This window comes from Sphingomonas sp. CFBP 13733 (assembly GCF_014841795.1).
Lineage (GTDB): Bacteria > Pseudomonadota > Alphaproteobacteria > Sphingomonadales > Sphingomonadaceae > Sphingomonas > Sphingomonas aerolata.
On the sequence record NZ_JACYUP010000004.1, the window covers coordinates 228191 to 285096 of the forward strand.

Consider the following 56906-nt stretch of genomic DNA (forward strand, 5'->3'; position numbering starts at 1 on the left):
TCTCGACCTCGCCGAACAAGCGCGACGATGCCAAGCGTCTCGGTGCCAAGGACCTGATCGTGTCGAAGGACGCCGATGCGATGGCGGAGCATGCGAACAGCTTCGACTTCATCCTCAACACCGTTGCTGCGCCGCACAATCTCGACCCGTTCCTCGAGCTGCTCAAGCGCGACGGCACGATGACCCTGGTCGGCGTGCCTGCCGAGCCGCACCCGTCGCCGTCGGTCGGCAACCTGATCTTCCGCCGTCGCCAGCTGGCAGGCTCGCTGATCGGCGGGATCGCGGAGACCCAGGAAATGCTCGATTTCTGCAACGAGCACGGGCTGGTCTCGGACATCGAGATGATCAAGATGGACGAGATCGAGCCGGCCTATGACCGCATGGTCAAGAGCGACGTGAAGTACCGCTTCGTCATCGACATGGCGTCGATGAAGACGGCGTAACCACTTCTACTCCCTCCCCTTCAAGGGAGGGGCGGGGTGGGGCATTGCCGTAAGGGTCATCATTTGTGGCTAAGCTTCACCCCAACCCTCCCCTGAAGGGGAGGGGAAAGATACGGCAACACCACCACCCCGGCGAAGGCCGGGGCCCAAATGGGAAGGCCAATCTGATGAAGGGCAATCCTTCGTTAGCGACGTTCCTTAATTGGGCCCCGGCCTTCGCCGGGGTGGTGCTTTGCCTGCCGAACTGTCTCAGCCGCCCCGATCACCACCGATAATTGAAACTGATGCTGATCCGCTCGCCCTTGGCGACATTGGGCACGACCTCGTGACGCAGCCAGCTCTCCCACAGGAACACGCTGCCCGGCTTCGGCACCGCATAGACGAACGTCCGCAGATCCTCCGGCGCGTCGTCGAGCCGGGTCGGCGCGGCCATCATCATCGGCAGCCGCGGATCCTCCAGCTTCAGCGCGCCGGCCCCTTCCGGAATCGTCACGTACATCGTCCCCGACACGACGCTGTGCGGGTGGATATGCCCAGAATGCGCGCCGCCCGGCTTCAGGACGTTCACCCACAGGCTGTCGAGCTTCAGCTTCCGCCCGCCCAGATCGAACGCGCAGTCCCTGGCGAACGCGGCGACATGCTTGTTGAGCAGCCGCACCAGATCGCCGAAGCGCGGGTCGCGCAGCGGCAGGTCGTTCAGCGAGGCGTAGGACGTGTACCCGCGATAGCCATGCGCCTTGGACCAGCCGATCCCGGCGCGGTCCTCCTTGGCCAGTTCGCGCGAGGCGTCCTCCAGCTCCTCGACCAGATCATCGTCGCCGAGATCGGCCTCGTAGAAGCGCGTGGCGAACAGCGAGCGGGTGGTCATGGTTGCATCCTCACAGCGACGTCGTTCATGAAGCGGACGTCGTCGCCCGCCGCCAGCCATGCCGCCTCCGCGGCGATCGCGCCGAGCATGTCGGACAGCGGCTCGATCTCGGTCTTGGCGTAATTGCCGAGCACATAGCCGGTGACGCGGTCCTTGTGCCCCGGATGCCCGATCCCGAGCCGCACGCGACGGAAATCGGGGCCCAGATGCTGGTCGGTCGATCGCAGCCCGTTATGCCCCGCGGTCCCGCCGCCGGTCTTCACCTTGACGCGGAAGGGGGCGATGTCGAGCTCGTCGTGGAACACCGTCAGTGCGTCGACGTCCAGCTTGTAGAAGCGCAGCGCCTCGCCGATCGCGCGGCCGCTCTCGTTCATGAAGGTCGCGGGCTTCAGCAGCAGGATCTTCTGCGTGCCGATCCGGCCCTCCTGGGTCCAGCCTTGGAACTGCTTCTTGACCGCGCCGAAGCCGTACACCGCGGCGATCGCGTCGGCGACCATGAACCCGACATTGTGCCGGTGCATCGCATATTGCGCCCCCGGATTGCCGAGTCCCGCCCAGATCTGCACGTGCTATTCTCCAAAAACGATCGTTGCCCGCGCCCCAAATCGTCATTCCCGCGGAGGCGGGAACCCATAGTGGCAAACCTCTCGATTCCATAGGAAGGTCCGAGGGTCTGGATCCCCGCCTGCGCGGGGATGACGGTTTTCTGGGTGGGCGGAATGGCTTGCAAAACGAAACGGGCGGGAAAGCCCTAGCTTTCCCGCCCGCCAGATCGTCCGAAGACGAAGGAGATTAGTCCTTCTTCTGCGGCGTGATCTTGTCGTCGTCGTTGTTGTCGTCGTTCGGCTCGACCACGGGCTCTTCGTCCGAAGCAGCCTCAGCAGCCTGCGCCTCGGCGACTTCAGCCTCGAGCTCTTCGTCCTCGACGGTCGGGACGGTCGGCGGCACGATCGTGGCGATCGCGAAGTCGCGGTCGTCGATCGCGGGCGTCGCGCCCTTGGGCAGCGTCACGTCGCTGATGTGAATCGAATCACCGATTTCCATGCCGGCTAGCGAAATCGAGATCTCGCTCGGGATGTCCGATGCGTCGACGACCAGCTCGACCTCATGGCGCGTGATGTTGAGGACGCCCTTGCCCTTCTTGATGCCCGGTGCGTCGTCCTCGTCGGTGAACACGATCGGCACCGCGACGGTGACGGTCGAATGCTCGCCGATGCGCAGGAAGTCGACATGGATTGGGCGATCCGTGACCGGGTGGAACGCAACGTCCTTCGGCAGCGTGCGCACGCCGTTGACCATCACGACCGAATTCATGAAGTGGCCGGTCATCAGCGCCTTCATCAGCGCCTTTTCCTCGAGGTGAACCGAGGTGGGTTCCTTGTTCAGGCCGTAGATCACGGCAGGCACGCGGCCATCACGACGCAGCGCCCGGGAGGCTCCCTTGCCAACCCGGTCACGCGTCTCGGCTGCGAGCGTCAACTGGTCGCTCATCGATATTCTCCGAAACTCGTTTGTTGTTCTTCCCGCCCACGCCTCCAGGGATGACCATGGACCGGAAGCGCGGGCGCATAGCGGAAGAAGAGCGCAAACGCAATATTCTCCCTCTCCCCCGCGGGGGAGAGGGAGGGGCCCGCACGCACTTGCGTGTGGGAGGGTGAGGGCACGGTCTGCCACAGACGCGTGCCCTCACCCTTCCGTCGCCTACGGCTCCTCCCTCCCTCTCCCCCGAGGGGAGAGGGTAAGTCGCTCAATACGTAACTCGCTCTGCCTTCATGCCTAGCTTCGCCAGTTGCGCCTGAACGCTGTCCTGCCCCGCCAGATGGCCGGCGCCGACCGCGACGAACACCGTCCCCGGCGACTTCATGCGATTCGCGACCCACTCCGCCCAGCGCGCATTGCGATCCACCAGCAGCACCTTCGCCACCTCGGGCGAATCCTTGAGGCTTTCATTCATTTCGCGTGCGAGCGCCTCGGGATCGCCCTTCGCCCATTCGTCGACCATCGTCGCCATCGTCGTCTCGAGCTTGGGCAGTTCGTCGATCGTGCTGCCGAGGAACTGCAGCTGCGCCTGTTGCGACAGCCCGCCGAAATAGCCCAGCTGCTGCTCCGCGGTCTCCAGGCCCGTCACCGGCTTGCCCGCCGCCTTGGCCGCGGCAGTGATCACCTGCTCGGGCCCGTTCGCCGCATCATAGCCAAGCTTCGACAGTGGCGCGATCGACAGGTTGGTCGCCGCGAGCCACGGGCGGAACCGGTCGAACGCGTTCGCCGGCAGCCCGAGATCGGTCACCGCCTTGGCATAGGCGGCGCGCTTGTCCGCCGGGATCTGCTCGGTCAACGTCGGCCCGTCCTTCGTCACGCCGGTCGCCATGACCAGGGTCTGCATCTTGGCGGGATCGGGCATCACCAGCTCGAGCACGACCTGCTGCGAGCGGTCGAACGCGGTCTTCACCGCCTCGTCGAACCACGTCATGCCGGGTTTGAGCACGTGGATCGTCCCGAACAGGTAGATCGTCGTGTCCTTGTCCTTCACCACCCACAAGGCGGGATCGGCATCGTTCGCCGTCTGCGCGGGCTTGGGTGCGACCTGCGCGCAGGCGGGGAGGGCGAACGCCATCGCGATCGCGGACAGTGCCGAACGGAACGAGACGATCTTCGAAAACAGCTTCAAGGCCAGGGCATCCTCATCGTTGGTCGGCCCCATGTAGGATGCGCGATCGCAACGCACCACTTGCCTCGCGCACCCCCATCCGCCAAAGCCCGCGCGTGACCCAGCCCCCGAAAAAGCCTCTTAGCTTCCAGCGCATGATCCTCACGCTCCATGACTATTGGAGCGATCACGGGTGCCTGATCCTGCAGCCCTATGACATGGAAATGGGCGCGGGCACGTTCCACACCGCCACGACGCTGCGCGCGCTCGGGCCGAAACCGTGGAATGCCGCGTTCGTCCAGCCCTGTCGCCGTCCCACGGATGGCCGCTATGGCGAAAATCCGAACCGGCTCCAGCATTATTACCAGTATCAGGTGATCCTGAAGCCGAGCCCTGCGAACCTCCAGGAGCTGTATCTGGGCTCGCTCGCTGCGATCGGCATCGACATGCTGAAGCACGACATCCGCTTCGTCGAGGACGACTGGGAAAGCCCGACGCTCGGCGCGTGGGGGCTCGGCTGGGAGGTCTGGTGCGACGGCATGGAGGTGACCCAGTTCACCTATTTCCAGCAGATGGGCGGCTTCGACATGAAGCCCGTCGCGGGCGAGCTGACCTACGGGCTCGAGCGGCTCGCGATGTATATCCAGGACAAGGACAGCGTCTACGACCTCGCGTTCAACGACGCCGGGGTGACCTATGGCGAGGTGTTCCTGGAAAACGAGCAGGAGATGTCGAAGTGGAACTTCGAGGTCGCCGACACGGACTCGCTGTTCGACCAGTTCCGCAAGCACGTCGCCGAATGCGAGAACAGCTTGAGCCACAAGCTGCCGATCCCGGCCTATGAGCAGGCGATCAAGGCCAGCCACATCTTCAACCTGCTGCAGGCGCGCGGGGTGATCTCGGTCGCCGAACGCCAGGCCTATATGGGCCGCGTCCGCGACTTGGCGAAAGGCGCCTGCGCCGCCTGGATGGACAAACACGGATGGGCGGCGTGATACGCGTGGTAGAAGATGGGTTCACGCGGAGACGCGGAGCCGCGGAGAAGAGGGTCGGCGACGTGTCGCGCTTCTGCGGTCTAGCGCCCACGATCCAGCATGGTGAGAGACGCCTACGGCGTCGAACAGCCGCGCGCAGCGCCCCAAACCTTTCTTCTCCCCTTCTGCTCCGCGTCTCCGCGTCTCCGCGTGAACAAAATTCTCCCTTCTTCGCGTGCGAATCCAAATGACCGATTTTCTCCTAGAACTCCGCTCCGAAGAAGTTCCCGCACGGATGCAGGCGAAGGCGCGGGATGATCTCGCCAGGCTGTTCAGCGCCGAGCTCGCCAAGGCCGGCATCGCCACCAGCGCCATCGTCACCTACGCGACGCCACGCCGCCTGGCGCTGATCGCGCGCGATCTGCCGATCGAGACTGCTGCGGTGTCTGAAGAGGTGAAGGGCCCCAAGACGTCGGCCCCCCCGCAGGCGTTCGAAGGGTTCCTGCGCAAGACCGGTCTCACGCGCGAGCAACTGGTCGATCGCGGCGGCACGTTCTTCGCGGTCACCGAAAAGCCCGGCCGCGCCACCGCGGACGTGCTTGCCGAGACGATCCCCGCGATCGTCCGCGCGTTTCCCTGGCCCAAGTCGATGCGCTGGGGCGATGCGTCCGCCAGCACCGAATCGCTGCGATGGGTCCGCCCGCTGCAGGGCATCGTCGCGCTGCTCGGCGAAGAGATCGTGCCGTTCGAGATCGCCGGCATCGCAAGCGGCGCCGCCACGCTCGGCCATCGCTTCCACCATCCGTACCAGATCACGATCGGCGGCGCACACGACTATGTCGAGAAGCTGCGCGCCTGCCACGTCATCGTCGACCAGGACGAGCGCGCGACGCTGATCCGCGATCACGCGCGCGAGGCTGCGATGCAGGCCGGGCTCGAACTGATCGAGGACGAGGGCCTCGTCGCCGAGAATGCCGGGCTCACCGAATGGCCGATCCCGCTGCTCGGCCGGTTCGATCCGGCGTTTCTCGACGTGCCGCCCGAGGTGATCCAGCTTACCGCGCGCGTGAACCAGAAATATTTCGTGTGCCGCAGCGCCGACGGGACGCTGGCGAACGCGTTCGTCTGTACCGCTAACATCGCCGCGCACGACGGCGGCGCGAAGATAGTCGAGGGCAACCGCAAGGTCCTCGCCGCTCGTCTGTCGGATGCGAAATTCTTCTACGACACCGACCTGAAGGTGCCGCTCGAAGAGCAGGCGGGGAAGCTCGAGAAGATCGTCTTCCACGAAAAGCTCGGTACGGTGGCGGACAAGGTCGACCGCGTCGCCAAGCTCGCACGCTGGTTGGTCGAAGAGGGTATCGTCGGGGGTACGAGTTCGTCCTCCGCTACCTCTTTGTTCCCCGGCGAAGGCCGGGGCCCAGTTGGGAACGGCGCCTTGGCTGAGGCCGGCGCGCCGTCACAACAGGCTTCCCACCTGGACCCCGGCCTCCGCCGGGGAACAGAAGAAACGCCCGAGGCCCGGGCGGAACTCGCCACCCTCGCCGAACGCGCCGCGCGTCTCGCCAAGGCGGATCTCGTAACCGGCATGGTCGGCGAGTTCCCCGAATTGCAGGGCCTGATGGGCGGCTACTACGCCGCAGCCCAAGGCGAGCACCCCGCCGTCGCCGCCGCGATCCGCGATCATTACAAGCCGGTCGGGCAGGGCGATGACGTCCCGACTGACCCGGTGACGGTCGCGGTCAGCCTGGCGGACAAGCTGGATACGCTATTCTCGTTCTTTGCCGTCGAGCTGTTTCCAACTGGCTCGAAGGACCCGTTCGCTTTGCGAAGGGCAGCTCTGGGTGTCTTGCGGACGATTCAAACGGCCAATCTCAAGTTCAAGATCGACGCGGCAGCTCGCGCTTGGTCTGGGGAAGAGAATGCTGCGCTCGGTATAGTACTCTCCGACTTTCTGCATGATCGTCTCGGCGTTCAGCTGCGTGAAGCCGGCATCCGCTATGACTATGTCCAAGCTTCCACCGGTTGGGGCACTGGAAGCGACGACCGCATTGATCGGGTCGAAGCGCGGGCCAAAGCGCTCGCGAATTTTATATCGACCGAGGATGGGAAGAACCTGCTCGCCGGCTACAAGCGCGCGGCCAATATTCTGAAGAAGGAAGCCCCCTCTACTCCCCCTCTCCGCGCAGGGGAGAGGGAGCAGTATGCGCCCGAACCCGCAGAGACCGCGCTCCAGTCTGCGCTAGACGCCGCCGAACCCCGCGCAACTGCAGCAATCGCGGCCGAAGATTTCGCCGCGGCGATGGCCGCGCTCGCGTCGCTGCGGGCGCCGATCGATGCATTCTTTGATAGCGTTATCGTCAACGATGCCGATCCCGCCAAGCGCTCCGCCCGTCTCGCGCTACTTGAGCGTATTCGCGCCGCAGTGCACAACGTCGCGGACTTTTCGAAGATCGAGGGCTGACCCGCCCCGCTTGCAAAGACAATCTCTGCCGCCTTGCGCGCAACAACACCTAGAGGACCTGCGATGACCCAATATGTGTACCGTTTCGGCGGCGGTGTTTCGGACGGCGGCAAGGGCGACAAGAACCTGCTCGGTGGCAAAGGCGCGAACCTCGCCGAGATGGCGTCGATCGGCCTGCCGGTGCCGCCGGGCTTCACGATCTCGACCGATTTCTGCGCGGTCTATTATGACGAGGGCGGCCAGTTCCCGCAGGGCCTGCGCGACGAGGTCGCCACCGGCCTCGCGCATATCGAGGGCGTGACCGGCAAGATGTTCGGCGACGCCGCCGACCCGCTGCTCGTTTCGGTCCGCTCGGGTGCCCGCGCCTCGATGCCGGGAATGATGGACACCGTCCTCAACCTCGGGCTCAACGACGAGACGGTCGAGGGCCTTGCCGCCAAGTCCGAGGACGCGCGCTTCGCCTGGGACAGCTATCGCCGCTTCATCCAGATGTACGCCGACGTCGTCCTCGAGCTCGATCACGGCGCGTTCGAGGAAGCGCTCGAGATCGCCAAGGAAGATCAGGGCTTCACGCTCGACACCGAGCTGAGCGCGGACGACCTGCGCGCGCTGGTGACCGAATATAAGGGCCTCGTCGAAAAGCTCTGGGGCAAGCCCTTCCCGCAGGACGTCCACGACCAGCTCTGGGGCGCGGTCGGCGCGGTGTTCGGTTCGTGGCAGTCGGAGCGGGCGAAGGTCTATCGCCGGCTCAACGACATTCCCGCCAGCTGGGGCACCGCGGTCAACATCCAGGCGATGGTGTTCGGCAACATGGGCGACACGTCGGCGACCGGCGTCGCGTTCACGCGCGATCCGTCGAAGGGCGACCGCGCCTATTACGGCGAGTTCCTGATCAATGCGCAGGGCGAGGACGTCGTCGCGGGCATCCGCACCCCGCAATATCTGACCAAGGTCGCGCGCGAGGACGCCGGCGCCAAGGCCGCCTCGATGGAAGAGGCGATGCCCGAGGTGTACGGCCAGCTCGCGGGCGTGTTCGACACGCTCGAAAACCATTACCGCGACATGCAGGACATCGAGTTCACGGTCGAGAAGACCAAGCTCTGGATGCTCCAGACGCGCGCGGGCAAGCGCACCGCCAAGGCCGCGCTCAAGATCGCGGTCGACATGGCGAATGAGGGCCTGATCACGCGCGAGGAAGCGATCCTGCGCGTCGAGCCGATGGCGCTCGACCAGCTCCTTCACCCGACGCTCGATCCCAATGCCAAGCGCGACGTGCTGACCAAAGGGCTTCCCGCCTCGCCGGGCGCGGCCTCGGGCGCGGTGGTGTTCGATGCGGATGCGGCGGAGAAGAAGGCCGCCGACGGCGTCGCGGTGATCCTCGTCCGGACCGAAACCTCGCCCGACGACATTCATGGGATGCACGCCGCGCGCGGCATCCTGACCGCACGCGGCGGGATGACCAGCCATGCGGCGGTCGTCGCACGCGGCATGGGGCGCCCGTGCGTCTCGGGCGCGGGGACGCTGTCGATCGACACCAAGGCGAAGATCATGCGCTGCGGCGGCCGCGAGGTGAAGGAGGGCGACCTGCTCACGATCGACGGCAGCACCGGCGAGGTGATGATCGGCGCGGTCGCGACCGTGCAGCCCGAGCTGTCGGGTGATTTCGGCACGCTGATGACCTGGGCGGACGAGGTTCGTCGCCTCAAGGTCCGCGCCAATGCCGAGACGCCCGAGGATTGCCGGGTCGCGCGCGAGTTCGGCGCGGAAGGCGTCGGGCTGTGCCGCACCGAGCACATGTTCTTCGAGAGCAGCCGCATCACCAACGTCCGCCAGATGATCTTGGCGAGCGACGAGAAGGGCCGCCGCGCCGCGCTCGAGAAGCTGCTGCCCGAACAGCGCAAGGACTTCACCGAGATCCTCGAGGTGATGGCCGGGCTGCCGGTGACGATCCGCCTGCTCGATCCGCCGCTCCACGAATTCCTGCCGCACGAGGAGTCCGAGTTCGCCGAGGTCGCGACCGCGGCGGGGATCGACGTCGACACGCTGAAGCGTCGCGCGGCCGAGCTGCACGAGTTCAACCCGATGCTCGGCCATCGCGGCTGTCGTCTCGGCGTGACCTATCCCGAAATCTACGAGATGCAGGCGCGTGCGATCTTTGAGGCGGCGGTCGACGTCGCGGAGAAGTCTGGCGCGGCCCCGATCCCCGAGGTCATGATCCCGCTGGTGGCGACCCGCCGCGAGCTGGAGCTGATGAAGGCGGTCGTCGACAAGGCGGCGCAGGCGGTGTTCGCCGACAAGGGCCGGACGATCGAATATCTGGTCGGCACGATGATCGAGCTGCCCCGCGCCGCACTGCGGGCAGGGGAGATCGCGGAAGTCGGCGAGTTCTTCTCGTTCGGCACCAACGACCTGACGCAGACGACTCTGGGCGTCAGCCGGGACGACGCGGCGCGGTTCCTCGGCGCCTATGTCGAACAGGGCATCTATGCGAAGGACCCGTTCGTCAGCATCGACGTCGAGGGTGTCGGCGAACTGATCGAGATCGCCGCAGAGCGTGGCCGCAAGACGCGCTCGGGCATCAAGCTCGGCATCTGCGGCGAGCATGGCGGTGATCCGGCGAGCATCGCGTTCTGCGAGAAGGTCGGGCTCGATTACGTGTCGGCGAGCCCGTACCGCGTGCCGATTGCGCGGCTCGCGGCGGCGCAGGCTGCGCTCAACAAGCAGTAACGTCCAACTCACCCGATAAACGCCACCCCGGCGAAGGCCGGGGCCCAGGTGGAATGTCGAGAGTAACTAGGGACCGTCCACAGTTACCAAACATCCCCAACTGGGCCCCGGCTTCCGCCGGGGTAGTGCAAAAGAGTGTTTCCCCGCGAAGGCGGGGATCCAGACTGGGCTCCCGCCTTCGCGGGAAAACGAGGAGTGGGGGAACAACGCCCCCCCGAACGCTCACCGACGCTGGTTGAAGTCGAACCAGCCGCGCTTTGACCCGTCGCTCGCATAGGCCGGTCGGCCCGTCGCATAGCCGTCCGAATAGGCCACATCCCGATCACGCGAGACAGGCGCCGCCGTCGTCCGTGCAACGGGCGCTGCCACGGGGGCCGCCACCGGCGCTGCCGCTGCCGCCTTCACCAGCCGCGCATTCTCATGCTCGGCCTCGACCGCACGCTGTTCGGCGGCACTCGCGCGCAGGTCGGTCTCCTTACGGGTCGCGCCATGCGCATCGCGCTCGGCAAGATAGCGCGCCTTCCACTTCTTGCCGCCGGGATGGCTGGCGAGGCCCAGCAGCCAGCCCGCGATCAGGACCAGCCCCAGTGCGGCGAACTGCGTCGGTGTGGAAAACAACGGCATCGTGAAAACCCTCCTGTTACGGGGGCTCAACGAACCGCTGCGGCTGGGGTTGCCTCAGCTCTTGAGCAACGCATCCGAGATCGAACAGGCCGCCGGCCCGAGGATGACGACGAACAGCACGGGCAGGATGAACAGGATCAGCGGCACGGTCATGATCGCCGGCAGCCGCGCGGCCTTTTCCTCGGCGCGCATCATCCGTTCGTTGCGAAACTCGTTCGACAGCACGCGGAGTGCCGAGGCGAGAGGGGTGCCGTATTTCTCGGTCTGGACCATCGTCGTGACGACGCCCTTCACCGCGTCGAGCTTCACACGGCCGGCGAGATTCTCGAACGCGCTGCGCCGGTCGGTCAGGAAGCCCAGTTCGATCGCGGTCAGCGTGAATTCCTCGCCCAGTTCGGGATAGGCGCGGCCGAGTTCGCGCGCCACGCGGTGGAACGCCGCATCGATCGTCAGCCCCGCCTCCGCGCAGATCACCAGCAGGTCGAGCGCGTCGGGCAAGCCCTTGCGGATCGCATCGGTGCGCTTGGTGATCTTGTTGTCGAGATACAGGTCGGGGGCCTTGTAGCTGAGGATGAAGCTGACCGCGACGAGACCGTATTTCTTGAGCGGGCTCCACGTCGCGAAGCCGTCCGTGCCATAGACCCAGATGACCATCGCGCCGCCGATCACGATCGGCAGGACGAGCCGGCCGAAGATCACCGCGGGCGCCCATTCCTTCGAGCGGATCCCCGCCTGCGCCAGCTTGACCTGGACCGCCTTGACCTGGCTGTCCTGCAGGACCTTCATCGACGACAGCCAGCCGCGCATACGGTCGGCGGCATCGTGGCGCTGCACGAGCTTGGCACGGCGCTTGGTCGAGGCGGTGATGCCCGCTTTCAACTGTTCACGACGATCGTTGAGCGCCTTGACCCGCTTGGCCATCGGATCGCTGACCGTGGTGGCGGCATAGATCGCCACCATCACCGCGAAGGCGGCGATTCCCGACAGGATCGTCGCGACCCAAAGGACGTCGAATCCGAGCAGCATAGGTCCGGCGGTCTCACCCATCATCCTGCTCCTAAATCTCGAAGCTGATCATCTTGGACATGATGAACGACCCGATCGCCATCCAGCACAGCCCGCCCATGCCGATCACCATCAGCCGTTCGTCGATGAAGAACTTCTGCATGTACGTACCGTTGATGAACCAGATCAGCCCGAACACGATGAACGGCAGCGCGCCGATAATATAGGCCGACGCCTTGGATTCGGACGACATCGCCTTGATCTTCAGCTTCATCTGCGCGCGCATCCGCAATACGTGGGCGAGATTGGCGAGCGTCTCGGCCAGATTGCCGCCGGTCTCGCGCTGGATCGCGATGGTGATGACGAAGAACTGGAATTCGGGCGTGCCGAGCCGGTCCGCGGTTTCCTGGAGCGCGACGTCCATCGTCCGGCCAATCTTCATCTTGTCGCTGACCGATCGGAATTCCTCGCCGACCGGACCATCGACCTCGGCGCCGACGACGCCGATCGTCTCGCTGATCGGCAGACCGGAGCGCAAGCCGCGTACCAGCAACTCGATCGCGTCGGGAAACTTCTGCGTAAACTTGGCCACCCGGCGCTTGAGGACCTTGCCGACCACCAGATGCGGGATGCCGATGCCGACGAACAGGCCGACGAACAGCGCGAGGAAGATCGGCATGCCACGCACCAGCATCAGGAACGCGACGACCAGCGTCAGCCCCGCGGTCGCCATGCCATATTGTCCGACGGTCCAGTCCTTGCCGGTCATCGCCAGCCGCTTGGCAAGCTCGGCACGGTTGGGCAGGAACCGCCCGACCGCCAGATCCATCCGCGTGTCGCCCGCCATCGCGATCCGCCGCATCTGCGCCTCGGGCATGGCAACGCCATCGCCGTGGCGCAGACGCAGCGACGCGACCCGGCGTGTCTGGGCGCGCCCGGTGGAGGGACCGGCAAAGGCGAACACCAGCAGGCCGAGCACGGTGCAGCCGCCCAGCGCGACCATGATGACGGGAAGCATGTCCATCGCCGCCTAGGCCCTCTGCGCCCGATCGGCGCGCATCCGCGACCCGCGCGGCGTCACGACTTGGTCGCCCGCTTGGCCATCAGCCCCTTCAGGTCGCTGAACTTGCCGAGCAGCGAGACGCCGCCCGACCGGCGAGGCGTCTTGGCGCTCGCCGCCTCCGTACCGGTGGCATCGACCGCGACCATCAGTTCGGTGACGAGCGCGACGATCGGCGCGATCGTCTTCGACGTCTTGCCGGCCTCGACGATCGGCTTGCCGAGCTTGGCGGCCTGTGCCGCGAGCTTCTGGTCGAACACCACGACATGATCGATCCGCCGCTCGATCGAGCCCTCGAAATCCTTGCGACTGATCTCGAGCTGGCCGCCGGCATGCATCCGGTTGGCGAGCACGAGCACCCGGGTCTTCGGCGCGTTGGACTTCATCCACGACAGCAGGCGGATCGTGTCGCGCGCCGCCGCCAGCGTCAGGTCGGTGACGAGCACCGCGAGGTGGACCTCGCTGATCAGATGCGGATGCTGGACCAGCATACCGCGCGGCAGGTCGACGATGGTGCAGTCGAACGCCGCGCACATCTCCTCCTGCAGCTGGTAGAAGGCGGCGCCGTCAGTCATTAGCGGCGCGTTGATCGGCGCCTCCGCGCTCAGCACCGACAGCTTCTCCGACGCCTTGACCATCGCGCGCTCGATGAACAGCCCGTCGATCCGGCTCGGATTCTCGATCGCATCGGTCAGCCCGCGGCCCGGCTCGAGATCGAGCGACAGCGCGCCGGTGCCGAAATGCACGTCGAGATCGAGCAGCGCGGTCGCGCGCTGTTCCTTCTCCGCGATCAGCCAGGCGACCGACGTCGCGATCGTCGATGCGCCGACGCCGCCGCGCGTGCCGATGATCGCGATCGAGCATTGCGGACGCGCCGGGGCGTGTTCGACATGCTTGGGCGCGCTGAGCATCGCCTGCGCATGGCCGAACGCCTCGCGCAGCATGTCGGGATGCAGCGGCTTGAGCAGATAATCCTGGATCCCGCTGGCGACGAGATCGCGGTAGAGCCGGACATCGTTCACCTGGCCTGCCGCGATCACCACCGTGCCGGGCTCGCACACTTCGGCGAGCGCGTTGATGTCGTTGAGCGGATCGCCCGATTCAGCGAGGTCGACGAACAGGATCTGCGGGCTGGCGGACACCGACAGCGACTGGATCGCGTTGCGCAGGCCACCCTTGCTGACCTTGTCGACCGACCAGCCGAGTTCGGCCGCGATCGGGCGCAGTGCCTCGGCGGTCGCCTCGTCGCAGACATAGGCGGCGAAGGGTTCGCGGTGCGCGATGCCTGCGGGCTTCCAGGGTGCGTTCATCACTTGCCCCCTGCGGTTTCGGACCGCAGCGCGTTGTTTGCGCCGGTCGGCACCGCGCGGCGATACACATCGATCGCCTTGAACGAGGAGGCCGGGTCATAGGTCTCGGCGTCGCCGGAGCCGCGGACCAGATCCTCGGGCCGCGCGACCATCGCCGCGAGGTTGCGGTTCATCGCGCACCCATAGTTGGACGAGGTATGGCTGGCGATGTCGATGCTCGCGTCGCGCGACCAGTCGGGGCAGCCGGGGACATCGGCGCGCATCCGCGTGACGACGATCCGGATCGCGCCGGGGCTGACCGGCGCCTGCGTGACCGGGGTGTCGGGGGACAGCAACAGGCCATAGCCCGCGACGACGTCGGCGATCTCGGCGCGCGCCATCGGTGCTTCGCCTGCAGGATCGTCGATCGCGACGCGGTCGCCATAGCCGACCCGCATCGTTGTCATCCATCCCGCCAGCCGCCGCGCCTCGCCCTGCGCCAGCGTGCCGCCGGCGGTGCCGAGGTCGAGCGCATAGTTGGCGCGGCTCACGACCGGCTGGTGGACCGATTCGAGACCACGATTCTCGGTTCCCATGCAGCCGTCGAGCAGCAGCGCGGATCCGAGCGATAGCAGCAGGATCGGGTGTTTCGTCATCGTGCGGAGTCCTTGAAACATGGCGCGGCGCGGAATCAGTTGGAGAAGCCGGGCATCGGTGCGGCGCCCTTGCTCGTCTTCGGCTTGGTGCCCGTCTGGATGGCCGGCTGCTGCGGGTCGCGGATTGGGATGGGGCCGACCGGGGCGGCAGCGCCGATCGCGGGGTTCGCATAGCCCATCGGCGCGACGCTCGGCACCGGCCGGCGCCCGCCGGTCGTTCCGCCGCCGAGATCGCCGAGCAGGACCCGACCGGCATCGGTCGGTGCCTTGTAGCCATCGGTGGGCAGCGCGATGTCGGCCGGATTGTTGACCGGCTTGACCAGATAGGGGGTGATGATCACCACCAGCTCGGTCTCGTTGCGCTGGAAGCTGTTCGACCGGAACAGCGCACCGATGATCGGCAGGCTCGCGAGCCCCGGCGTCTTGTCGTAGGTGTTGTTGTGGTTGTTCGACAGCAGCCCGCTGATCATCATGCTCTGGCCCGAGCCGAGCTCGACCGTCGTCTCGGTCCGCCGCGTCGTCAGCCCCGGCACCCGCGTGCCGTTCAGCGTGACCGCGTTGGAATAATCGAGCTGCGACACTTCGGGGCGGACGCGCAACGAGATGCGACCGTCCGAGAGCACGGTCGGGGTGTAGGCGAGGCTGACGCCATATTGCTTATACTCGACCGACACCGTGCCCAGCGCCTGCGCGATCGGGATCGGCACTTCGCCGCCCGCGAGGAACGTCCCGGTCTCGCCCGACAGCGCGGTGAGGTTCGGGTTGGCGAGCGTGGAGACCTGTCCTGTCGTCTCACCGACATCGAGCGCACCGAGAAGATCCAGACCAAGAAGTTTGCCGGCAAACCCCAAGGTGCTGCCGCTGGTGGCTTTCTCCAGCAGGCTGCCATTGGAAGGAGCTATGTTGAAGCCCACCCCCAGCGGGCCTCCTGGGTTGAACGTCCCGGCTCGGCCCTGCGCCACGCCGAACTGAAATCCGCCCGTCCGATCAACTGACGCAATATTGACGCCGATCGTCTTGACGAAGTTGCGCGAAACCTCGGCGACGCGGACCTGCAGGTTGACCTGGAGTGGCGTCGCGGTCTTGAGCCGCGACAGGACCTTGGTCGCATCGCCGACGAACGCCTGGACCAACCGTTCGGCCTCCGCTGCATCCTCGGGCGCGGCGACCGTGCCGGTGAGCAGGACCAGCCCGTTCATCGGCGTCGCGACGACCTGCGCATCGGGCATCGCCAGCCCGAGCATCTGCTGGACCGAATCGAGATTGTTGCCGACCCTCACCGTCGAGCTGTAGACGATCGCGCCGCCCTTGGCCGTCGCCGATATCGTCGTCTCGCCGGTCTTCTTGCCGAAGATGTAGAGCTGGGTCGGCGAGCGGACCTGGACGTCGGCGATCGTGTCGTCGGCGACGAAGAGGTCGCTCATCGGCCGCGACAGCGTCACCAGCCGGCCACGCCCGGTATTGACCTGAACCAGCCCGGCGGGAGCGGCCGAGACCTGCGCCTGCGCGATGGCCGGCGCGGAGGGCGCGGTGCCTGCCGCGGCGAGCACCGCGGCGAACGACCAGCCGAGCGACGCCCGCATCCCTGTCATGCTCGTACGCATCTTACTTCCCCCCCACCGGAACGATGGTCATGCTGTTGCCGCGGGCGACCCGGACGACCGGGCCCGACGCGATCGCGCCCGAAGGGGCTCCCGCCGGCGCGCCGCCGGGTACGCCAGCCGGCATCATCATCTGTGCCGAGCCGCCCGGACCGCCGGATGCGACCGCCTTGCCCGGCACGGTGCTGCGCTGGTAGCGCGACACGTCCGCGCCGGTGACGTAGCTGCTCGCGCCCGACGAGGGCTGGCTCGCGAGACGCAGCAGCATCGCGCGCTCCGCCTTGGGATCCGACCCCGCGGGCACGCTCACGCTGCCCGACGCGATCGCGTCCTCGAGTTCGCCCGCATTGTCCGCGATCGACCGCAGCGACAGCGACAGCGTGCCCACCGTCTGCGCGACCGCGATCTCCTCGGCCATCTTGGGCGTCGTCTCGACCGTGACCGTCGAGAAGGTGCTGACGACGGTCTTGCCGTCGTCGCCGACCTTGTTGTCGGTACGCTGGTCGGTCGCGAGCACGCGCACGTTGCGCATGATCGTCTCCGACACCTTCAGCGGATCGCCGTCGCCGCCGCCCGCCACCGCCTGGGTCAGCACCAGATCGATCCGATCGCCCGGAAACACGAAGCCCGCGACCGATGCCTGTTCCGAGACGGGGACCGTCACCGCGCGCATGCCGGGCCCGAGCGCCGCCGCGAGGAAGCCGCGGTCGCCGGGCTTGACCAGCGCGCCCTGCGTCACCGGCTGACCCGCGGTGATCATGTTGCGCACCACGGTGCCCTGCAGCGCCTTCAGGTCGGTCTTGTCCTTCAGGTAATAGGCGTTGTCGACCAGCTCCTTGGGCCAAGGCTGGAACTTCAATGCGGTCGCATCGAGGATCGTGCCGACCGGTAGCGCCCGAGTCGCGACCAGCACTTCCGGGCCGTCGATCACGACGGGCTGCATCGCCACCGCGGTCGCCTGCGGGGCTGCGCTGCCCGCGATCAGCGTGCGGGCGAAGAAGGCCGTGACCGCCGCCACGATCAACGCACCGACCAGCAATATGAGCTTGCGACTATCCATGACTCATCGTGCCTTTCGGGCGCCGTGTGATTGATCGAACATTAAGTATCTACCGCAGGGAGTTAAGGAGTGGTTCGTGGACCGCGACCAGCCCTGCAAAAGCGATCGCGATGCCGTAGGGCACCTCGATCGCGGCGTTTTTGACGCCCGAATCGGCGCGCCGCATGGCTAGCTTCCTTGCGATCAGCATCCCCGCGGTCAGCACGCCGCCCGCGATCGACATCACCATCAGCATCGCCATGAACGCGCCGAACGGCAGCCACAGCGACAGCGCGACGATCAGCTTGACGTCGCCGCCGCCCATCAGCCCGAAATGAAACGCGATGCAGAACAGCGCGAAGACCGCAGCCGCGATGCCGATCTGGATCGCCATGTCGGGCCAGGGCGACAGGCCGTTGGCCCACCACCATAATGGCGCGAGCAGCACGATCGCGGCGGTCTTCGCATTGGCGATCTCCCGCGTCCGCGCGTCCTCGATCGCAGCGAGGACAAGCAGCCCGGCGAGCAGAAAAAGTAGAATTGGAAGAGTAAACGTCGACCCCATGCACTACATTTAGCGGGTATGGCTTTCGAAAAAGTAACTGTGTCGCCGATGTTCGATTCTGATCCGACCTCCGGGCCCGCCTCCGGTCCGGCCCGTCCGCATGCCCGCACCACCGTCGCACCGATCGTGCCAGCCGCGAGTCGGCGCGCGATTCCCGACGATGCCCGCGTCAGTCGCTGGATCGCTGCCGATGGCTGGAGCCTGAGGCGGTTCGACTGGCCGGCACCGAACCCGCGCGGACGTTTTCTCTTCCAGGCCGGTCGCGGCGACAGTTTCGAGAAATATCTCGAGACGATCGCGCATCTGCGCAGCGTCGGCTGGTCGGTGACCTCGCTCGACTGGCGCGGGCAGGGCGGGTCGGGGCGGCTGTCCCCCGACCCCTATGTCGGCCATGTCGACGACTTCGCGACCTACGATGCCGATCTCGCCGGCTTCTGGCAGCAGTGGCGCGGCGAAGGGGATAGCGGCATTCCGACAGCGATCCTTGGCCATTCGATGGGTGGGCTGATGGTGATGCGCGCGCTGACGGCGGGGACGATCGACCCGGCGGCGGCGATCCTCGTCGCACCGATGCTGGGACTGCGCTCTCCCCTCGGCGCGCGGCTGAGCGGCCGGATCGCGCGCTACATGGCGCGGCGTGCGCCGATCCGTGCGGCCTGGCGCCAGAACGAGCGGCCCGGCCCCGTCGCCTCGCGTCAGCGTCTGCTCACCCATGACGCCGACCGCTATCACGACGAACGCTGGTGGCACGAGGCGCAGCCCGACCTGCAGCTCGGTCCGCCGAGTTGGACTTGGCTGTCCGAAGCATTCGCCGGGTCCGCCGCGCTCGCCTGCGATCCGCGCGTCGAGACGATCGCGACGCCGGTGCTGATGCTGCTCGCGGATGCCGACAAGCTGGTCGATCCACATGCCGCGGTCCGGATCGTCGAGCGGCTGCGCGACGCGCGGCTGGTGCGGTTCGGGCCTGAATCGGCGCATGAGATCCTGCGCGAATCGGATGCCGTACGCGACCGCGCGCTGGCCGCGCTCGACGCGTTTCTCGACGACACGGTGCCGCGCCGATGAGCGTCTACGACGTCGCGATCGTCGGCGCGGGAATGGCCGGGGTCAGCCTCGCCGCGCTACTAGCGCCGCATGCGCGCGTGCTGCTGCTCGAGGCGGAGGATATGCCGGGCTACCACGCGACGGGGCGGTCCGCGGCCTTCTGGTCGGAAACCTATGGTGGCCCCGACATCCAGCCGCTGACGACCGCCTCGGGGCCGGTGCTCAGGGCCGGGGGGCATCTCCAGCCGCTGGGTTCGCTCCATATCGGCCGTGCGCAGGACGCGCCCGCGATCGACCGGTTCCTCGCCGAATTCGCCGACAGCGATGTGCAGCTCGACCGGGTCGATCCTGCGGCGTTCCTCCCCGGCCTTCGCCCCGACTGGACGCTCGGCGTGCATGAGCCGAGCTGCGCCTATATCGACGTCGCCGGGCTGCATGCGCACGACCTGGCGACCGCGCGGCGGGGCGGGGCGGATCTCGTGACCGGCGCCGCACTGCAGGCCGCCCAGCGCGACACGGGCCAGTGGAGCATCGAGACGCCCGCGGGGACGTTTCGCGCCGCGGTACTGGTCAATGCGGCGGGGGCCTGGGCCGATACCGTCGCGCAGCGCGCGGGCGTGGTACCAATCGGACTTCAGCCCTACCGGCGGACGATGGTCCAGTTGCGGACCGATCCTCCAGCCGCGGGGGGCATGCCGCATGTCGCCGACATTTCGGGCGGCTTCTATTTCAAGCCCGAGCCTGGCGGCCGGCTCTGGCTGAGCCCGCATGACGAGACGCCGACCGACCCTTGCGATGCCGCGCCCGAGGAGATCGACGTCGCGATCGCGATCGACCGGCTCGAACAGGCGGTCGACTGGCAAGTTACGCAGGTCGAACGCCGCTGGGCGGGTCTGCGAACCTTCGCGCCCGACCGGCTGCCGGTCTATGGTTTCGACCCGAGCGGACCCGGCTTCTTCTGGTGCGCGGGGCAGGGCGGCTTCGGCATCCAGACCGCACCGGCGGCGGCGCGTCTTGCGGCCGCGTTGCTGCGCGGGACGTCGCCTGATCCTGCGGTGGCGGGGATCGATCCGCACCGCTATTCGCCCCGTCGTTTCTAACGCCGCTTCGTGTCAACCTAGCGGCGGCCGGGCGTCCTCGCCGCAATCGCGGCGTTGCTGGCCAGCGTATCGGCGCGTTCGTTCTCGGGGTGGCCGGCATGGCCCTTGACCCATTGCCACTCGATCTTGTGCCGCGCGACCGCGGCGAGCAGCGCGTGCCACAGCTCGGCATTCTTCACCGGCTTCTTGTCCGCGGTCCTCCAGCCGTTGCGCTGCCAGCCCTTCACCCATTTGGTCAGGCCATCCATCACATATTTGCTGTCGGTATACAGCGTCACCGCGCAGGGCCGGGTGAGGATGTTGAGCGCCTCGATCGCCGCGGTCATCTCCATCCGGTTGTTGGTCGTCTGCGGCTCGCCGCCCGACAATTCCTTTTCATGCGTGCCCATCCGGATCACCGCGCCCCAGCCGCCCGGTCCCGGATTCCCCTTGCACGCGCCGTCGGTGTAGATCTCGACCTTGGTCATCGTTGTCGCGGTAGCGTCGTCGGTCATGCGAACCGGTCGTCCTTGAGATAGGCTTCGAGCCGCCGCCAATAGGCGAGCGGATCCTTGCGCGTCACCAGCGCGTCGGCCGGCGTGTTGACCCAGTCCCAGGCGCGCGTCAGCAGGAAGCGCAGGCAGGCGCCCTGCGCGAGGATCGGCAGCGCGGCGCGCTCCGCCTCGGACAGCGCGAACCGGCTTTCATAGCCCGCGATCAGCGCCGCGCCGATTGCGGGATCGTAACGCTCGCCGGTCGCGTCGAACGCCCAGGCGCTGTGCATCACTGCCAGGTCATAGGCGCGGATGTCAGTACAGGCGAAATAGAAGTCGATCACCCCGGTCACGCGGTCGCCGAGCATCAGGACATTGTCGGGGAACAGGTCCGTATGGATCGCCGCCACCGGCAGGTCGCGCGGCCACTGGGCCAGCACCCGCGCCAGCGCTGCCTCGATCCGCGCGAACAGCCCCGGTGCGATCGTATCGATCCCCGCGCCGCACCGCTCGAGCAGCGGGCGCCAGGTGTCGGCACCCAGCGGGTTGGCGCGGGTCGGTGCAAAGTCCGCCAGCCCGGCATGGAGCTGGCCCATCGCTGCGCCGGCCGCCCGTGCCTGTGCGGGGGTGGGGTGCGACACCGACACGCCGGTCAGGAACTCGATCAGACAGGCCGAGCGCCCGGCGAGCTGCTGGATCGCGAGACCGTCGCGATCGGGCAGCGCGCGCGGCACGGGATTGCCCGCCGCGGCCAGATGATCGAGCATCGCGAGGAAGAAGGGCAGATCGTCGGTCGACGTCCATTCCTCGTACAGCGTCAGGATGAACCGGTCCGCGGTGGTCTCGACAAGGTAGTTGCTGTTCTGCACCCCCTCGGCGATCCCCTTGGCAGAGACCAGCGCGCCCTGGTCGTACCGCGCGAGGAACGTTCCGAGCGCCTCGGCCGAGACCTGCGTATAGACCGCCATGCTAGGCGGCGGCTTCGAGCCCGCGGGGCAGCTTGAAGGCGATCGTCTCGCGCGTCGTCTCGACCTCGCGCTCGGACACCTCGAACCGCTCGGCGAGGCGCGTGACGAGTTCGCGGACGAGCAGCTCGGGCGCGGACGCACCTGCGGTGATGCCGAGCGTGCCGACCCCGGCGAGGAAATCCCAGTCGAGTTCGCTGGCGCGCTGGATCAGCATCGCGGGCGTGCCTTCGCGCTGCGCGACCTCGACCAGCCGCACCGAATTAGACGAATTCGGCGCGCCGATCACCAGCATCGCGTCGCACCCATGCGCGATCGCCTTGACCGCAGCCTGGCGGTTCGAGGTCGCGTAGCAGATGTCCTCGCCACGCGGCGGCAGCATCTCGGGGAAGCGTCGCTGCAGCGTCGCGACGACCGCCGCGGTGTCGTCGACCGACAACGTAGTCTGCGTCAGGAAGGCGAGATTGGCGGGGTCGATCGGCGCGAAGACTTCCGCATCCTCGACGGTTTCGATCAGCGACATCGCGCCCTCGGGCACCTGGCCGAAGGTGCCGATCACTTCGGGATGGCCGGCATGGCCGATGAACACGATGTGCCGCCCCTGCGCGACCAGCCGCTCGGCCTGGCGATGGACCTTCGAGACCAGCGGGCAGGTCGCATCGAGATATTCGAGCCCGCGCGCCTGCGCGTCGAGCGGCACCGATTTGGGAACGCCGTGCGCGGAGAACACCACCGGCGCATCGTCGGGCACCTCGCTCAGATCCTCGACGAACACCGCGCCCTGCGCCTTCAGCGTGTCGACGACGAACTTGTTGTGGACGATCTCGTGACGGACATAGACCGGCGCGCCGTGCTTCTCGATCGCCAGCTCGACGATGCGGATCGCGCGGTCGACGCCGGCGCAGAAGCCGCGCGGCGCCGCGATCAGTAGTTCGAGCGCGGGTTTGTCGCCGCGCACGGCCGGCTCAGCGGCCGAGGTTGCGGGGGTTGCGATGGGCTCTGGGGGGATGCTCATAGTCGTCGGGCTCTACGCGATTGCTTGCCTGGACGAAAGCCGGTTCCTATGGTGCGCGGTGACAGGGGCCGGTGCGGTTGCGCAGGCCCTTTCGCTCGTTCGAGAAGGTACGCGTCCCCGTGAAAGCCCCCATCCTTGCCGTTTCGATCCTCGCGCTCGCCCTAAGCGGTTGCGCTTCCAAGGGAGAGATCGACGCGACCGGCGGCATCTCCGCGATCCGCACCGCGTGCCCGACCGTGGCGGTGCCGGCCGCGACCGGCGACATCACCGTGTTCGACCCCGTCACCAGCCGCGACCAGTCGGCGATCGACGTCACCGCGCTGATGACCAATGTCCGTTCGACCTGCGTCGACGCGAACGACCCGATCCTGACGAACGTGACGTTCACCGTTCAGGCGCGGCGTGCGCGGGCCGATGCGGCGCGCGACGTCGTGCTGCCCTATTTCGTGACCGTGGTGCGCGGCGGCAGCGCGGTCGTCGCCAAGCGCGTCGGCCGTGTGACGCTGCACTTCGATGCCGGCCAGTTGCGGGCGGAGGCGAATGCCCAGGGCACCGCGACGATCACGCGCGCGGCGGCTACGCTGTCGGCAGACGTGCGCGAGAAGCTGACGCGCAAGCGCAAGGCAGGCGACGAGGATGCGGCGGTCGATCCGCTGAGCACGCCCGAGGTGCGGCAGGCGGTGCTGCGCGCCAGTTTCGAGACGCTGGTCGGGTTCCAGCTGACCGCCGACCAGCTGAAGTACAACGCGACCCGCTGAGTCGCCTTCTGAAACCGGGGCGGGCGTCCGGTGATAACGTGACAACCTTCCATGTCATCCCCGCGCAGGCGGGGATCCATATTGGCGACCGCCGATGACGGAGCGTTGACGGTGTAGTATATGGGTCCCCGCCTTCGCGGGGATGGCGACGGGTACGGGCGTCGTTCGGCTTGCAACTTGACGTCAGGCATGAATCTCACTCTCGCAGGGGCCCGATCGACCAAGCCCGATTGACTAAGATTGTGCGGCGCGGCACAGCTTGACGCGTCGATGCCGGGCAACCGGCATGGCACCGCGCGGGAGAGCGTTTCCTGGTCCTTTTAGGATCGGCCCTGAAAGGGGCAGGGGGCCGCCGAAGGAGCAACCACCCCGGAATCTCTCAGGCACCAGAGACCGCGCGGGGCTGATCGACACTCTGGAAAGCGTCCTGGCTCCGTGCCGAGGGCCACCGAAGGGGTAAGCCGCCAATCAGGCGGTGAAAGCTCTCAGGTTCCGTGACAGAGGGGGTCGGATCGCAGCACCACAAGGTGCCGCGCGCCCCTTCGACGGAGACCGACATGAGCGACGCCGACATTCGAGACTATGCGAGCATCATCGACGAGGCCGACGATTACGTCGAGCCCGAGGTGCTGCCATTGCTGCTCGACGCGTGGCACCGCGCGAACGGCGCACGGATGGTCGAATTCGCCGGCTATCAGATGCCGATCCAGTATGACGGCATCATGGCCGAACACGCCTGGACGCGCGAGTCGGCCGGCCTGTTCGACGTCAGCCACATGGGCCAACTCGTCTTCTCGGGCGAAGGCGTCGCGAGCGCGCTCGAAACCGTGCTGCCGGGCGACATCGCAGGGCTCGGCGAGGGCAAGATGCGCTATTCGCTGCTGCTCGCGCAGGATGGCGGCATCCTCGACGACCTGATGGCAACGCGGCTGCCCGACGATCAGCCCTCGCCCTTCTCGGCGCAGGACGTCGAGCCCGAGGCGTACGACCCGCTCCACCCGTCGCCGACCGCGAGCGGCAGCTTCTACGTCGTCGTCAACGGCGCGACCAAATATGACGATGTCAGCTATCTGATCGAGCATCTGCCCGACGACGTCACGATCAACATCCTCGAGGATCAGGCGCTGCTCGCGGTGCAGGGCCCCAAGGCGGTTGACGCGGTCGCGCGGATCGTCCCCGGGATCGACGGCCTCGTGTTCATGACCGCGGGCGCGTTCCACTGGAACGACGTGCCGCTCTGGATCAGCCGATCGGGCTATACCGGCGAGGACGGCGTCGAGATCTCGCTCCCCGCCGAGCATGCCGTCGCGTTCGCCGACGCGCTGCTCGCACTGCCCGAGATCAAGCCGATCGGCCTTGGCGCGCGCGATTCGCTGCGTCTCGAAGCCGGTTTGCCGCTCTACGGCCACGATCTCGATCCCGAGACCACGCCGGTCATGGCAGACCTCGGTTTCGCGCTGTCCAAGCGCCGCCGTGAGGCCGCCGACTTCCCCGGCGCCCAGCGTATCATTTCCCAGCGCGAGAACGGCCCCGCCACCAAGCGCGTCGGCCTGATCGTCGAGGGCCGCCAGCCCGCACGCGAGGGGTCCGAGGTGATCGACGACACCGGCGCGACGATCGGCCGACTCACCAGCGGCGGGTTCGCGCCGACGCTCGGGAAGCCGATCGCGATGGCCTATGTGCCGCTCGCGCTGGCGACGCCGGGCACCCGCATCGAGATCGCACAGCGCGGCAAGGTCCATAGCGCGACCGTCACCGCAATGCCCTTCATTCCCCACCGCTACGTCCGCGCAGGAGCCAAGTGATATGAGCCGTTATTTTACGCAGGATCATGAGTGGGTCGATGTCGACGGTGACGTCGGCACCGTCGGCATCAGCGAGTACGCGCAGAGCCAGCTCGGCGACGTCGTGTTCGTCGAGGTTCCCGAGGCCGGCAAGCAGCTGACCAAGGGCGCCGATGCCGCAGTCGTCGAATCGGTCAAGGCCGCCTCGGACGTCTATTCGCCGGTGTCGGGCATTGTCATCGAGGGCAACGCCGCGCTCGCCGACGATTCGAGCCTGGTGAATTCGGACGCCGAAGCCGCCGGCTGGTTCTTCAAGCTGACGCTCAGCGATCCGAGCGAGCTCGACAGCCTGATGGACGAAGCTGCCTACGCGGCGTTCGTCGAAGGGCTTTAATTCGTCAAAGCCCCTCCCCTTCAGGGGAGGGGTTGGGGTGGGGCAGTGCGACAGACGCGTCGCCTGTGGAAACGCCCCACCCCCAACCCCTCCCCTGAAGGGGAGGGGCAAGGAGAGTTCCATGCGCTACCTTCCCCTGACCCAGCCCGACCGCGAGGCGATGCTCGCCGTCATCGGTGCAGCGACGATCGACGACCTCTTCGTTGACGTACCCGAAGCCGCCCGCCTCGACGGCCCCGTCCGCGACCTGCCGATGCACGCCTCCGAAATGGCGGTCGAACGCCATATGTCGGCGCTCGCCAAGAAGAATCTCACCGCGGGGGAGGCCCCGTTCTTCCTCGGCTGCGGCGCGTACAAGCATCACGTTCCCGCCAGCGTCGATCACCTGATCCAGCGCGGCGAGTTCCTGACCGCCTACACGCCTTACCAACCCGAGATCGCGCAGGGCACGCTGCAGATGCTGTTCGAGTTCCAGACGCAGGTCGCGCGTCTGCTCGGCACCGACGTTGCCAACGCGTCGATGTACGACGGCTCGACCGCATGCTGGGAAGCGATCGTGATGGCGCGGCGTATCACCAAGCGCGGCAAGGCGATCCTGTCGGCGGGGCTGCACCCGCATTACGTGTCGGTGTCAAACACGATGGCCAGGTTCACCGGCGACGTGCTCGATACGACCGACCCGCGGCTGGTACCCGAGATGGACATCGACCGGCTGATCGCGAAGATCGACGACGATACGTCGTGCGTGGTCGTCCAGTATCCCGACATCCTCGGCCGCATCGCCGATCTGCGTCCGCTCGCGGATGCTTGCCATGCCAAGAAGGCGTTGTTGATCGCGGTCGTCACGGAGCCCGTCGCGCTCGGCGCGATCACCTCGCCCGGCGAGATGGACGCGGACATCGTCGTCGGCGAAGGCCAGTCGCTCGGCGTCGGCCTCCAGTTCGGCGGGCCCTATGTCGGGCTGTTCGGGTGCAAGGACAAATATGTCCGCCAGATGCCCGGCCGGTTGTGCGGCGAAACCGTCGACGCCGATGGCCGTCGCGGGTTCGTGCTGACTCTGTCGACGCGCGAGCAGCATATTCGCCGTGAAAAGGCGACGTCGAACATCTGCACCAACTCGGGGCTGTGCGCGCTGGCTTTCTCGATCCACATGACGTTGCTGGGTGAAGCGGGACTGCGAGAGCTGGCCGAGATCAACCATGCGGGTGCCGTGGCCGCCGCCGAGCGCCTGTCGCAGATCCCCGGCGTCGAGTTGATCAACGATAGCTTCTTCAACGAATTCACGCTGAAGCTGCCCGTCGAGGCGCGCCCCGTTGTCCGCACGCTTGCCGATCGCGGCATCCTTGCGGGCGTCTCGCTCGGGCGGCTCTATCCGAGCAAGCACGATCTTGCGAACGGCCTCGTCGTCGCCGTGACCGAAACGACCACCGCGGAGGACGTCGAAACGCTTGCGTCCGCACTATCCACCGTACTTGGGGAGATACTGGCATGAGCATCAACCAGAGCGGCTGGCGCCCGACCGCGCCCGAGCAGGGCAAGGGCAACGTCCCCGCCAGCGTCACCGGCAACAAGGCGCTGATGCTCGAGGAAGCGCTGATCTTCGAGATCGGCGACAGCCACACTACCGGCGTCGACTTCGCGACCGCGCCCGCACGTGCGACGACCAGCAAGCTCGGCCCGCTGGCACGCAAGGCCCCGATCGGCCTCCCCGGTCTTTCGGAACCCGAGACCGTCCGCCATTACACGCGCCTGTCGCGCCAGAATTACGGCATCGATCTCGGCTTTTTTCCGCTCGGCAGTTGCACGATGAAGCACAATCCGCGCCTCAACGAGAAGATGGCGCGGTTGCCCGGGTTTTCCGACGTCCACCCGCTCCAGCCGGTCGACACGGTGCAGGGCGCGCTCGAGGTCATCCATCAGCTCGCGCACTGGCTCGTTACGCTCACCGGCATGACCAGCGTCGCGATGAGTCCGAAGGCCGGCGCGCACGGCGAACTCTGCGGGATCCTCGCGATCCGCGCTGCGCTAGAAGCCAAGGGTGAAGGGCACCGCAAGGTCATCCTCGTCCCCGAGAGCGCGCACGGCACCAACCCCGCGACCGCCGCGTTCGCCGGCTATGGCGTCGAGGATATCCCAGCCACCGCCGAAGGCCGCGTCGACACCGAAGCGCTGAAGGCCCGCCTCGGCCCCGACGTCGCGGGCGTGATGATCACCAACCCCAACACCTGCGGCCTGTTCGAGCGCGACATGCGCGAGATTTCGGACGCGGTGCATGCGGCCGGCGGCTTCGTCTATTGCGACGGCGCGAACTTCAACGCGATCGTCGGTCGCGTTCGCCCGGGCGATCTCGGCATCGATGCGATGCACATCAACCTTCACAAGACCTTCTCGACCCCGCATGGCGGCGGCGGTCCGGGCTCGGGTCCGGTGGTGTTCTCGGCGGCGCTCACGCCCTATGCCCCGCTGCCCTTCGTCGAAAAGCAGGGCGAGACCTTCGTCCTCGTCGAGGAGGAAACCGCAGGCGAACACCATGCCGGCAGCTTTGGCCGCATGGTCGCGTTCCACGGCCAGATGGGCATGTTCACGCGCGCGCTGACCTACATCCTCAGCCACGGCGCCGACGGTCTGCGCCAGGTGTCGGAGGATGCGGTGCTCAACGCGAACTACATCCTGCGCAGCCTCGACGACACGCTCGACGCGCCGTTCGGCCCATCGGGTCCGTGCATGCACGAGGCGCTGTTCTCCGACTCGGGGCTCGCCGAGGGCTTCTCGACGATCGACGTCGCCAAGGGGCTGATCGACGAGGGCTTCCACCCGATGACGATGTACTTCCCGCTCGTCGTCCACGGCGCGATGCTGGTCGAGCCGACCGAGACCGAGTCGAAGGCGGCGCTCGACCAGTTCATCGCCGCGCTGCGCTCGGTCGCCGAACGCGCCAAGGCGGGCGACCCCAGCCTCAAGACCGCGCCGCACTTCGCCCCCCGCGCGCGCCTCGACGAGACGCTCGCGGCGCGCAAGCCCGTGCTGGTCTGGAAGGATCCCGTGCCGCTTGCGCAGGCGGCGGAGTAGGCCCCGAGCCAGCGACACCCCGGCTTTCCGAAACATGGCGGAGACGGAGCGCGCCCTACGCGCTCCGTCATCCCATCCGCTCCCGTCATCCTGACGAAAGTCAGGACCCAGGGTAACCGAGCGATACCGGTCGTGGCTCTGGATCCTGACTTTCGTCAGGATGACGGAGATCACGTCAGTTCAGGCGATCGCGCGATCGGTTTCGTCCTGCCGGCGGACATGTTCGCGCCAGACGATGTAGAGGCCGCTCGCGACGATGACGGGGGCGCCGAACCAGGTCGCCTCGGCGGGCAGCGTGTCGAACACCAGCCAGCCGAGCAATGTCGCCCATAACAGGCTCGAATAATCCATCGGCACCACCACCGACACCGGCCCGAGCCGCAACGAGGTCGTCATCGCGATCTGCGCGAGGCCGCCGAAGACCCCGACGCTCGCAAGGCAGGCCCAGGTCACGAGATCATGCGACTCCGCTGCGCGCGCGTAGATCACCGACAGCGGCACCAGCGACAGCGCGGAGAACCAGAACACCGTCGTCAGCGCGCTCTCGGTCTTGCCGATCTGCCGGAGCAGGATCGACACGCTTGCCGTCCCGAACGCGCCCGCCAGCGCACAGCCCGCACCCCATAACGGAAAATGATCGCCGCTACCGGGCTGCGCGACGATCAGCACGCCCGCAAACCCCGCCGCCACCGCCGCCCAGCGATGCCAGCCGGTCGGCTCGCGCAGCACCAGCGCGCCAAGGATCGTGGCGAAGATCGGCACGGTGAAGCCGATCGTCGTCGCCTCCGCCAGCGGCAGCGCGACGATCCCGTTGAACGTGAACGCCATCGCCGACAGCCCGACGACCGCGCGGATGATGTGCGCGGGCAGCCGCTTCGTCGCGATCGAGGGGAGGCCGGGTCCGGCGGTGATGACGGCCGACACCAGCAGGCACGCGCCGAACTGGCGGAAGAACAGGATCTCCGACACGCTCGCGCCGTGGCGTTCGGCCAGCTTGATCGCGGTGTTCATCAGCGCGAAGATCACGACCGACAGCAACCGCATACCGATGGCGGGAAGGATGCGGTCTGAAGGCATTGCCTGCACCTACGCAAACCGCGCCCGCGATCCCACCCTCAAACCGCCGTCATCCTGACGAAAGTCAGGACTCAGAGCCAAGGAGGGCGCGAGTGGTACCCTGGGTCCTGACTTTCGTCAGGATGACGGCGGAGCGTGGGATCCACGCCGCAACGCATAGTGACGAACCCAGTCGCAGCCGCTATCCGCGACGCCATGATAAAGCGCGCACTCCCCGTCACCCGCGAGGCGGATTTCTCCGCCTGGTACCAGGCCGTCATCACCGAGGCCGATCTCGCCGAGGAATCCGGCGTCCGCGGCTGCATGGTCATCCGCCCCTGGGGCTATGGCATCTGGGAGCGGATCCAGCGTCTGCTCGACGACCGGATTAAGGCGACGGGGCATGAGAATTGCTATTTCCCGCTCTTCATCCCGCTCTCCTATTTCGAGAAGGAGGCCGAGCATGTCGACGGATTCGCCAAGGAAATGGCGGTCGTCACGCATCACCGGTTGAAGGCGGATGGCTATGGCCGGCTCGTGCCCGATCCCGACGCCAAGCTCGAAGAGCCGCTGGTCGTGCGCCCCACGTCAGAGATGGTCATCGGCGCCGCGTTCGCGCGCTGGGTCCAGTCGTGGCGCGACCTGCCCGTGCTGATCAACCAATGGGCCAATGTCGTCCGCTGGGAAATGCGCACGCGCATGTTCCTGCGCACCAGCGAGTTCCTCTGGCAGGAGGGGCACACCGCGCACGCGACCGTCGACGAGGCGCGCGACGAGACGCTCAAGATGCTCGAAGTCTACCGCGACTTCGCCGAAGAGTGCCTCGGCCTCCACGTGATCGCGGGCGAGAAGCCCGAGAATGAGCGCTTCCCGGGCGCGGTCGCGACCTATTCGATCGAGGCGATGATGCAGGACGGGAAGGCGCTCCAGGCGGGCACGTCGCATTTCCTCGGCACCAATTTCGCCTCGGCGCAGAACATCCGCTTCCAGAACGCAGCCGGCGAGTTCGAGCTGGCCAACACCACCAGTTGGGGCGTGTCGACGCGGATGATCGGTGGCGTCATCATGGTTCACGGCGACGACGACGGCCTGCGCGTGCCGCCGATGATCGCGCCGTGGCAGGTGGTGATCGTGCCGATGCTCCGCGACAATCCCGACGACGCGGCGATCGTCGATTATTGCAAGTCGCTTCAGGCCGAACTCGCCAAGCAGTCCGCGCTCGGCGAGCCGGTCCGCGCGCTGCTCGATCTGAAACCCGCCAAGGCGGCGACCAAGCGCTGGGGCTGGGTGAAGAAGGGTGCACCGATCGTGATCGAGGTCGGCGGCCGCGACATGGCGGGCGGCAACGTCTCGGTCATCCGCCGCGACCGTCTCTACCGCGAGGACGGCAAGCTCGACAGCGTCGCGACCCCGCGCGATGCCTTTGTCGAAGCGGTGTCGGGCATGCTGGCGGACGTGCAGGGGGCGTTGCACGTCGAGTCGATGGAGCGGCTGCGCGCCAACATCGTGCCGATCGACGACTTTGCGGCGCTCGAGACTCACTTTGCCGACGGCGTGAAGAACCCGGGCTGGGTCGATGTGCGCTGGGCGAAGCCGACGGGCGCGGCGCTCGACTCGGTGGTCGAGCGGTTGAAGGCGCTCAAGCTGACGATCCGCAACGCGCCGATCGGCCAGACCGGATGCGACGATGGCGCCTGCATCTTCACCGGTCAGCCTGCGGTCGAGCGGATCCTGATCGCCCGCGCCTATTGATCCTCCGGGACGCCCTCGTGAACCACGACGGCGTTCTCGCGCTTTTCGGGACGGATATAGATCGAGGCGAGCATGGGCACCGCAGCGCGGAGCTCGCCTTCCATCGCCTCGATCATCGTCTCTCCTTCGCCCATCGTCAGCGTGTCGACGAAGTCCGCGCTGATCGCGGCGAAGATGCTGTCGGGTGCGGTGTGGATCGTCCGGACATGGTTCACCGCGGCGATTCCAGGGTGCGCTGCGACGATGCCGCGAATCGTCGCGATCACGGCGGAGTCCGCACGCTCGCCGATCAGCAGCCCCTTCGATTCGCGTGCCAGGATCACCGCGACGAGCGCGAGGATCAGGCCGATCAGGATCGACGCGACGCCGTCGATCCGGGGGTCGGCAAAGGCGTGGCTGGCCCAGATGCCGAGCCCGGCGATCAGCAGCCCGGCCAGCGCCGCCGAATCCTCGAACAGGACGATGAAGCCTGCCGGGTCCTTCGAGCGGTGGATCGCGGTCCACCAGCCCGAATCCCCCTTGGACTTGGCGAATTCGCGAACTGCGATCGTCCAGCTGGTACCCTCGAGCAGAACCGCGACGCCCAGAACGATATAGGCGATGAGAGGGTCGGACAGCGGCTCGGGCCGCAGCATGTGCCGATACCCTTCATAGATCGACACGCCCGCGCCCACCGCGAAGATCAGGATCGCGACGACGAACGCCCAGAAATAGAGCTCGCGGCCATAGCCGAACGGGTGGGCGGCATCCGCCGGCTGCTTCGCCTGCGATTGCCCGTACAGCAGCAGGATCTGATTGCCGCTGTCGACCAGCGAATGGACACCCTCGGTCAGCATCGACGACGAGCCGGTCAGCCCCGCGGCGACGAACTTTGCGACGGCGATGCCGAGATTGGCGGCAAGTGCGCCGTAAAGGACGATATCGTCCTTGATCTTGTTGAGAATTCCATCGGCCATACCGCCTCCTAGGCGAGGACGGCGGCGTCGGCCAGACGCGGAAAAGCCCATCGATGCCTGTGCACCAATGGGCCCTTTTCCTCCCCAGGAAATCGCTCGGTCCGACGTGCGCGCCTGTTGGCGAAATGCCCGTCGAACGGTGTCGGTCAGCCGAGCCGGCCGAGTCGGTGATACAGCGCGCTGAGGCGGCTCAATTTGACGTCGTCGACCGAGACCTTGGTGATCAATTCGCCAATCGCTTCCTTGAGCAATTCGAAATCTGCGGTCGAGAAAACGGCGCGGGCGCGCATTGGTTCGGTCGTCATGCCCATCTCCTTCATGGCGAATGTGTCTCCCCGTTTACAAACTCGAGCAACCGGGGCGGCGATGACATCATAAAGCCTGAGGTTTGCGGGGTTTGGAAGCGTGAGCGACAGCCTGGCCGGGTTGTGCTGTCGTTGCGCGTTGCGCGGACCCTGTCTCTCTGTAACTATCGTGACAAGGACGGGGAGGTGGAATGGCCGAGCGCAAACTACTGGCAGGGCACGCGGTCAGGCGGCTGCGACGCGGGGCCGGACTGACCCAGGCCGCGATGGCGGAGATGCTTTCGATCAGCCCGAGCTACCTCAATCTGGTCGAGCGCAACCAGCGGCCGATTTCCGCAACGCTATTGATCAAACTGGCGGAAAGCTTCGATTTCGATCCGCGGACCCTGGCAGCGGCCGAACCGGGCGGCGGTTCGGAGGCGATCCGCCGTCGTCTGGCGCACCCCATGTTCGCCGACCTGGCGATCGACCGCAACGAGGTCGAGGAATGGCTGGCCAGCGCGCCCGGTGGTGCCGAGGCCTTTGCGCGTGTGTTCGACCGAATGGGGGAGGGGGATGGTGCGATCGCGCCATCCGACGACCCGGTCGCACTGGTGCGCCGCGAGATCGAGCGGTGGCGGAATCACTTTGCCGATCTCGACGCCGCCGCCGAAGCGCTGGCGGACGAGCTGCGGCTGGGTGCCGGCGACCTTTACGGGGCGATCACCGAGCGTCTGCGCGCCAAACACGGCATCACGATCCGCGTCCTGCCCGCCGACGTGCTGCCCGACACGCTGCGGCGGCTCGATCTCCATGCCCGCCAGCTGCAACTGAGCGAAGTGCTCGACCCCGCATCACGGACGTTCGCGGTAGCGTTCCAGCTTGGCCAGATAGAGGCGCAGGCGGAGGTCGATGCGCTGGCCAAGGCCGCGGGCTTCACCGACCGCGCTGCCGAACGGCTCTATCGGCGCCATCTGCTGAGCTATTTCGCGGCGGCGGTGATGATGCCCTATGCGCGGTTCCTGCGCGGGTGCGAGGCGACCGGCTACGATATCGAGCTGCTGCAGCGTCGGTTCGGCGCAGGGTTCGAGCAGGTCGCGCACCGGCTGACGACGTTGCAGCGGGTGGGCGCGCGGGGGCTTCCCTTCTTCATGATCCGGATCGACCGCGCCGGGCAGGCGTCGAAGCGCTATCCCGGCGCGAGCGGCGCGGCACTGGTCGAGGCCGAGGGCCGGTGTCCGCTGTGGCAACTCCATCACGCGTTCGATCGTCCGGGGGACCTGGTGGTGCAGCTGGTCGAGATGGAGGATGGCGCGCGCTGGCTGACGATGGCGCGGACGGTGCGTCCCCAGGGGCGTCGCTTCGGGGCGGTGCGCGCCGAGTTCGCGATCGGACTAGGGGTCGAGGCGGCGCTCGCGCGCGGGCTGGTCGCTGCGAGCGGTATCGATCTGACGGGCGCGGCCATGCCGATCGGCATCGGCTGTCGCGGATGCTTCCGCGCGGATTGCCCGCAGCGTTCCGCAGCCCCCGCAGGCCGCGCATTGATCGTCAACGAACGCGAGCGTCGCACCTCGGCCCTGACGTTCGTCGGCGACTGAATGGCCGATACGGCTGGACGCGCCAGGAATGCGACAGGACGCATGTGATGCGACGAAAATCCGCGTCGGCGATGCGTCCGAATTCGCCGCCGACCGTTCATAGCGGGTTCGCGCCTCACGCGTCCCGACCTGCCTCAGGCGGACCGATCGTGAGCCGACCCTGAATTTGTGTATGGGGTTTCCATTGTTCGCACCGCCATTGATCAGACGCCCCGCTGCGGGGATCGTTCTGATTGTCGAAGATCATCTGCTTGTTCAAATTACCGCAACGGCGCGGATCGAGGATGCCGGAATGTCGACGCTCGTCGCCGACGATGCGGACGAGGCCATGGCGATCCTCACGTCGCGTGACGATGTCGCGGCGGTCTTTACCGATATCGACATGCCGGGCTCGATGGACGGGCTGGCCCTCGCCGCGATCATTCGCCGGCGCTGGCCGCGGATCCAGGTCGTCGTCACGTCCGGCCAGCGGCCGAGCAAAGCCGCAGGTCTGCCCGACGGCGTCGCTTTTTTTCAGAAGCCCTACGACTATTCGAACCTGGTGAACCATTTCCGCTGAGGCATAGACCGCGCCCGGTCACCCGGGCGCGGGACGGATCATGCGCCCGCCAGCGTCAGCGCCGAAAGCTGCGCATCCGAAAGCTCGAGCGTCATCGCGGGCAGAAGATCCTCGATCTGACGTGCGCTGGTAGCACTCGCGATCGGTGCGGTAATCCCGGGCTGTGCCAGGAGCCACGCGAGCGCAACCTGCGCGTGGCTGGCGCCCGTGTCCGAGACGACCGCATCCATCGCGTCGAGGACTGCCTTCCCCTTTCCGTCGAGGAGGTCGCGCATGCCACCGCCGCGAACGCTTGCGCCCAGATCGTCGGGCGTGCGGTATTTGCCGGTAAGGAAGCCCGATGCGAGACCGTAATAGGGAAGAACGCCAATATTTTCGGTCACGCAGTAATCCTGCAATTCGCCTTCGAACTTGTCGCGGCTGACGAGATTATATTCGGGCTGGAGGACATGATAGCGCGGCAGGTCGCTGGCCTTTGCGGCGTCCACCGCGGATTTCAGGCGTGCGGCGTGGAAGTTCGACGCACCAATCACGCGCACCTTTCCGGCATCGACGAGTTTGCCGAACGCCTCGAGGACAGCCTCCTGCGATACCGTGTCGTCATCCTGATGCGCATAATAGAGATCGATGCGATCCGTGCCGAGACGCTTGAGCGATGCTTCGGCCGCTGCCGCGATGCGCGCCGGCTGGAGCTTTTCGCCACCTTCACCCGGCAACATACCGACCTTGGTCGCGATCAGCACGTCGTCACGTTTGCCGCTCGTCCGCAGCCAGTCGCCGATCATCGTTTCGGATTCGCCACCCTCATGACCGTCCACCCATGACGAATACATGTCGGCAGTGTCGATCATCGTCCCGCCACCCGCGACGAACGCATCGAGGACCGCAAAGCTGGCGGTCTTGTCCGCTGTCCATCCGAACACATTCCCCCCGAGAACTAGGGGGGCGATCTTGAGATCGGTCGAGCCAAGGCGGCGATTCATCATTGGGGCTGGTCGCTTTGCGAAGGGGAGTGGGACGGTATCGTGCCGTCAGCGGTCGAGTTACCAACAGGGGGCGGGCCGTCGGGGCGCATGCTGTTCGCGTCGAGCATGGTCGCGGCATCGTTGAGTTGCGCTGCCTCGTCCCGCGTGACCGCGCCGGGTTGTTCCGGAGTCGGGGAACAGGCGCCCAGCAGGACCAGAGACAGAACCGCCCCGAGCCGGCCGCCAGACGCGAATCCCGTCGATAGTCCGCGTCCCGACCAGACAGGCCGGGAGCGTAGGACCATCGACCGGATCGCGGTCGGACGACGCGGTGCGGGGCGATCCGTGACGGGGATTAGTCCTTGATCGCGTTGCCGGCGCGGGTCAGTGCGTTACCCGTGGCGTCTGCTGCGCGGTCGGCGCTGTTGTTGATCGCAGCACCCGCACGGTCTGCATTGGCCTCTGCGCGCTCGCCAGCGCGGTCGGCGCTGGCGTCAAGGCGGTCAGCGGCGTTGTCCATGCGCGCACCGGCATTGTCGAGCGACGCCTCAGCCGAGCCGAGCGCACGATCACTGGCGGCATCGACATCGGCAACCGCGTTCTGGGTTGTCGCGCTTGCGTCCGCCGCGATGGCGTTCGCGGCTTCCGCGGTCTCGTTCTGCGCATTGTTGCTGCACGCTGCGAGGCCGGCCGTCAGGACCAGCGCGGGGATCAGAAACTTCTTCATGAATAACACTCCCATCATCAAATTCAGCGTCGATCCGGACGGACCTGACGCTTGTGAGCCGGACGCTTTCCAGTTCATCGCGTGTTCGAACGCCGGCCAAGCGTTTCCGATCCGTCGAGGTCGGGCCGACCCTGAGGCCAGCATTACTCCAGCGACACGCTACGGCCTGCGTTGACCTCATATAAAGAATTCTTTATATGACTGCCCATGACGATGGCGCTCGAAATCTTCCGTGCGATGGCGGATGCGACCCGATTGCGTATTCTCGCGCTTCTGCGTCGCATGGAGCTGTCGGTTGGCGAACTCGCGCAGGTGCTCGGACAGAGCCAGCCGCGCGTGTCGCGCCATGTGAAGATCCTGTGCGATGCCGGTCTGGCGGAGCGTCGCAAGGAGGGCAGCTGGGTATTCGTCGGCGTGGGGCGCAGCGATGTCGTCGATCCGGTCGCTGCCGCTCTCGATAGCTGGGCCAAGGCTGAACCCGATCACTGGGCGGTTGCCGACGCGGCGCGGCTTGCTGCGGTGCGCGCCGATCGAGCGGCGAGCGCGGCGGCGTGGTTCGAGGGGCATGCCGACGAATGGGATGCGATCCGTTCGCTGCACGTCGCCGAAAGCGAGGTCGAGGCGGCGATGGCGGCGATGCTCGGCGATGCGCGGGTCGGTACGCTGATCGACATCGGCACGGGGACGGGTCGGATGCTCGAGCTGTTCGGTGGACATGCCCGACTGGCGCTGGGGATCGATCGCAGTTCGGAGATGCTGCGTCTGGCGCGCGCCAAGCTCCACGACATGGCGCATGCCGAATTGCGGCAGGCGGATCTGTACGCGCTGCCGCTCGACGACGGGGCGGCGGACGTCGCTATCCTGCATCACGTGCTCCATTTCGCGCAGCAGCCAGGCGCCGCGGTCCGCGAGGCGGCACGCGTGCTGGCGCCGGGCGGGCGGTTGCTGATCGCGGATTTCGCGAGCCACGACCGCGAGGAATTGCGGTTGAGCGATGCGCATACGCGTCTCGGCTTTGCCGACGATCAGATGACGGCTTGGTTCGACGCGGCCGGTTTGCAGACCGCGCGGGTCGAGACGCTCGAGGGCGGTGAGCTGACGGTGAAATTATGGCTCGGCCGCAGGATTGGCTTGAGTTTGCGTGAGGTGAAGGCGGCATGACGACAATCACTATTCCCCAACTGGCCGAGGCGCGTCGTGCGCTCGAAGAACCGCTCTTTGCCGACCTCGCGGGCGATGTGGGGATCAGCTTCGAGTTCTTTCCGCCCAAGAGCGACAAGATGGACGCCCAGCTGTGGGATGCGATCCGCACGCTCGAGCCGCTCGGTCCCGATTTCGTGTCGGTGACCTATGGCGCGGGCGGGTCGACGCGCGAGCGGACGCACGCGACCGTCGCGCGAATCCAGCGCGAGACGTCGATGAACGCCGCCGCGCACCTGACATGCGTCGAGGCGACCAAGGCCGAGATCGATCAGGTTGCCGAGGAATATTGGGCGGCCGGCGTACGGCACATCGTCGCGCTGCGCGGCGACATGCCGACGCTGGGTCAGCCCTATCAGGCGCATCCCGGCGGGTATGAGAATGCGGCCGCGCTGGTCGCCGGACTGGCACGGCTGCATCCGTTCGAGATTTCGGTCGCGGCCTATCCCGAATGCCACCCCGAATCCGGCGGGCATGACGTCGATCTCGACAACCTGAAGCGCAAGCTCGACGCAGGCGCGACGCGGGCGATCACGCAGTTCTTCTTCTCGCCCGAAGCCTATTTCCGGTTCCGCGACCGGGTCGCCGCAGCGGGAATCACCGCGCAGATCCTGCCCGGTATCCTCCCGGTCTCGAACGTCGCGCAGACGCGCAAGTTCGCGAGCGCTTGCGGGGCGGAGATCCCGGCCTGGATGGACCGGCTGTTCGAGGGGCTCGACGATCATCCGGCGGCCCGACAGCTGGTCGCGGCGACGATCGCAGCCGAGATGTGCCGACGGCTCTATGCGGGGGGCGTGAAGGATTTTCACTTCTACACACTCAACCGCGCCGAACTCGCCTATGCTATCTGTCACATGCTCGGCGTCCGCGCGAAGCCGAGCGAAAAGGTCGCCGCGGCATAATTCATCACCCCTCCCGCAGCCGGGAGGGGCCCGGGGGTGGGCTCGCGTTCGCCCCCAACGATACCGCCCGAGGATAGCGGGCGCCCACCCCCGACCCCTTCCGCTTGCGGGAGGGGGGAGTCCAATCGATGACACCACGTGAACGTTTCAACGCGGAAGCCGCCAAGCGCATCCTGATCACCGACGGCGCGTTCGGCACCGAGATCCAGAACTGGAAGCTCGACGAGGCGGCCTATGCGGGCGACCTCGGGCTCAGCCACGACCAGAAGGGCAACAACGACATTCTGGCGATTACCAGGCCGGACGTACCCCAGACGATCACGCGCGAATATCTCGACGCGGGGTCGGATATCGTCTCGACCAATACGTTCAGCGCGAACGTGATTTCGCAGGCGGACTACGGCGCCGAGCATCTGGTCCGCGCGATCAACGTCGAAAGCGCGAAGATCGCACGGGCGCTCGCGACCGAATATGAGGCCAAGGACGGCCGGCCGCGGTTCGTGGCGGGTGCGATCGGGCCGACCAACAAGACGCTGTCGCTGTCCCCTGACGTCAACGATCCGGGCTATCGCGAGATCGACTTCGATTATCTGAAGGGCGTCTACCGCGAACAGATCGATGCGCTGCTCGAAGGCGGCGAGGGGGTCGGGGTCGACTTCATCCTGATCGAGACGGTGTTCGATACGCTCAACGCCAAGGCCGGAATCATGGCCGCGATCGAGGCGGGCGACGATCTCGGGCGCGACGTGCCGATCATGTTGTCGATGACGCTGACCGATCTGTCGGGCCGCAACCTGTCGGGGCACACGGTCGAGGCGTTCTGGCACGCGGTGCGCCATGCCAAGCCGATCACGATCGGGCTCAACTGCTCGTTCGGTGCGGAGCAGCTGCGGCCGCATGTGAAGACCCTGTCCGGCATCGCCGACACGCTGATCATGATCTACCCGAACGCCGGGCTGCCCAACGAACTCGGCGAATATGACGAGATGCCGGCGACGACCGCCGGGCTGGTCGGCGAATGGGCGGTGGCCAAGCAGGTCAACGTGCTCGGCGGCTGCTGCGGCTCGACGCCTGCGCATATCAAGGCGATGGCGGACGGCGTGCGCGGGCTGGAACCGCGGGCGGTCTCGCGGCCGGAGGTGCGGACCAAGCTTGCCGGGCTCGAACCGTTCACGATGGCGGCCTGACTTTCTCCCCCTCCCGCAGGCGGGAGGGGGCAGGGGGTGGGCTCGCGCTCTCCCCCAACGACCAGGCCCGCGGATGGCGGGCGCCCACCCCCCGACCCCCTCCCGCTTGCGGGAGGGGGGGAAGAAATGAACCGATGACCACTCCTTCCTCCACGTCCTTCGTCAACATCGGCGAGCGCACCAACGTCACCGGCTCGGCTCGCTTCAAGAAGCTGATCATGGCGGGCGACTATCCCGCCGCGGTCGAGGTCGCGCGCCAGCAGGTCGAGAGCGGCGCGCAGGTGCTCGACGTCAACATGGACGAGGGGCTGCTCGACGCGCACCACGCGATGACGACGTTCCTGAAGCTGATCGCCGCCGAACCCGACATCGCGCGGATCCCGTTCATGGTCGACAGCTCGAAATGGAGCGTGATCGAGGCGGGGCTGAAGTGCGTTTCGGGCAAGCCGATCGTCAATTCGATCAGCATGAAGGAGGGCGAGGAGCAGTTCCTCAGCCAAGCCAAGAAGTGCATGGCATACGGCGCCGCGGTGGTCGTGATGGCGTTCGACGAGGTCGGGCAGGCGGACACCAAGGACCGCAAGGTCGAGATCTGCGAGCGCGCCTACAAGCTGCTCGTCGGCATCGGCTTTCCGCCCGAGGACATCATCTTCGATCCCAACGTCTTCGCGGTCGCGACGGGGATCGAGGAGCACGACAATTACGGCGTCGACTTCATCGAGGCGTGCCGCGAGATCAAGGCGCGCTGCCCGCACGTTCATATCTCGGGCGGGCTGTCGAACTTCAGCTTCTCGTTCCGCGGCAACGAGCCCGTGCGCCGCGCGATGCACAGCGTGTTTCTATATTATGCGATCCCCGCGGGCATGGACATGGCGATCGTCAACGCCGGCCAGCTCGACATCTATGACGATATCGACCCCGAACTTCGCCAGGCGGTCGAGGACGTGGTGCTCAACAAGGATCCCGAAGCGGGTGAGCGGCTCGTCCAGCTCGCCGAGCGGTATCGCGGCACCGATGTCGTCGCGGAGAAGGCGGCCGCCGAATGGCGTTCGCTAGGCGTCAACAAACGGCTCGAATATGCGCTGGTCAAGGGCATCGACCTGCACGTCGTCGAGGATACCGAGGAAGCGCGGCTGATCATCGACGGCAATGGCGGTCGCCCGATCGAGGTGATCGAGGGCCCGCTGATGGACGGGATGAACGTCGTCGGCGACCTGTTCGGCAGCGGCAAGATGTTCCTCCCGCAGGTCGTGAAATCGGCGCGCGTGATGAAGAAGGCGGTCGCGCATCTGCTGCCTTACATCGAGGCAGCCAAGGAGCCCGGCGCGCGCGGCAAGGGCAAGATCATCATGGCGACCGTCAAGGGCGACGTGCATGACATCGGCAAGAACATCGTCGGCGTGGTCCTGCAGTGCAACGGGTTCGACGTGGTCGATCTGGGCGTCATGGTGCCGTGGTCGAAGATCCTCGAGGCCGCGAACGAGAATGACGCGGACATGATTGGGTTGTCGGGCCTCATCACCCCGAGCCTCGACGAGATGGTGACCGTCGCCGAGGAGATGAAGCGCGCGGGCATGACGATGCCGCTGCTGATCGGTGGTGCGACCACCTCGAAGGTTCACACCGCGCTGCGCATCGCGCCCGCCTATGATGGTCCGGTCGTCCATGTGCTCGACGCGAGCCGCGCGGTGGGTGTCGCGTCGACGCTCGTCAGCGACACGATCCGCGACGAGTTCGTGACCAAGACCGCGGACGAATATGAAGCGGTGAGGGTGGCGCGGGCCAACAAGGGCCAGAGCGAGCTTATCCCGATCGAGACGGCGCGCGAGCGTGGGTTCGTCGCGGACTTCTCGTTAAAGCCCGGGGCGCCCGCGAAGCCCGGCGTCCATGTGTTCGCGGACTGGGACCTGACCGATCTGCGCGACTATATCGACTGGACGCCGTTCTTCCGCGCCTGGGAGCTGGCGGGCAACTTCCCGGCGATCCTGACCGACGAGGTCGTCGGCGAGAGCGCGAGTTCGCTTTATGCGGATGCGCAGGCGATGCTCGACACGATCGTCGCGGAGAAATGGCTGACGCCGCGCGGGGTCGTGGGGCTGTGGCCGGCGCGGCGCGAGGGGGACGATGTGGTCGTCTCGCACACGCGCCGCCACGACATGCCGCACGAGGACGTGCGCCTGCCGATGCTGCGCCAGCAGATTTCGAAGCGCGAGGGGCGCGCGAACATGTGCCTCGCCGATTTCGTCGATCCCGCAGGCGACTGGTTCGGTGGGTTCGCGGTCGGCATCCACGGGATCGACGAGCATATCGCGCGGTTCAAGGCGGGGCATGACGATTACAACGACATCCTGTTGAAGGCGCTCGCCGATCGCTTTGCCGAGGCGTTTGCCGAACGGCTGCACAAGCATGTCCGTCAGGAGCTGTGGGGCTATGCACCCGAGGAACAGCTGACCAACGATGCGCTGATCAAGGAACAGTATCGCGGCATCCGCCCCGCGCCGGGCTATCCCGCATGCCCCGATCACAGCCTCAAGCCGATTCTGTTCGACCTGCTCGATGCCGAGACCGCGACCGGGCTTGAACTGACCGAGAGCTTCGCGATGTTCCCGACTGCGGCCGTCTCGGGCTTCTATTTCGGCCACCCGCAGGCGGAGTATTTCGGTGTCGCCCGCGTCGGTCGCGACCAGCTGGAAGACTATGCGGCGCGCCGCGGCGTCGACCTGCCGATCGCGGAGCGCTGGCTGCGGCCGAACCTGGACTGAACCNACGCCCGACCAACGATGCCAGCTTCTTCAATTTCGGCGCGACCATCGGCACGGTCAGCATCGTGCTGGCCAGCGCCATCAGCAGCAGTGCGGTGAAGGTCTCGTTGGTGATGATCGCCTTGTCGAGCAGGATGTTGACGAAGATGATCATGATCAGCGCCTTGGTCTGAAGCAGCCAGCCGATCGCCGACGCCTCGCCTGGGCGCCATTTGAGGATCCGCCCGGCGGCGTGGACGCCCGCCAGCTTGCCGCCGACCGAGGCGAACAACAGCAATGCCGCGGCGGCGAACACCGCGATCCCGCCGACCGCCCACTGCGTCTTCAGGCCGGTCGACAGGAAGAACACCGGCATCACCGCGAGCAGCACGAAGCGGCGGAAGTCGTCCATCCGGATCTGGTCGAACCATTTCGCGTCGAGCACCGCGCCCGACAGGAACGCGCCGACCATGAAATGCAGCCCTGCCCAGTCCGCGGCGAACCCGCAGCCGGCGAGCCAGATCAGGCTGACATACCAGCGATCGCGCTCCGGGATCCGCACCATCAGTCGGCGGATCAGCAGGGTGGCGACTGCGAAGCCGACCAGGAAGCCCGCCTGCCGGCCAACCCGCTCCCAATCGAGCAGGATCAGCGCGAGCACGCCCCAGATCGCGATATCGTCGAGGCTGGCATAGCGCAGAATGCGCTGGCCGATCGGCTCACGCAGGACCTCGAGCTTTTCGAGGAACAGCACGAGGATCGGCAGCGCCGTGACCGCGCAGGCCATGCCGATGCCCAGAATGACCTGCCACCGCGCGCCCGACACGCCTGCCCAGCCCGGATAGCGCAGCATCAGCGCGGCGGCGATGCTGCCGGTCGCGAGCGGCACCGCCAGCGCAAGGCCGGCGGTAACCGCGGTCTCGCCGCGATGTCGCCATGCCGCGCCGAGATCGAGCTCGATCCCTGCGACCCACACGAACATCATCACCGCCCACCACGCGACGCCGTTCAGCGAGCCGATTGTCGCAGGCGTGAAGATCGTCGCATAATAATCGGGGAAGAGCGCGCCGAGCACGCCCGGTCCGAGCAGGATGCCGCCGACGATCTGCACCACGACCAGCGGTGCCCAGTAATCGGTCCGGCCCAGCCGCCAGACCAGATAGGGGACGCTGAAGATGATGAGCATCGCAAGGAGGAAGACCTCCGTCGGTGTCATGGCGTGCATGCATTCCCCCTCTCGCGCGGTCGGGGCCCCCCCGCCGGCTTTATGCTGCGGGGTGGTATGCGGCCGGGCAGGCGGCGGCAATATGCTTCGCTACGGTCGAACCGGTGTCGATCCGTTTGCAGGCTGCGCCATTGCGGGACGCGGGGCGGGCCCCTGCTATCGGCAGGCGGGGCGCATCCGCGCTAAGGACGGGGCGTGGCGGCGCAATCGTGGCTGGCCGATGAGGGAGTGCCTTGCTTGAACCGATCGCTCTTATTGCTCGTGCTGGTCGCCGCGTCCGCCTCGGCCCAGGCGACGGTGCGGCGCGCCGCGCCCTTTACCGTCGATGGGCAAGGCTTTGCGACGCTGCAGGAGGCGGTCTCATCGATCCGGCTCGGCACCGCGACGATCCTGATCGCGCCGGGCACCTACCGGCAATGCGCGGTGCAGGCGGGCGGGCGGATCACCTTCAAGGCGGTGCAGCCGGGTACCGCGATTTTCGAGGGCGTCGCCTGCGAGGAGAAGGCGGCACTGGTGCTGCGCGGGCAGGGATCGGTCGTCGATGGCCTGGTCTTTCGCGGCTACAGCGTCCCCGACGGCAATGGCGCGGGGATCCGCACCGAGATGGGGGACCTCAATGTCGTCAACGCGATGTTCCTCGACAGCCAGGAGGGCATCCTCGGCGGCGAGCCGAGCGGGCAGCGGATCACGATCGACCGGTCGACCTTTTCGGGGCTAGGCCAGTGCGACCAGTCGCCGAGCTGTTCGCATGCCGTGTATCTGGCGAACCAGGGTAGCGTGACGATCACCCGCTCGCGGTTCGAGCGCGGAACCGGAGGGCATTACGTCAAGCTGCGCGTGCCGACCGTCTCGATCACCGACAACAGCTTCGACGACAGCGCGGGGCGCAAGACCAACTACATGATCGATCTGCCAGACGGCGCCACCGGGCTGATCGCGCGCAACACCTTCGTGCAGGGACGGCAGAAGGAGAACCACACCGGGCTGATCGTCGTCGCGGCGGAGGCGAAGACTTATCGCTCGACCGGGTTGCGCGTCGAGGACAATGACGCACGGCTGGCACCGGGCGATGCGACCAGCCCGGCGTTCCTGGCGGATTACAGCCATGACCGGCTGGCGCTGGGGGCGAACCGGCTGGGCCCGGGGTTGCGGGCGTTCGAGACGCGCTAAGTCGAGGCTGCGGGGGAAGCGGGGGGTTCGTACCGCCGCCGCTCAAGACCCCGTCGTCCCAGCTTTCGCCAGGATGACGGGCGGCGGGAGGACAGGGTTCAAGCGGTCCGACGGGGCTCCCTCAGCTCGGGCAGGTGCTCGCCGCGCCCGCGTCGAGGTCGAGGCAGCGGCCGTCGAGTCCCGATACCGGCAGGCCGATCGTCGCGGCGAGCGTCGGCACGATGTCGACGGTTTCCACCGACAGCGGCTGTTCGAACCCGGCGATCCCCTTGCGCCAGAACAGCATCGGCACGCGGCGATCATAGTCCCACGGGCTGCCATGCGTTTCGACGTAGCCGCCGGCGGGCGACACGATCGTCGTCACGCGCGGCTTGAGGAGCGTGACGAACTGGCCCGAGCGGCCCTCGGCATAGGAGGCGCGCGCGCGTTCGATCAGCGTCCAGGTCTCGGGCGGGGTGGTCGGCATCGGCGTCGCCATGATCTCGGCAGCCGAGAAGGCGGCGGCGACCTGCGGCAGAGCGCGATAGCGGCGTAGCGCCTCGGTCAGCACCCTGGCGCGTGTCTTGGCGGGCAGCGCATCGTCGATATAGACGTCGCCCTCGGTCCCAAGCAGGACGCTGCCGGGCAGGCCCAGATCCTTGGCGATCGCGGTGCCGACCTGCTTGGCGAGCACATTCTCGTCCATATGCGCCTCCATCGGCATCGCACGCTGCTGCTGGCGCTCGGTCGCGTCGTGCGCACCGTGATCGGCGGTCAGCACGACCTCGTAATCTACGCCGGTTTCGTCCAGCACCGCGAAGAAGCCGCCGAGCGTCTTGTCGAGCTCGGCCATCTGGATGCACATCTCGGACCCCTGCGTGCCGTAGGTGTGGCCGATATAATCGGTCGCCGATGCGCCGATGTCGATGATGTCGGTCTGCGGCCCCTGGCCGAGCTTCATGTCCTGCACCAGCGCCGCCGCCATCGCGAACACCGCGGCATCGGACGCCGGCGACACGCGGAAGCCCTTGGCGTCGCCCGCCTCGCGCTCGAAGCGGCCCTGGCCATAGGTCTTCCCCGCGATCACGATCGGGTGGTTCACGCCCGTGCAATAGCCGGGCAGCGGCAGCGCGGCCTGGGGCAGCGCGATCAGCCCGGCGACCGCGGTGCGCGTGCGCTGCACCGCCGGCGGTACCGCGCGGCCCGCATAGGAGACATAGGTCTTGCCGTCCCACCACCAGAGCTCGTCGACCTTGTGGCCGCCCATCATCACCGCCGCGCGATCCTTGCCCGCGACCGAGACCGAACGGGTGCGCGGATCGCGCGCCTTCATCATCTCGCCAAGCGTCGGCACTTTCAGATGCATGTCGGACACGGTGTAGCTGTCATGCGCGCTGCCGGCGACGCGTTCGTCCTCCGAGCAATAGACGATCTTGTCGGGGCGGCCGGCGCGCTGGTCGACCCAGTTGTTCGCGATGATCCCGGTATGAGCGGGACGCATGCCCGTCAGGATGGTCGAGTGACCGGGGCAGGTTTCGGTCGCGGCATGGCTCTGATAGCCGCTCGGAAACACCACCCCGTTCAGCATGCGGGAGAAGCCGCCGGTGAAGTGGTTGCGATATTGCTGGAACAGGTCGGCGGCGAACTGGTCGACCGAGATCGCCACGATCAGCTTGGGCGGCGTTGCGGGGGTCGGTGCCGCAACGGCCGGGGCGGGAGCCGAAGCTGGGGCCGGAGCGGTCTGCGCAGACGCGGTCACGGACGCGGCCGGGGTCAGGAGCAACGCGGCGATAAGTGCTTTCACGGACAGTCCTTTGACGAGCAGCAGCATGACTGCTTTCGGATGTAATGCGATGTCGTCCTCGCTATGGCTGTGGCCGATGAACGAAACAAGGATGGCCATGCGCAGTTTACGTTGCGTGCTGATGACGATGCTGCTCGCGCTGTGCAGCCTCGTGGCGACGCCGGCGCTGGCGGACTCGCTCAACGGGTCGAGCCGGCATCTGAGCATGCGCCTAGTTGCCGAAAGCGACCATCCGAAAGCGGGTGCACCGCTGACCATCGCGATAGCAACGACCCCCGATACGGACTGGCATGGCTATTGGGCCAATCCGGGCGATGCGGGGTTTCCCGCGACGTTGGACTGGACGCTGCCGCGCGGAGTGACGGTGGGGCAGCCCGAATGGCCCGTCCCGACGACGCTGCTGATCGCGGGGCTGATGAACTATGTCTACGAGGCGCCCTATGCGCCGCTCGTGACGATCCAGGTGCCGGCGGGGCTGGCGGCGGGCGCCAAGCTGCCGATCCGGCTGAAGACGTCCTATCTGGTCTGTTCGGCGACGATCTGCGTGCCCGAGGAGCAGGCGCTCGCGCTCGATCTGACGATTGGTGACGGCGCGCCGTCGCAGGCGAGCGCTTTTGCCGGCTGGCGGCGGGCGATCCCCAAGCCGCTCGATGCGGGCGCGACCTATGCGGTCGACCAGGGTGTGCTGCGCGTCGCGGTGCCGTTCCCCGCCGGGGCCAGGGCAAAGGACGCCTATTTCTTCCCCCTCACCACCGGCGTGATCGACAATGGTGCGCGCCAGACCGTGACGCGGTCGGGCGATACGCTGACGATCGCGACGCGACTGGCGGCCAATGGCAAGGCCAAGGCGCCGATCGAGGGTGTGCTGCGGATCGGCGACGCGCAGGGGCTCGCGGTCAGCGCCGCGCCCGGGGTCGTTGCGGCGGGGCCATCGGATGATGCGGGCGGGCTATGGGCGACCGCACTGGCGGCGTTTGCGGGCGCGGTGCTCGGCGGGCTGATCCTCAACATCATGCCCTGCGTCTTCCCGATCCTGAGCCTGAAGGCGCTCAGCCTCGCGCGCGGTGGCGCAAGTAAGCGCGAGGCGCGGCACGAGGCGCTCGCCTATACCGCGGGCGTCGTGCTGGTGTGCATTGGCCTTGGCGCGGCGATCCTCGCGCTGCGTGCGGGCGGGTCTGCGGTCGGCTGGGCGTTCCAGTTGCAGCATCCCGCGGCGATCATCGTGCTGCTGCTGCTGAGCACCGCGATCGCGTTCAACCTGGCCGGGCTGTTCGAGGTACCGACGCCGCGGTTCGCAGGCGAGAGCGGTGCGAGCGGTGCGTTTGCGACCGGCGCGCTGGCCGCATTCATCGCGACGCCGTGCACCGGGCCGTTCATGGGTGCAGCGCTGGGCGCGGCGCTCGTGCTGCCCTGGCCCGCGGCGATGGCGGTGTTCGCCGGGCTGGGACTCGGGCTGTCGCTGCCGTTCCTCGCGATCGGCTTCGTACCCGCGTGGCGGCGCTGGTTGCCCAAGCCCGGCGCGTGGATGGAGACGTTTCGGCATGTCCTGTCGGTGCCGATGTTCCTGACTGCGATCGCGCTCGCCTGGGTGCTGGGGCGCCAGACCGGCGTGGACAGCTTGACGCTCGCGCTCGTCGCGGTGCTCGCGATCGGCGCGGTGCTGTGGATCGGCGGCACCCGGCAGCGCAAGGGCAAGGCGTTCGGCGCGGCGACCCTTGCCGCGCTGGCGATCGTGTTCGTCGGCAGTGCGGTCGTCATCGCCCGCGCGCCGCCGGCCGCGGCCAAGACGGCGGTCGCCGGCGACGAGGCGTTCAGCGAGGCGAAGCTTGCCGCGCTGCGCGCCGAGAAGCGCGGTGTGTTCGTCTATTTCACCGCCGACTGGTGCCTGACGTGCAAGGTCAACGAGAAGGCGGCGATCGAGACCGCCACGGTTCGCGACGCGTTCGCCAAGAACAAGGTCGCGGTGCTGATCGGCGACTGGACCGATGGCGACCCCGTCATGGGCCGCTTCATCGAGGCGCATAACCGCGCCGGCGTGCCGCTCTATCTCTATTATGCGCCGGGAGCGGCCGAGCCGACCGTCCTGCCGCAGGTGCTCACCCCGGCGCTGCTGGCGGGGCTGGGCGTCTAATCCGGCTTGTGCAGCGCGGTGAAGCGTTGCAGCATGGAACCGCAACGCTTGATGGGGAATTTACCATTTCGATGGGGAAACAAGCGTTCGACGAAATCATGGGGGCACCGGGTGATACCCGCGTCCGTCCCGAACTGGCCGCTCTGGGCCGCTGGATCGAGGAGACGCCCGACGCCGAGTTGCGGCGCCGCCAGCAGGCGGCTGAAACGACGTTTCGGCAGCTCGGCATTACCTTTGCCGTCTATGGTGAGAACGAGGCGGCCGAGCGGATCATCCCGTTCGACATCGTCCCGCGGGTGTTCCTGCATGACGAATGGACGCGGCTATCCGAAGGGCTCGTCCAGCGTGTCGAGGCGATCAATGCGTTCCTCGAGGATATCTATGGCGAACGCCGCATCCTGAAGGAGGGGATCCTTCCCGAGGATCTCGTCATGGGCAATGCGCAGTTCCGTCCCGAAATCGCCGGGATGCGCCCGCCGCACGGGGTCTGGGCGCATATCTGCGGGATCGATCTGGTACGTACCGGACCTGACGACTTTTTCGTGCTCGAGGACAATGCGCGGACGCCCTCGGGGGTCAGCTACATGCTCGAGAATCGCGAGGCGATGCTGCGGCTCTGCCCCGAGCTGTTCCGCGAGTTCCGCGTCGCGGCGGTCGACAGCTATCCCGACCGGCTGCTCGAGACGATGAAGTCGGTTGCGCCGCACGGCGTCAGCGCACCGACCTGCGTCGTGCTGACGCCGGGGCATTATAACTCGGCCTATTACGAGCACAGCTTCCTCGCCGATACGATGGGCGTCGAACTGGTGGAGGCGGCCGATCTGGTCGTCGACGACGATGTCGTGTGGATGCGGACGATCGCGGGCCGCGTGAAGGTCGACGTGATCTATCGCCGGATCGATGACGACTATCTCGACCCGCTCGTGTTCCGTCCCGACAGCGCGCTCGGCGTGCCGGGGCTGATCGCCGCCTATGCCGCGGGCAACGTCGCGATCATCAACGCGCCGGGCAACGGCATCGCCGACGACAAGGCGATCTACAGCTATATGCCCGACATCGTGAAATTCTATTCGGGTGGCGACTGCAAGCTGCCCAATGTCGAGACGTGGCGGTGCCGCGAGCCGCAGGCGCTGAAATATGTTCTCGACAATCTCGAGGATGTCGTCGTCAAGCTGGTCGACGGTTCGGGCGGCTATGGCATGCTGGTCGGCCCGACCGCGACGAAGCAGGAGATCGAGGATTTCCGCGCCGCGCTGATCGCCGAGCCGCATCGCTATATCGCGCAACCGACGCTCGCGCTGTCGACCGTACCGACGATGGCCGAATCCGGACTGTGCCCGCGCCATGTCGATTTCCGGCCGTTCGTGCTGACCGGGTCGAAGGGCGTCCAGGTCGTGCCGGGCGGGCTGACCCGCGTCGCGCTGAAGCAGGGGTCGCTGGTCGTGAATTCGAGCCAGGGTGGCGGTACGAAGGACAGCTTCGTCCTGATGGCGGATCAATCGCAGCGGATGGGGGCGGGCGGCATGACGCAGACGCTGGGCGGGATGACGCAGACCCTCGGTGAAGGCATGCCCGGGCCGGAGGCGCAATCCTGATGCTGTCGAGGACCGCCTCGTCCCTCTACTGGCTGGGACGCTATTTCGAACGTGCCGATTTCATCGCGCGATTGGTCGAGGCGACGGTGCGCCTCGACGTGCTGTCGTCGCAGCCTGCGGGCGAGGCGGCCTGGGCATCGGCGCTGGCGGTCACCGAGACCGACGAGGCCTTTGCCAAGACCGGGGTGCCGGTTGGGCAGCGCGACGTGGTGCGCTTTCTCACGCTCGACGCCAGCCATCCGGGATCGATCGTCCGCTGCCTCGACATGGCGCGCAACAATGCCAAGGCGGTGCGGACCGCGCTGACGCGGGAATCGTGGACCGCGATCAACCGCGCGTGGCTGTTGTTCGAAAACCGCGCGACCCCCGGCAGTACGACCGCGCAGCTCAACCTGGTCGAGGCGGTCAAGACCGAGACGCGCGGGTTCGAAGGTGCGATCCACCGCATGCTGCGCAACCAGACGACCTGGTTCATCCGGCTCGGCCAGGCGGTCGAGCGTGCCGACAACACCGCGCGGCTGCTCGACGTCAAATATCACATCCTGTTGCCGGAAGGGCAGAAGCTGGGCGGCGCGATCGATCGCGACCAGTGGACGACCATCCTGCAGACCGTGTCGGCAGTGACCGCCTATCGCTGGATGTACAATGACGGCCTTCGGCCGGCCGACGTGATCGATTTGTTGCTGGCGCGTGCGGAGTTGCCGCGTAGTCTTGCAGCCTCGGTCGAGGAGACGGTGGACGTGCTCAATCTGCTTGCGAAACGCACCGGCCAGCATGGCGAGGCGGACCGGATGGCGCGGCTCCGTGCCTCGCGGCTGGGGCGAACCCGATCCGGCGAGGTGATCGCATCGGGTCTGCACCAGTATCTGCAGGCCTTCATCCAGGAAAATGCGCTGCTCCACGGCGCGATCGGCCGGCAGTTCAAGTTCCTTTGATGCGGTTGTCGGTCGATCATCGCACGATCTATCGCTTCACCGAGCCGCAGAGTCGACTCGTCCAGATGCTCCGCATGACCCCGCAGAACACGCATGACCAGACGGTCGCGCAGTGGCGGATCGATATCGATTGCGATGCCCGGCTGCGGCAGGGGCGCGACGGGTTCGGCAATGCCATCACGATGCTCTATATCGACGGCCCGATCGACGGGATCGAGATCGACGTCACGGGCGAGGTGTTGACCAGCCATTCCGACGGCGTCGTCCACGGCGCTTATGAGGTGCTGCCGCCGGCGCTGTTCCTCCGGCCGACCGAGACCACCGCACAGGACAAGGCCATTGCCGATTTCGCCGCACGCGTCACGACCCCTGCGCAGGGCCGGATCGGCGCGCTGCACCGGGTGAACGAGGCGTTGCACGAACGCTTTGCCGCCAATCCTGGCCGTCCCGAGCCAAACCTCGGCGCGGCGGCGGCGTTCCGGCTCGACAGCGCCACCTCGCGGGACTTTGCGCAGATGTTCATCGTCGCCGCGCGTTCGCTGGGGGCGCCGGCGCGCTATGTGTCGGGCTATCTTCTGACCGAACGCGAGGATGATCACCGTCCGACACCGCATGGCTGGGCAGAGGCGCATGTCGACGGGCTGGGCTGGATCGGGTTCGACCCGTTCACCGGCGACTGTCCAGAAGAGCATCACGTCCGGGTCGCGGTCGCGCTCGATGCTGCAGGGGCCGCGCCGGTGGCAGGATCGCGGCTCGGCGAGGGCGGCGAGCGGCTGGAGGTCGATGTCGTCGTGTCGCGGGACGGCCAGTGACCGTGGGCGCCTAGTCCTCGCGCTGCCCGGGGCCCTGCCCAGGCGTGATCGCCAGCAGGTCATCCTCGCTCAGGCGGCTCCATCCGCCCGGGCCGAGCGCCTCGATCGGGCGGTACCGGATCTTATATTCCATCCGGCTCGATCCCTTCACCCAATAGCCCAGATAGACATAGGGTAGCCCCGCACCGCGTGCGCGCAGGATGTGGTCGATGATGATGTAGTTGCCGAAGCCCGGCCGCGATGCGTCGTCCGCCGCGAAGAAGCTGTAGATCATCGACAGCCCGTCGGCCTGGCGATCGGTGAGGCAGGCGCCGACCAGCCGGCCGGGGGCACCGCCGATGCCCGGTTCGCGATACTCGACGATCAGCGAGTCGACGGGGGAATGCTCGACCATGTCGGCATAATCGTCCTCATCCATCCCGGCCATGCCGCCGTCCGGATGACGCGCCGACAGATAGCGGCGCAACAGCTGGAACTGCTCGTCGGTCGCCCATGCGCGACAGACGGTCGCGGTGATGTCGCCGTGCCGCTTGAGCAATTTGCGCTGCGTCGCATTGGGCGTGAATTCCGGCGTCACGACACGGACCGACACACAGGCGCTGCAGCCGGTGCAACTCGGCCGATAGGCGACGCCCTGGCTCCGTCGAAACCCGATCCGGCTCAGCGCGTCGTTGAGCTCGACCGCATGCGGGCCGTTCAGCTCGGTGAAGACCTTCCGCTCCTCCCGATTGGGCAGATAGGGGCAGGGGCCGGGGCTGGTCACGAAGAACCGGGGAAACCGAAAAGGCGCAGTCATCGCGAAGTGCCCCTCTCTCGGCTTCAGCGCTCTCAAGGCGCGGGCGGTATATGATTCCTGTGCGGGCCGCTGGAAAGTAGGGCGGCCCGCGGTGGTAAAAGAAATTCCCGGCGGCGCCGGGGATCAGGCCAGTTCGACGGTGCTCGTCTCATAGCCCGCCGCCTTCAACGCGGTGACCAGCCGATCGAGATGCGCACGATCGCGGGCCTCGCATTCGATATCGGTGATCAGCCCCTTTGCCGGCAGCGTGGTGAAGACGCGCTGATGATACACCTCGATGATGTTCACCCGCTCCTGATCGAAGATCCGGGCGACGTTGTACAGCGCGCCGGGCTGATCCTGCAGGCGGATGCGCAGCCTTGCGAGTCGGCCCGAGCGTGCGAGATCGCGCAGCAGGACGTTGGCGAGCAGCCGCGTGTCGATATTGCCGCCGCACAGGATGATCCCGACGGTCCGCCCCTTGAAGCGCTCGGGATGCTGGAGCAGCGCGGCGAGGCCGGCGGCACCGGCACCCTCGACCACGGTCTTCTCGATCTGGAGCAGCAGGCTGACCGCCATCTCCAGGCTGCGCTCGCTGACCAGGACGATGTCGTCGACGAGTTCGGCGACCATCTTGGAGGTGATGCTGCCGGGCTCCTTGACCGCGATCCCCTCGGCCAGCGTGTCGCCGGCACAGGGCATCGTCGTCCCGTTGATGCGGTTGTACATCGACGGGAACAGCTCGGCCTCGACGCCGACCACCTCGATCGCGTGACCGCCCTGCGCGGCGTTGGCCCGCGTCACGGTCGCGACGCCCGAGATCAGACCGCCGCCGCCGATCGGGACGACCATCATGTCGATCTCGGCCACGTCCTCGAGCATCTCGATCGCGGTCGTGCCCTGGCCGGCAATGACGCGGGCGTCGTCGAACGGATGGACGAAGGTGAAGCCGCATTCGCCCTCGAGGATGCGGGCATGCGCATAGGCGGCGTCGAAGGTGTCGCCGAACAGCACGACCTTGGCGCCATGCCCTTCGGTCTGCGTGACCTTCACGGTCGGCGTGTTGGTCGGCATGACGATCGTCGCGGGGATGCCGAGCCGGTTGGCGTGATAGGCGAGACCCTGTGCGTGATTGCCCGCCGACGCGGCGATCACGCCCTTTGCGCACGCTTCGGGCGACAGCTGCAACAGCGTGTTGAGCGCGCCGCGTTCCTTGTAGGCCGCAGTGAACTGAAGATTCTCGAACTTGAGATAGACGGTCGCGCCGGTCATCTGGCTCAGCGTGCGGCTGATCAGCGTCGGCGTGCGGACGATCGAGGCGCGGATCCGGTCATGCGCGGCGCGGACGTCGTCGATGGACACGGGAAGGGTGGGTGCCGCTACGGCAGCGAGGGTAGCCATAGGCGTTGCGCTAGACCATCTGGCGCGCAGGGGAAACACCGCTTATGCGCTTGATCCATGGCAAAACTGGCATTCATCGGGACTGGCGTGATGGGCGCGCCGATGGCGGGGCATCTCGTCGCGACAGGGCACGACGTTACCGTCTATAATCGCTCCCAGGCCAAGGCTTTGGCATGGGCCGATAAATATGGCGGATCGGTCGCGGACACGCCTGCTCTGGCGGCGCGCGATGCGGATGCGGTGTTCACCTGTGTCGGCAATGACGATGATCTTGCCGCGGTGACATTGGCTGAAGACGGTGTGTTCGCGGCAATGCGCGACGACGCGGTATTCGTCGACCATACCACCGTCTCCGCTGCGATCGCCCGGCGGCTGGCGGACGCCCGCGCCCTCGTCGTCGATGCGCCGGTGTCGGGCGGGCAGGCGGGGGCCGAGAACGGCAAATTGTCGATCATGTGCGGCGGTTCCGCCGACGCCATGGCGAAGGCCGAGCCGTATATGCAGGCCTATGCCGCACGGATCGTCCATGTCGGCGACGCGGGCGCGGGCCAGACGACCAAGATGTGCAACCAGATCGCGATCGCCGGGGTGATCCAGGGCGTGTCCGAATCGATCCGCTTCGCGCAGAATGCCGGGCTCGACCTCGACAAGGTGTTCGAGGCGATTTCGGGCGGTGCGGCGCAGAGCTGGCAGATGGTCAATCGCTGGCCGACGATGGCGAAGGAAGAATTTGACTTCGGCTTTGCGGTCGACTGGATGCGCAAGGATCTGGGGCTCGCGCTCGTCGAGGCGCGGCGCAACGGTGCCGTCCTGCCGGTCGCGGCGTTGGTCGATCAATTCTATGCCGATGTGCAGGCCATGGGCGGCGCGCGGCAGGATACGAGTGCGTTGGTGCGGAGATTGCCGAAGTGAAGCCTGTCCTGTTCGCAAGTGCCGCCCTGTCGCTGTTCGCCACCCCGGCGCTGGCCGACGGGATCGTCGACAACGTCAACGGCCTGACCATCACCGAGGGCGGCAAGATCGTCCGGTTCAAGGCGATCCTGGTCGATAAGGACGGCCGCGTGACCCGGCTGGTGCCGCCGGGGGAGGAGCCCCCCAAGCTCAGCCGCAAGGAATTGAAGAAGAACGCGGGCAAGCCGCTCTATGACTGGCGCACCGACATGGGCGGCAAGACCGTGCTGCCCGGCTTCGTCGATGCGCATGGCCATGTGATCGAGCTCGGCTTCGGCGCGCTGTCGCTCGATTTGTCGGCGGCGACATCGCTCGACGACGCAAAGTCGCGGATCGCGGCCTATGTCGCGGCCAATCCTGATCGCAAATGGGTGCTCGGCCGCGGCTGGAACCAGGAAGCCTGGGGGCTCGGGCGGTTCCCGACCGCTGCGGATCTTGACTCGGTTTCGGGCGGCCATCCGATCTGGCTGTCGCGCGCGGACGGCCATGCCGGCTGGGCGAACAGCGTCGCGATGCGCGAGGCGGGGGTCACCGGTGCCACGGTCGCCCCGGCGGGCGGGCGCATCGAAAAGAGCGGCGGCGCGCCGTCGGGCGTGTTCGTCGATGCCGCGCAATCGCTGGTCGAGAAGGTCGTGCCGCAACCGCTGCCCAAGGAGCGCGATGCGGCCTTCCTGACCGCGCAGCGGATCCTGCTGGGGTACGGCGTGACCGCGGTCGCCGACATGGGCACCACGCTCGACGACTGGCTGACCTATCGGCGGATGGCGGATATCGGTGGGTTGCGCGTCCGGATCATGAGCTATGCGCTGGGCGTCGAGACCGCGGGGCGAATTGGCGGCAAGGGGCCGACGCCGTGGCTGTATGACGACCATCTGCGGATGGGCGGGGTGAAGCTCTATGCCGATGGCGCGCTCGGCTCGCGCGGCGCGTGGCTGCTGAAGCCTTATGCCGATGCGCCGGGGCAGACCGGGCTGGGCTTCCTGACCGATGCGCAGCTCCAGAACCAGATGAGCCGCGCGGCGATGGACGGGTTCCAGGTCGCGGTGCATGCGATCGGCGATCGGGCGGACCAGCAGGTGCTCGACGCGATCCAGGTCGAGAGCGAGACCTACAAGGGCGATCGTCGCTGGCGTGTCGAGCATGCGCAGATCGTCGATCCCGCCGACCTGCCGCGCTTCGGCAAGTTCGGCACGATCGCCTCGATGCAGCCGACGCACCAGACCAGCGACCGGACGATGGCGGAAGCGCGGCTCGGGCCGGGGCGGCTGACCGGCGCCTATGCATGGAAGTCGATGCTGGCGAACGGGTCGAAGCTCGCCTTTGGTACAGATTTCCCGGTCGAGAAGCCCGATCCGTTCGCCACCTGGGCCGCGGCGTTCACCCGGCAGGATGCGAACGGCCAGCCGCAGGGCGGGTGGCAGCCGCAGGAACTCATCTCGCGCGAACAGGCGTGGTGGGCGATGACGGGCGCCGCCGCCTATGCGGGGTTTGCGGAAACCAAGTTCGGCGCGCTCGCCGCCGGACAGCGCGCAGACTTCATTGTCGTCGACCGCGATCCGATGATCGTTTCACCGACCGAACTGCGTGCGATCAAGGTTGCCGAGACCTGGGTCGGGGGCGAGAAGGTCTGGGTTCGG

The 56906-nt window shown here is 66.9% G+C and carries 48 protein-coding genes, 1 pseudogene and 2 riboswitches (2 of these 51 running past the window's edge); of the genes and pseudogenes, 25 read left to right on the forward strand and 24 right to left on the reverse strand.

The window, feature by feature from the left end; translation table 11 throughout:
* A protein-coding gene (locus tag IFT71_RS13640; RefSeq protein ID WP_192141532.1) for an NAD(P)-dependent alcohol dehydrogenase crosses the window boundary here: on the forward strand, nt 1-443 show its final stretch. It extends 622 nt beyond the left edge of the window; only the last 443 of its 1065 coding nucleotides appear in the window; the start codon falls outside the window, past its left edge; its stop codon occupies nt 441-443.
* 262 nt (nt 444-705) lie between these two features.
* Here the strand turns inward: IFT71_RS13640 and IFT71_RS13645 are convergent, their stop codons facing one another.
* The 4 genes from IFT71_RS13645 to IFT71_RS13660 all read right to left on the reverse strand — a co-directional run bounded on the left by IFT71_RS13645 (nt 706) and on the right by IFT71_RS13660 (nt 3925).
* A complete protein-coding gene (locus tag IFT71_RS13645) occupies nt 706-1311 on the reverse strand; it encodes a TIGR02466 family protein (protein WP_192141534.1) in 606 nt (201 codons plus the stop codon).
* Nucleotides 1308-1877 (reverse strand): aminoacyl-tRNA hydrolase, encoded by a 570-nt coding sequence (gene pth / locus IFT71_RS13650; protein ID WP_192141536.1) that lies wholly within the window; start codon nt 1875-1877, stop codon nt 1308-1310. Before pth ends, IFT71_RS13645 begins: the two co-directional genes overlap by 4 nt.
* A gap of 226 nt (nt 1878-2103) precedes the next feature.
* Nucleotides 2104-2802 (reverse strand): 50S ribosomal protein L25/general stress protein Ctc, encoded by a 699-nt coding sequence (locus tag IFT71_RS13655; RefSeq protein ID WP_192141538.1) that lies wholly within the window; start codon nt 2800-2802, stop codon nt 2104-2106.
* A 256-nt stretch (nt 2803-3058) separates the two neighbouring features.
* Nucleotides 3059-3925 (reverse strand): TraB/GumN family protein, encoded by an 867-nt coding sequence (locus IFT71_RS13660; RefSeq protein WP_192142050.1) that lies wholly within the window; start codon nt 3923-3925, stop codon nt 3059-3061.
* Nucleotides 3926-4113: 188 nt separating this feature from the next.
* On the opposite strand from IFT71_RS13660, the gene IFT71_RS13665 reads away from it, so the two are divergent.
* The 3 genes from IFT71_RS13665 (at nt 4114) to ppdK (ending at nt 10123) form a co-directional block, all read left to right on the forward strand.
* Nucleotides 4114-4953, forward strand: coding sequence for a glycine--tRNA ligase subunit alpha (locus tag IFT71_RS13665; protein ID WP_166746730.1), 840 nt, complete (start codon nt 4114-4116; stop codon nt 4951-4953).
* Nucleotides 4954-5179: 226 nt separating this feature from the next.
* Entirely contained in the window at nt 5180-7396 is a 2217-nt protein-coding gene (glyS, locus tag IFT71_RS13670) for a glycine--tRNA ligase subunit beta (RefSeq protein WP_192141540.1), read from the forward strand.
* Nucleotides 7397-7459: 63 nt separating this feature from the next.
* Nucleotides 7460-10123 carry a pyruvate, phosphate dikinase gene (gene ppdK, locus IFT71_RS13675; RefSeq protein WP_056406073.1) on the forward strand — a complete coding sequence of 888 codons (2664 nt, stop codon included), beginning with the start codon at nt 7460-7462 and terminating at the stop codon, nt 10121-10123.
* A 222-nt stretch (nt 10124-10345) separates the two neighbouring features.
* Here ppdK and IFT71_RS13680 read toward each other — a convergent pair whose 3' ends face one another.
* Genes IFT71_RS13680 through IFT71_RS13715 form a run of 8 tightly spaced genes read right to left on the reverse strand, consistent with a single transcriptional unit; the run spans nt 10346 to nt 17962 of the window.
* Nucleotides 10346-10747, reverse strand: coding sequence for a hypothetical protein (locus IFT71_RS13680; protein WP_107930050.1), 402 nt, complete (start codon nt 10745-10747; stop codon nt 10346-10348).
* A gap of 54 nt (nt 10748-10801) precedes the next feature.
* On the reverse strand, nt 10802-11797 hold the full coding sequence (locus tag IFT71_RS13685) for a type II secretion system F family protein (RefSeq protein ID WP_192070668.1): 996 nt from the start codon (nt 11795-11797) through the stop codon (nt 10802-10804).
* A 7-nt stretch (nt 11798-11804) separates the two neighbouring features.
* Nucleotides 11805-12776: a type II secretion system F family protein gene (locus IFT71_RS13690; protein WP_031441588.1), complete on the reverse strand. Its 972-nt coding sequence runs from the start codon at nt 12774-12776 to the stop codon at nt 11805-11807.
* A gap of 53 nt (nt 12777-12829) precedes the next feature.
* Nucleotides 12830-14122: an AAA family ATPase gene (locus IFT71_RS13695; protein WP_031441589.1), complete on the reverse strand. Its 1293-nt coding sequence runs from the start codon at nt 14120-14122 to the stop codon at nt 12830-12832.
* Nucleotides 14122-14757 carry a CpaD family pilus assembly protein gene (locus IFT71_RS13700; protein ID WP_192141542.1) on the reverse strand — a complete coding sequence of 212 codons (636 nt, stop codon included), beginning with the start codon at nt 14755-14757 and terminating at the stop codon, nt 14122-14124. Before IFT71_RS13700 ends, IFT71_RS13695 begins: the two co-directional genes overlap by 1 nt.
* A 35-nt stretch (nt 14758-14792) precedes the next feature.
* Entirely contained in the window at nt 14793-16349 is a 1557-nt protein-coding gene (locus IFT71_RS13705; RefSeq protein ID WP_192141544.1) for a type II and III secretion system protein family protein, read from the reverse strand.
* A gap of 13 nt (nt 16350-16362) precedes the next feature.
* On the reverse strand, nt 16363-17418 hold the full coding sequence (cpaB, locus tag IFT71_RS13710; protein ID WP_192141546.1) for a Flp pilus assembly protein CpaB: 1056 nt from the start codon (nt 17416-17418) through the stop codon (nt 16363-16365).
* Between the two features lie 49 nt (nt 17419-17467).
* Entirely contained in the window at nt 17468-17962 is a 495-nt protein-coding gene (locus IFT71_RS13715) for an A24 family peptidase (protein ID WP_192141548.1), read from the reverse strand.
* A gap of 48 nt (nt 17963-18010) precedes the next feature.
* On the opposite strand from IFT71_RS13715, the gene IFT71_RS13720 reads away from it, so the two are divergent.
* Together IFT71_RS13720 and IFT71_RS13725 are read left to right on the forward strand one after the other, a co-directional pair.
* Nucleotides 18011-19027, forward strand: coding sequence for an alpha/beta fold hydrolase (locus tag IFT71_RS13720; RefSeq protein ID WP_192141550.1), 1017 nt, complete (start codon nt 18011-18013; stop codon nt 19025-19027).
* The gene (locus IFT71_RS13725; RefSeq protein WP_192141552.1) at nt 19024-20106 is read left to right on the forward strand and encodes an NAD(P)/FAD-dependent oxidoreductase; all 1083 of its coding nucleotides are present in this window, start codon (nt 19024-19026) and stop codon (nt 20104-20106) included. Before IFT71_RS13720 ends, IFT71_RS13725 begins: the two co-directional genes overlap by 4 nt.
* A 17-nt stretch (nt 20107-20123) precedes the next feature.
* On the opposite strand, the gene rnhA is transcribed toward IFT71_RS13725, so the two are convergent.
* Genes rnhA through ispH form a run of 3 tightly spaced genes read right to left on the reverse strand, consistent with a single transcriptional unit; the run spans nt 20124 to nt 22502 of the window.
* Nucleotides 20124-20600, reverse strand: coding sequence for a ribonuclease HI (gene rnhA / locus IFT71_RS13730; protein WP_244654934.1), 477 nt, complete (start codon nt 20598-20600; stop codon nt 20124-20126).
* Complete coding sequence (gene thrB, locus IFT71_RS13735) at nt 20597-21547, reverse strand: homoserine kinase (RefSeq protein WP_192141554.1); 951 nt, start codon at nt 21545-21547, stop codon at nt 20597-20599. Before thrB ends, rnhA begins: the two co-directional genes overlap by 4 nt.
* Before the next feature lies 1 nt (nt 21548).
* A complete protein-coding gene (gene ispH / locus IFT71_RS13740; RefSeq protein ID WP_031395013.1) occupies nt 21549-22502 on the reverse strand; it encodes a 4-hydroxy-3-methylbut-2-enyl diphosphate reductase in 954 nt (317 codons plus the stop codon).
* A gap of 176 nt (nt 22503-22678) precedes the next feature.
* Between ispH and IFT71_RS13745 the strand changes: the two genes are divergently transcribed.
* The 5 genes from IFT71_RS13745 (at nt 22679) to gcvPB (ending at nt 28564) form a co-directional block, all read left to right on the forward strand.
* Nucleotides 22679-23317, forward strand: a complete 639-nt coding sequence (locus IFT71_RS13745; RefSeq protein ID WP_235188438.1) for a hypothetical protein — start codon at nt 22679-22681, stop codon at nt 23315-23317.
* 287 nt (nt 23318-23604) lie between these two features.
* Nucleotides 23605-23723: riboswitch (glycine riboswitch) on the forward strand.
* 1 nt (nt 23724) lies between these two features.
* Nucleotides 23725-23828: riboswitch (glycine riboswitch) on the forward strand.
* Between the two features lie 46 nt (nt 23829-23874).
* Nucleotides 23875-25122, forward strand: a complete 1248-nt coding sequence (gene gcvT, locus IFT71_RS13750; RefSeq protein WP_192141558.1) for a glycine cleavage system aminomethyltransferase GcvT — start codon at nt 23875-23877, stop codon at nt 25120-25122.
* A 1-nt stretch (nt 25123) separates the two neighbouring features.
* Nucleotides 25124-25495, forward strand: a complete 372-nt coding sequence (gene gcvH / locus IFT71_RS13755) for a glycine cleavage system protein GcvH (protein ID WP_192097604.1) — start codon at nt 25124-25126, stop codon at nt 25493-25495.
* Between the two features lie 121 nt (nt 25496-25616).
* Entirely contained in the window at nt 25617-26987 is a 1371-nt protein-coding gene (gcvPA, locus tag IFT71_RS13760; RefSeq protein WP_192141560.1) for an aminomethyl-transferring glycine dehydrogenase subunit GcvPA, read from the forward strand.
* Nucleotides 26984-28564 (forward strand): aminomethyl-transferring glycine dehydrogenase subunit GcvPB, encoded by a 1581-nt coding sequence (gene gcvPB / locus IFT71_RS13765; protein ID WP_192008437.1) that lies wholly within the window; start codon nt 26984-26986, stop codon nt 28562-28564. The genes gcvPA and gcvPB overlap by 4 nt, the downstream gene beginning before the upstream one ends.
* Before the next feature lie 180 nt (nt 28565-28744).
* On the opposite strand, the gene IFT71_RS13770 is transcribed toward gcvPB, so the two are convergent.
* Entirely contained in the window at nt 28745-29641 is an 897-nt protein-coding gene (locus IFT71_RS13770) for a DMT family transporter (protein WP_192141562.1), read from the reverse strand.
* A 195-nt stretch (nt 29642-29836) separates the two neighbouring features.
* Between IFT71_RS13770 and IFT71_RS13775 the strand changes: the two genes are divergently transcribed.
* Complete coding sequence (locus IFT71_RS13775; protein WP_056675348.1) at nt 29837-31372, forward strand: aminoacyl--tRNA ligase-related protein; 1536 nt, start codon at nt 29837-29839, stop codon at nt 31370-31372.
* On the opposite strand, the gene IFT71_RS13780 is transcribed toward IFT71_RS13775, so the two are convergent.
* Nucleotides 31366-32328: a cation diffusion facilitator family transporter gene (locus IFT71_RS13780; RefSeq protein WP_192141564.1), complete on the reverse strand. Its 963-nt coding sequence runs from the start codon at nt 32326-32328 to the stop codon at nt 31366-31368. The two genes, IFT71_RS13775 and IFT71_RS13780, sit on opposite strands and share 7 nt — an antisense overlap.
* 146 nt (nt 32329-32474) lie before the next feature.
* Nucleotides 32475-32633: a hypothetical protein gene (locus IFT71_RS13785; protein ID WP_166746134.1), complete on the reverse strand. Its 159-nt coding sequence runs from the start codon at nt 32631-32633 to the stop codon at nt 32475-32477.
* 191 nt (nt 32634-32824) lie between these two features.
* On the opposite strand from IFT71_RS13785, the gene IFT71_RS13790 reads away from it, so the two are divergent.
* Complete coding sequence (locus IFT71_RS13790; RefSeq protein WP_192141566.1) at nt 32825-34210, forward strand: helix-turn-helix domain-containing protein; 1386 nt, start codon at nt 32825-32827, stop codon at nt 34208-34210.
* A 172-nt stretch (nt 34211-34382) separates the two neighbouring features.
* Complete coding sequence (locus IFT71_RS13795) at nt 34383-34769, forward strand: response regulator (RefSeq protein ID WP_192141568.1); 387 nt, start codon at nt 34383-34385, stop codon at nt 34767-34769.
* A gap of 38 nt (nt 34770-34807) precedes the next feature.
* Here the strand turns inward: IFT71_RS13795 and IFT71_RS13800 are convergent, their stop codons facing one another.
* On the reverse strand, nt 34808-35755 hold the full coding sequence (locus IFT71_RS13800; protein WP_192141570.1) for an aldo/keto reductase: 948 nt from the start codon (nt 35753-35755) through the stop codon (nt 34808-34810).
* Between the two features lie 334 nt (nt 35756-36089).
* Complete coding sequence (locus IFT71_RS13805; protein ID WP_031396521.1) at nt 36090-36461, reverse strand: hypothetical protein; 372 nt, start codon at nt 36459-36461, stop codon at nt 36090-36092.
* Between the two features lie 207 nt (nt 36462-36668).
* Between IFT71_RS13805 and IFT71_RS13810 the strand changes: the two genes are divergently transcribed.
* From IFT71_RS13810 to metH, 4 genes are all read left to right on the forward strand, one after another.
* On the forward strand, nt 36669-37622 hold the full coding sequence (locus tag IFT71_RS13810) for an ArsR/SmtB family transcription factor (RefSeq protein WP_031441608.1): 954 nt from the start codon (nt 36669-36671) through the stop codon (nt 37620-37622).
* Nucleotides 37619-38563, forward strand: coding sequence for a methylenetetrahydrofolate reductase [NAD(P)H] (metF, locus tag IFT71_RS13815; protein WP_107045344.1), 945 nt, complete (start codon nt 37619-37621; stop codon nt 38561-38563). Before IFT71_RS13810 ends, metF begins: the two co-directional genes overlap by 4 nt.
* A gap of 128 nt (nt 38564-38691) precedes the next feature.
* A complete protein-coding gene (locus IFT71_RS13820) occupies nt 38692-39750 on the forward strand; it encodes a homocysteine S-methyltransferase family protein (RefSeq protein WP_192141572.1) in 1059 nt (352 codons plus the stop codon).
* A gap of 134 nt (nt 39751-39884) precedes the next feature.
* On the forward strand, nt 39885-42512 hold the full coding sequence (metH, locus tag IFT71_RS13825) for a methionine synthase (RefSeq protein WP_192141574.1): 2628 nt from the start codon (nt 39885-39887) through the stop codon (nt 42510-42512).
* Nucleotides 42513-42516: 4 nt separating this feature from the next.
* Here the strand turns inward: metH and IFT71_RS13830 are convergent.
* Nucleotides 42517-43716, reverse strand: a pseudogene (locus IFT71_RS13830) (cation:proton antiporter); the annotation flags it as partial.
* A 237-nt stretch (nt 43717-43953) separates the two neighbouring features.
* On the opposite strand from IFT71_RS13830, the gene IFT71_RS13835 reads away from it, so the two are divergent.
* Complete coding sequence (locus IFT71_RS13835) at nt 43954-44886, forward strand: right-handed parallel beta-helix repeat-containing protein (RefSeq protein ID WP_192141577.1); 933 nt, start codon at nt 43954-43956, stop codon at nt 44884-44886.
* 121 nt (nt 44887-45007) lie between these two features.
* On the opposite strand, the gene IFT71_RS13840 is transcribed toward IFT71_RS13835, so the two are convergent.
* Complete coding sequence (locus tag IFT71_RS13840; RefSeq protein ID WP_192142056.1) at nt 45008-46696, reverse strand: alkaline phosphatase family protein; 1689 nt, start codon at nt 46694-46696, stop codon at nt 45008-45010.
* A 70-nt stretch (nt 46697-46766) separates the two neighbouring features.
* Between IFT71_RS13840 and IFT71_RS13845 the strand changes: the two genes are divergently transcribed.
* The 4 genes from IFT71_RS13845 (at nt 46767) to IFT71_RS13860 (ending at nt 52142) form a co-directional block, all read left to right on the forward strand.
* A complete protein-coding gene (locus IFT71_RS13845) occupies nt 46767-48800 on the forward strand; it encodes a protein-disulfide reductase DsbD family protein (RefSeq protein ID WP_192141578.1) in 2034 nt (677 codons plus the stop codon).
* A gap of 71 nt (nt 48801-48871) precedes the next feature.
* Nucleotides 48872-50395 carry a circularly permuted type 2 ATP-grasp protein gene (locus IFT71_RS13850; RefSeq protein WP_192097618.1) on the forward strand — a complete coding sequence of 508 codons (1524 nt, stop codon included), beginning with the start codon at nt 48872-48874 and terminating at the stop codon, nt 50393-50395.
* Nucleotides 50395-51330 (forward strand): alpha-E domain-containing protein, encoded by a 936-nt coding sequence (locus IFT71_RS13855; protein ID WP_031439469.1) that lies wholly within the window; start codon nt 50395-50397, stop codon nt 51328-51330. The genes IFT71_RS13850 and IFT71_RS13855 overlap by 1 nt, the downstream gene beginning before the upstream one ends.
* On the forward strand, nt 51330-52142 hold the full coding sequence (locus IFT71_RS13860) for a transglutaminase family protein (protein WP_031396661.1): 813 nt from the start codon (nt 51330-51332) through the stop codon (nt 52140-52142). The genes IFT71_RS13855 and IFT71_RS13860 overlap by 1 nt, the downstream gene beginning before the upstream one ends.
* A gap of 10 nt (nt 52143-52152) precedes the next feature.
* Here the strand turns inward: IFT71_RS13860 and IFT71_RS13865 are convergent, their stop codons facing one another.
* Together IFT71_RS13865 and IFT71_RS13870 are read right to left on the reverse strand one after the other, a co-directional pair.
* Nucleotides 52153-52938, reverse strand: a complete 786-nt coding sequence (locus IFT71_RS13865; RefSeq protein WP_192141580.1) for an arginyltransferase — start codon at nt 52936-52938, stop codon at nt 52153-52155.
* 123 nt (nt 52939-53061) lie between these two features.
* Nucleotides 53062-54318, reverse strand: a complete 1257-nt coding sequence (locus IFT71_RS13870; RefSeq protein ID WP_192141582.1) for a threonine ammonia-lyase — start codon at nt 54316-54318, stop codon at nt 53062-53064.
* A gap of 57 nt (nt 54319-54375) precedes the next feature.
* Here IFT71_RS13870 and IFT71_RS13875 point away from each other — a divergent pair, with 57 nt between their 5' ends.
* Nucleotides 54376-55230 carry an NAD(P)-dependent oxidoreductase gene (locus IFT71_RS13875; protein ID WP_192141583.1) on the forward strand — a complete coding sequence of 285 codons (855 nt, stop codon included), beginning with the start codon at nt 54376-54378 and terminating at the stop codon, nt 55228-55230.
* A protein-coding gene (locus tag IFT71_RS13880; protein ID WP_192141585.1) for an amidohydrolase family protein crosses the window boundary here: on the forward strand, nt 55227-56906 show its 5' portion. Its footprint extends 6 nt past the window's final position; 1680 of the gene's 1686 nt are visible here — the first part of the coding sequence; the start codon lies at nt 55227-55229; its stop codon lies off the right edge, out of view. Before IFT71_RS13875 ends, IFT71_RS13880 begins: the two co-directional genes overlap by 4 nt.

Excerpts from the sequence above, each read along its gene's own strand:
- IFT71_RS13645 (WP_192141534.1), bottom strand. The coding sequence starts at position 1,311 with ATGACCACCCGCTCGCTGTTCGCCACGCGCTTCTACGAGGCCGATCTC.
- IFT71_RS13655 (WP_192141538.1), bottom strand. The coding sequence starts at position 2,802 with ATGAGCGACCAGTTGACGCTCGCAGCCGAGACGCGTGACCGGGTTGGC.
- IFT71_RS13660 (WP_192142050.1), bottom strand. The coding sequence starts at position 3,925 with ATGGCGTTCGCCCTCCCCGCCTGCGCGCAGGTCGCACCCAAGCCCGCG.
- IFT71_RS13665 (WP_166746730.1), top strand. The coding sequence starts at position 4,114 with ATGATCCTCACGCTCCATGACTATTGGAGCGATCACGGGTGCCTGATC.
- glyS (WP_192141540.1), top strand. The coding sequence starts at position 5,180 with ATGACCGATTTTCTCCTAGAACTCCGCTCCGAAGAAGTTCCCGCACGG.
- ppdK (WP_056406073.1), top strand. The coding sequence starts at position 7,460 with ATGACCCAATATGTGTACCGTTTCGGCGGCGGTGTTTCGGACGGCGGC.
- IFT71_RS13680 (WP_107930050.1), bottom strand. The coding sequence starts at position 10,747 with ATGCCGTTGTTTTCCACACCGACGCAGTTCGCCGCACTGGGGCTGGTC.
- IFT71_RS13685 (WP_192070668.1), bottom strand. The coding sequence starts at position 11,797 with ATGATGGGTGAGACCGCCGGACCTATGCTGCTCGGATTCGACGTCCTT.
- IFT71_RS13690 (WP_031441588.1), bottom strand. The coding sequence starts at position 12,776 with ATGGACATGCTTCCCGTCATCATGGTCGCGCTGGGCGGCTGCACCGTG.
- IFT71_RS13695 (WP_031441589.1), bottom strand. The coding sequence starts at position 14,122 with ATGAACGCACCCTGGAAGCCCGCAGGCATCGCGCACCGCGAACCCTTC.
- IFT71_RS13700 (WP_192141542.1), bottom strand. The coding sequence starts at position 14,757 with ATGACGAAACACCCGATCCTGCTGCTATCGCTCGGATCCGCGCTGCTG.
- IFT71_RS13705 (WP_192141544.1), bottom strand. The coding sequence starts at position 16,349 with ATGACAGGGATGCGGGCGTCGCTCGGCTGGTCGTTCGCCGCGGTGCTC.
- cpaB (WP_192141546.1), bottom strand. The coding sequence starts at position 17,418 with ATGGATAGTCGCAAGCTCATATTGCTGGTCGGTGCGTTGATCGTGGCG.
- IFT71_RS13715 (WP_192141548.1), bottom strand. The coding sequence starts at position 17,962 with ATGGGGTCGACGTTTACTCTTCCAATTCTACTTTTTCTGCTCGCCGGG.
- IFT71_RS13720 (WP_192141550.1), top strand. The coding sequence starts at position 18,011 with ATGTTCGATTCTGATCCGACCTCCGGGCCCGCCTCCGGTCCGGCCCGT.
- IFT71_RS13725 (WP_192141552.1), top strand. The coding sequence starts at position 19,024 with ATGAGCGTCTACGACGTCGCGATCGTCGGCGCGGGAATGGCCGGGGTC.
- rnhA (WP_244654934.1), bottom strand. The coding sequence starts at position 20,600 with ATGACCGACGACGCTACCGCGACAACGATGACCAAGGTCGAGATCTAC.
- thrB (WP_192141554.1), bottom strand. The coding sequence starts at position 21,547 with ATGGCGGTCTATACGCAGGTCTCGGCCGAGGCGCTCGGAACGTTCCTC.
- gcvT (WP_192141558.1), top strand. The coding sequence starts at position 23,875 with ATGAGCGACGCCGACATTCGAGACTATGCGAGCATCATCGACGAGGCC.
- gcvH (WP_192097604.1), top strand. The coding sequence starts at position 25,124 with ATGAGCCGTTATTTTACGCAGGATCATGAGTGGGTCGATGTCGACGGT.
- gcvPA (WP_192141560.1), top strand. The coding sequence starts at position 25,617 with ATGCGCTACCTTCCCCTGACCCAGCCCGACCGCGAGGCGATGCTCGCC.
- gcvPB (WP_192008437.1), top strand. The coding sequence starts at position 26,984 with ATGAGCATCAACCAGAGCGGCTGGCGCCCGACCGCGCCCGAGCAGGGC.
- IFT71_RS13770 (WP_192141562.1), bottom strand. The coding sequence starts at position 29,641 with ATGCCTTCAGACCGCATCCTTCCCGCCATCGGTATGCGGTTGCTGTCG.
- IFT71_RS13775 (WP_056675348.1), top strand. The coding sequence starts at position 29,837 with ATGATAAAGCGCGCACTCCCCGTCACCCGCGAGGCGGATTTCTCCGCC.
- IFT71_RS13780 (WP_192141564.1), bottom strand. The coding sequence starts at position 32,328 with ATGGCCGATGGAATTCTCAACAAGATCAAGGACGATATCGTCCTTTAC.
- IFT71_RS13785 (WP_166746134.1), bottom strand. The coding sequence starts at position 32,633 with ATGACGACCGAACCAATGCGCGCCCGCGCCGTTTTCTCGACCGCAGAT.
- IFT71_RS13790 (WP_192141566.1), top strand. The coding sequence starts at position 32,825 with ATGGCCGAGCGCAAACTACTGGCAGGGCACGCGGTCAGGCGGCTGCGA.
- IFT71_RS13795 (WP_192141568.1), top strand. The coding sequence starts at position 34,383 with ATGGGGTTTCCATTGTTCGCACCGCCATTGATCAGACGCCCCGCTGCG.
- IFT71_RS13800 (WP_192141570.1), bottom strand. The coding sequence starts at position 35,755 with ATGATGAATCGCCGCCTTGGCTCGACCGATCTCAAGATCGCCCCCCTA.
- IFT71_RS13805 (WP_031396521.1), bottom strand. The coding sequence starts at position 36,461 with ATGAAGAAGTTTCTGATCCCCGCGCTGGTCCTGACGGCCGGCCTCGCA.
- IFT71_RS13810 (WP_031441608.1), top strand. The coding sequence starts at position 36,669 with ATGACGATGGCGCTCGAAATCTTCCGTGCGATGGCGGATGCGACCCGA.
- metF (WP_107045344.1), top strand. The coding sequence starts at position 37,619 with ATGACGACAATCACTATTCCCCAACTGGCCGAGGCGCGTCGTGCGCTC.
- IFT71_RS13820 (WP_192141572.1), top strand. The coding sequence starts at position 38,692 with ATGACACCACGTGAACGTTTCAACGCGGAAGCCGCCAAGCGCATCCTG.
- metH (WP_192141574.1), top strand. The coding sequence starts at position 39,885 with ATGACCACTCCTTCCTCCACGTCCTTCGTCAACATCGGCGAGCGCACC.
- IFT71_RS13840 (WP_192142056.1), bottom strand. The coding sequence starts at position 46,696 with ATGCTGCTGCTCGTCAAAGGACTGTCCGTGAAAGCACTTATCGCCGCG.
- IFT71_RS13845 (WP_192141578.1), top strand. The coding sequence starts at position 46,767 with ATGCGCAGTTTACGTTGCGTGCTGATGACGATGCTGCTCGCGCTGTGC.
- IFT71_RS13850 (WP_192097618.1), top strand. The coding sequence starts at position 48,872 with ATGGGGAAACAAGCGTTCGACGAAATCATGGGGGCACCGGGTGATACC.
- IFT71_RS13855 (WP_031439469.1), top strand. The coding sequence starts at position 50,395 with ATGCTGTCGAGGACCGCCTCGTCCCTCTACTGGCTGGGACGCTATTTC.
- IFT71_RS13860 (WP_031396661.1), top strand. The coding sequence starts at position 51,330 with ATGCGGTTGTCGGTCGATCATCGCACGATCTATCGCTTCACCGAGCCG.
- IFT71_RS13865 (WP_192141580.1), bottom strand. The coding sequence starts at position 52,938 with ATGACTGCGCCTTTTCGGTTTCCCCGGTTCTTCGTGACCAGCCCCGGC.
- IFT71_RS13870 (WP_192141582.1), bottom strand. The coding sequence starts at position 54,318 with ATGGCTACCCTCGCTGCCGTAGCGGCACCCACCCTTCCCGTGTCCATC.
- IFT71_RS13875 (WP_192141583.1), top strand. The coding sequence starts at position 54,376 with ATGGCAAAACTGGCATTCATCGGGACTGGCGTGATGGGCGCGCCGATG.